Here is a 57,671-nt window from a genome sequence, read left to right on the forward strand (position 1 = left end):
AACTGCTCGTTTTGAATATCATCAATACGCGCTTTTACCTCAAGGGCAATATGCGTTACTGAAAAACCGTCATCTACTTCATCAAGGCTTACAGTGGCTTTAGTATCAATTTTATCTGCGGTAAAGCCTGCATCACCTAATGCAAGCGAAAGTGCCATACTAAAACATGCACTGTGAGCTGCACCTACTAATTCTTCAGGGTTTGAGCCTGCCTTATCTTCAAAGCGGGTATTAAAACCATAAGGTTGTTTATCAAGCGCGCCACTTTGAGTTGATATGCTACCTTTGCCTGTTTTAATATCGCCAGACCATGTTGAACTAGCCGTTTTTTTAATAGTCATCATCTTCTCCTTGCTTGAGTGTAAGCTTTTCAGGTTAGCTAAGCGTTATTTACAAAATAAACTTATATAAAGCCTTAAAAGCATTAATTACTGATGATGTTGCAAAATAGACGCCAGTTAATTGTTATCCCTGTTTATTTCGCTTACAGCGCTCTGAACAATAAATAACGTTATCCCAGTCGCGCTGCCATTTTTTACGCCACGTAAAAGGTTTATTACAAATAGGGCATATTTTTTGAGGTAAGTTTAGTTTTTTGTGCGCCATGCTTACTTAGCCTTGCTGTTACTTTTAGCATCCGTTTTACTTTTTGTTCGAGTAACTTTTTGAGTACCCCCAACGTGCTTTTTAAGAATCCTCCCTATGGCGCGTTTAACATCGGCTCGCTCACGGTATTGCCATAAGCGCTCGCGTGCTTCTTTTGAGGCCGCTGTTAAATCAAGCATGGGTTCGGGATAATCCTCCCCTAATTTAAAGTCGTTAAAGAGTGCTTCCATTGGAGTTTGCTCCCAAGGTTGGTGTAAATATTCAATAGGGAGTTTTTCAAGCTCGGGGCACCACTTTTTAATAAACGAACCTGTTGGGTCTTGATCTTCTGATTGTTTAATTGGGTTGTAGTGCCTAATGGTGTTAATGCCTGTTACCGAGGCTTGCATTTGAATTTGCGGGTAGTGAATTCCGGGCTCAAAATCTAAAAAGTAATTAGCGAGAGGAAAGCTTGCTTGCTGCCAGCTTATATTTAAATGATGCGTTACAAAGCTTACAAGCATGGCGCGCATTCTAAAGTTTATATAGCCGGTGGCTTTTAAGCAGCGCATGCAAGCGTCAATAATGGGAATACCTGTTTGACCTTGCGCCCAGCGTTCAATATCGTTTTTAACATGTTCATCATCACGATACGGAAATACATGATAACCCGGATTAAGGGCTAAAAACTCCATAGAACATTCGCTCTCAAACTTTTGCATAAAGTGGCAGTGCCAATGCAAGCGCGATACAAACGCAGCAAGCGGGCGCTTCCAGCCTCTTTTGTTAGGGTGTTTTGAATGATATTCATCAATGGCCATTTGATACACTTGCCTAAGGCTAATATTCCCCCACGCTAAATACGGCGAAAGTCGGGAGCAATGTGTTTGGCTTAAACTTGGGCTCGATATTCCTTTTTGATAACCTTTACCGCGCTCGGCAAAAAAGCTCTGCATTACAGTTCGGGCATGCAGCGGGCCACCTTGTTGAAAGCTGTCGTGATCTTGCGTGTAAGCGCTTGGTAGCTCAGGTGTTTGGTAGTTATTGAGGGTAATTGTTTTTATACTCTTCCAATTAGGAACAGCAATAGGTGCTTGCATTGTTTGCTGCCAGCGTTCGTTCCAATTATTACGATTTTTTTTGCCGCGAATAACCGCGCCTGTTTGCGACTCTTGCCAATTAATATGGTTATGCTGGCACCATGCTTTTATTGCTTTATCGCGCTTAAAGGTGTTGTTTAAGCCTATTTCTTGATGGCTAAAAATATTAACTATTTCAAATTGTGCCTTTAACGATTCAAGTAAATCGCTCATATTTAAATTAAAGATATAAACACAGGCGTTAAAACGCGCTAGCTGATTATTTAACTCAACTATTGATTGATACACAAAGCGCCAGTGCCGGTCATTGTAGTGTGCATCTTCGAGCAATAATGGCTCAAAGTTATAAAGTAATAGGGTAGGTAAGCCATTACTGAATGCATTTTTTAATGGTTGATGATCGCTAAGACGCAAATCACGTTTAAACCACACGATGTTTATTTTCATATAATTTGTTTATTGCTTTAAATAGAGATAAAAATTAGCTTGTTATTTAACTGAGTCAGCCAAACCTATACGTAACCAACTTGAATTAAGATTTAGTTTTAATGTATTAAAAGGAAAAGTATGTTTTTAGATTTAACTGTAAATAAAGAGCTTAATGTTTATTCGTATTTAGTTGGCGGGATCAGCCCTCGTCCAATTGCATGGATAAGTACATTAAGTAGCGACGGTGTGGCTAATATTGCTCCTTACTCATTTTTTACAGTAGCGAGTTGTAACCCACCAGTATTGAGTGTGACGCAAGTAAATCCACGCGATAAACCAAGTAAAGATACATTAATTAACTTATTAGCGACTAAAGAATGTGTGATTAACATTGTGAGTCATGAGCAGGTTGAAAAAATGAATCAAAGCTGTGCTAATTATCCTAGTGATGTTAGTGAGTTTGATGCTGCAAATATAACTAAAATTGATAGCCAAATGGTCGCAGTGCCGAGTGTTGCTGATTCAAAAGTACGCTATGAGTGTAAGCTACGTGAAGTTATTACTATTTCAAGCGAGCCAGGTGGCGGGCAAATGATGTTGTTAGACATAGTGGGTATTTGTGTTGACGATGAGGTGTTTGTTGACGGTTATATTGACCCAACACTTTTAGATGCGGTAGGTAGAATGGGTGGGGATTATTATGCAACCACTAAAGACAAATTTGTACTTAAACGACCACAAATTTAGGGCGTGTTGATCTTTGTGGATTGAAATTTGTTCAATCTAGGGGCGATTTAATCGCGGCGCGAGGTTTGTAACCTAGTGGGCTAAGTAAAAACCGAGCAACAAAGAGTCAATCGTCCCTAGAAAGAACCCAAAGGGCAGCGCATGTTTGGTCTTTATGCTGCGTTATCGCCTATTTATGGGGAATAACCACAGTTCATAGGCTCTGCCTTGCCTAAAAACCAAACATACTGCTGCAAATTCAACCACCAAAGATCAACACGCCCTAGTCTTATGTTTATTCTTCCTTAGTTTGTGCACATTGTTTGCACTTTTACTTGTTAACTTTGTTTTATTAAACGTTAAAGTAAAGGTTCAAACATTGAAAACACTTCTTAAAACAAAAGCCGCTAATGCAACTAAGTTATTTGCGTTAAGTGCGCTTTGTATCGCTTTAAGCGCATGTAATAGCGATTCAACAAGTACTGCAACAGACGGCGAGACAGTCAGTAATAGTGCTCCAACGGTTGATGCTGGTATTGACCAAACTGTTAATGCGGGCGATACCGTTTATTTAAGTTCAACAGTTGAAGATGATGGCGAAGTATCTGTTAGCTGGTCACAAACATCAGGCACTACCGTTAGCTTATCTTCAAGTACTGCAACGTCTACTGAGTTTGTTGCACCTGAAGTTTTAACCGATGAAGCACTTGTATTTGAAATCAGTGGAGATGACGGCACAAACGATGTCGTTGTAGATACCGTTATAGTTAATGTTATTGCTTCATCAGACTCAGATACAGTTGATAATAGTGCAAAACTTACCAGCTGGTTAATTAACAACGATACAACCTCTACTTATATACAAAACAATGGCGCAGTGGTTGAAGATGTTCAATCAGTTGAGGTTGTTACTGTTTCTGAGGAAGATGCTGACGTTGAATACATGTATGTGCAAACAACTGACATTCCTAAATATGACGTAACGCTTACACAAGACCAAGTAGACGCGTTAAATAACCGCCCGCGTGCAGCTACCGATTTTTATAACGGTGTAACCTCAGCAGCAGTAGGGCAAACCATTTCGTTTGGTGAAGATATTGGCTATAACAGCAGCACTGAAAACTGTGATGACACAGGCGGCGCAGGCTATTGGCCTCCAGGACCAGGTTGCCCGACAGAACAAACAGTTGAGGCGTATTTTCCGATAACACCTACCGATTTATCTGACACTGAAACTTGTGAAACAGGTTTAGGTACAGTTGGCTTAATGGTTAATGGCACCAGTATATTTAACTGGGGCGATGGTATGAGCTACGGTAATAATATTTGGTATACATTAGCGCCAATTGCAGAGCAATACGATGTTGATGTGTGTGGCGGACATGCTGCTAATGGTGAATATCATCACCATTTTTACACGAGTTGCTTAGCTGATTTACTTGAAGATGATGGCGATGCGCATTCACCTATTTATGGGTTTGCAGCTGATGGTTATCCACTTTATGGTCCTTATGAAAGTAACGGTCAACTTGCATTAAGTGGCTGGGAAATGCGTGATTATGGCGCGTCAGAAAGTGAAGGTGGTTGTGGTACTGAGGGCGAGCGAAGCTGTACTTTAGTCGATCAATACGACGTTAGCCTAGGCACACAAACAAGTGATGCAGGTCCTGCTATTGGCGCAGAAGTGACTACGCTTTCAGGTAATACATTAAATGCCGACGATGGTTATTACTTTGAAGACTTCTACTATGCACAAAAAACAGTAACCGGTGCACAGTTAGATGAGCATAACGGCCACGATACTAACGATGGCAAAGGTTATCACTACCATATAACACTAACGCTAGACAGCGATGGTAAATTACAGCCTTCTTTCCCTTATCAAATTGGGCCTCGTTTTAAAGGTCAATTAGCTGATAATTCAATTGGTCGCTGTGATACGGGCGAAACAATGGGTCCACCACCAAGAGGCTAAGGAGTAACTATGCGTTATTTTAAATACGCATTGATCCTAACTACTGCTGCGCTATTGAGCTTTAAGCTCTTTGCGCAGCAGGAAATGATGGATCATAGCCATATGCCTATAGCAGTGCCAAGTGATACGCCAATTCCGGCATTAAGCCTTAAGTTATTAAAAGATAGTATGTCGGGTTATAACTTAATTTTAGATACGCAGCGCTATGATTTATCTGTACCCCCTGAGGGCGCAATGAACATGCAGCAAATGATGAGCGTTACTACAAACGATGACACGGGCTTTTTACAAGGTCATGCTCATTTATATATAAATGGGGTTAAAATACAGCGAATTTACGGACATGCATTGCATTTACCTGCTAACTTATTTAAAAGTGGTATAAATACCGTATCGGTTACTTTAAATAATCATGGTCATATGTATTGGACCACTCAGGGCAAAAAAATAATTGCTACGCTGTATGTTAACGATCAAACCAAAGAGTTTATAACATACCGATTTGAAAGCTTTCCTAGCAAGGTTGAAAACACGAATTAATGAAAATTCATAATAAACTTTTTTTAATACTATTTAGTTTTACCTTTAGTGTTATTGCAGGGCTAGTAGTACTTATACAATGGAGTATAGGGCAAGGCGTAATTGATTTTGTTAATGCAAAAGAAGTAAAAGCGCTTGAACCACTTGTTGTTCAACTTGCAAAGCAATACGAAAAAACCCCCTCATGGGAACGTGTTGTTAGCAATGGCGAAAATTTTAGAAAACTTATTGAATCGCAGCTAGAAAATAGCCAGTTTTTACCTAGGCCACCAGAAGGTCCAGGCCCCAGAGGGGGAATGATGCGACGGCCGCCGCCCGATCATATTCGTTTAGGGGAAGAGCGCCGCCCGCCGCCAGAAAATATTGCTCACTACGCTTTGCTTGACGAAAATAAACAGCGAGTAGAGGGTAGATACCTCAGCGATTTAAAATATATAACAACCCCAATTATTGTTAACGATAAAATAGTGGGTTATTTAGCAGTTTCTAAAAGAGATAGCTTGGTTGATGGCTATGAGCTTGATTTTTTACAGCAGCAAACTAACTACTTATGGTTTATTGCTTTAGCCGCTGTATTGCTTACATTGCTAGTTACCTTTTTATTGTCTCGTCACTTAGTTAGCCCAGTAAAGCAAATTGCTAATGGTATGCATCGCTTAACGCAAGGTAATTACGAAACCAAACTTACGCTTGAGCGAAAAGACGAATTAGGCCAATTAAGCGAAGATTTTAATATTCTTGCATTTACACTCGCTAAAGACGAGCAAGTGCGCAAACGCTGGCTTGCCAATATTTCTCACGAGCTTAGAACGCCAATGAGTATTTTGCTCGGTGAACTTGAAGCTATGCTACTTGGAATACGTGAGCCTAATGCAAAAAATATTAACTCGGCTAACGACGAGGCATTGCATTTAAAACGCTTAATAGACGACTTGCATATGCTCAATAGCGCAGAGTTAGGGGGTATGCATTACACTATGCAACCCACTAACATGGCGTTATTATTAAATACTATTGAGCAAAAATATCAGGTTATACTTGAGCAACATAATATAAAAATTTACTTACTAAATAGCGCTAAACACATAACTGTACAAGCAGATAAAACACGCCTTTTGCAGCTGCTCGATAATATTTTAATGAACGCCGTGCACTATGCACAATGCACCACTATTTCATTAACGGCTAATAATATAAGCATTAAAGGGCAAACCTACTTAGAGCTTATAATTGAAGATAATGGCATAGGTGTAGAGCAGTCGCATTTATCGCATTTGTTTGAGTATTTATATCGAGTAGATAGTTCGCGTAATCGCCAAGAGGGCGGTTCGGGCTTGGGCTTATCTATTTGCCAGCATATAGTTAAAGGCCATAATGGTGAAATAGCTGCTGAAAAAGCCACTCTAGGCGGTCTTGCTATTATTATTAGGCTACCAACTATTTAGCTTTAGTTGATTCAGATAAAAAATACGTAACTTGAACTTTGTTTGATATGGTATTTTTATCCTAATTTTGGATTACTAATAACAGAGAACTCTATGAGCGAACAAATACTGATTGTGGAAGATGAGGTAAAGCTGGCTAACTTAATGAGTGACTTTTTAAGTAGCCATCATTTTGTTACTCATCAAATACATCACGGAAATGAAGTATTACCTTGGCTTGAAATTAACAGGCCGAGCGTAATTTTGCTCGACATAATGCTACCTGGTCAAAGTGGTATAGAACTATGTAAAGCAATCAGGCGCTTTTCAAATGTGCCTATTATTATGGTATCGGCAAAAGTAGAAGAAATAGATAGGCTGCTTGGACTTGAGTTAGGTGCAGATGATTATATTTGTAAGCCGTTTAGTTATGCTGAGCTGGTGGCGCGAGTCAAAGCTATATTAAGGCGATTAAGTAGCGCAAGTGATGTTACAGAGTCAACAATGAAGCTCGACGAGAGTACCTACAGCGTAAAATACAAATCAAACAGCATAGAGCTAACGAACTTTGAATTTCAGCTATTTAAACCTTTGTTTAACAACCCAAATCGTATTTATTCGCGCGATAGTTTAATGGACACTATGTACGCCGATCAGCGTATTGTGAGCCATCGTACTATTGATAGCCATATTAAAAAGTTGCGTAAAAAACTAGATGAAGTGACACAAACTGAAAGTGTTATTCAGTCTGTTTATGGGGTTGGCTACCGATTTGTGCACCCGCAGTAAGAGGTATTAGTGAGCTATGACGATGAGTTACTCATCATCGTCAGCATTTTTAATTCGCTCTAAACGGTCAAACTCTTCGTATTCGGCAGCTTGAATTTCATCAAGAATAGAATCTACATCGGCAAGTTCATCGCTGTCTTCAAATTCACCTGTAAGCGTTGAATTAGGCGTTAAATTGGCCTCTTCAAATAATGCCCACATTTCTTTAGCGTATTTAGTTTTTAGTATGCTTGGCGCAAATTCACCATAATAGCGGCGTATGTTATTTACATCGCGTGCAAACATAGCTTGTGCACTGTTATTTGCTGAAGCGTTAACTGCTTGCGGTAAATCTATAATTACAGGGCCGTTATTATCTACAAGTACATTAAATTCAGATAAATCGCCGTGTATTATACCTGCGCAAAGCATAAGCTTAATGTAATGCATCATGAGTTTATGCTGCTCAATCGCTTGCTCTTCACTAAAAACGACATGTCCAAGTTGAGGGGCTACGTTACCATTCTCGTCCGACACGAGTTCCATAAGCAGCACGCCATCAATACAAAAGTAAGTATCAGGAACACGTACACCCACGCCAGCTAAACGAGATAACGCATCAACTTCGGCATTTTGCCAAATCTCTTCTTCTAATTGACGGCCATAGCTAGAACGTTTACCCATAGCACGCGCTTGGCGTCCACCACGTACTTTTCGGCCTTCTTGGTATTGTGCCGCTTTTTTAAAGCTACGTTTAACCGCGTCTTTATACACTTTCGCACAGCGAATGTGCTCACCACAGCGGACAATAAATACATCGGCTTCTTTACCGCTCATTAGTCGGCTTATAACTTCGTCAATAAGGCCATCATCAACAAGGGGTTGTAGGCGTTTAGGTATTTTCACAGATTGCCTGCTAAGTAGGGTTGGTTATTAATCATTATTTATGAAAGTGCTCTGTATTTGTTTGTTTAATTGGCTCAAGCAGTATATCAGCTTTGAGAATTAAGGGCAGTAACACTACTGCCTGAGAGTAATTAATCGTATTACTTTATTAGCTTATATATTGATTGCAAAGCAATCAACCAGAACTTTTTAAATAAGTATTTAGATTACTATTTTTTATTAAAATAATTTATTACTTCCTCATTATTTGCACATTGTTTGCGTTTTTAAAGCGTAAGCTTAGTTTAATTCTTAAATACGAGGTTATTACTATGAAGCATTTTTCAACTCTTGCCACTGTGGCAATATTATCTATTGCTTTTTCAGCTAATGTAGCTGCTCGAGGCGGTGACAATCCTCCTGAAAAACCTGACTTTTCAACTATTGATACTGATGGTGATGGCGTAATTAGCTTTGAAGAGTTCAGTGCTAAAAAACCGCCACACGGCGATGCACAAACAATTTTTGATTCTATAGATGCCGATGGTAATGGCGAAATTAGTGAACAAGAACTTAGCGATCATAAACCACCTCGTCGTGAACGCTGAAAGGATACTAAAATGATTAATAGTATTAACAGTAGTTCTGCCAGTTTTATGCCGCAACAAAGTAGTCAGGCTGCAAAACTAACAACAGAGCAAAGCGATTTTGTTAAAGAAACGCTTGCAGAGTTTGACGCTGAAAACTTAACCGAAGAAAACGCGCAAAGTATTCAAGCGGCATTTAAAGAACAAGGTATTGAACCAACAAAAGAGCTTGCTGATTTAATGAGCGAACTTGAGTTTGATGCTAAAAGCATTGGTGATGCAGGACGAGTGGAAGGTCAAAGACCGCCACCGCCGCCACAGAACTCATTAGAATCAGTAGATACAGACGAAGTAGTCAGCTACTTAGATGAGCTATTAACTGAGTATTCAAGCCAGTTGTCTGATGAAGATAAAGAATTAATCCTTGCATCAGTGCAAGAGAAGTTTGGTTTAAGTGAAGGCGATTCACTGCTAAATGTAACTGCTTAGGTGTTATAACTTAGAGTAAAGCTGACTGTTACTCGAAAGTCTTAAGTCCAAAGCCCAACGGTTAACTCTGTTGGGCTTTTTTATTGGCTTAATTTAAGCGTGTTTCTATTTTGCTGGTGCCATCTTCTTCGGTAAATTTAAACACAAAATCTTTTTTACCGTCTTGGTTTATGTCTACCAGAAGAATATCTTTATTATTTTTAGGCAGCGTTAGTTTTAATTTTTTACGTTTATCATTTAGCAGTGAGTCTTGCTCTCCGTAATAAATATACAGCGTTTTTTTACTGTATTTGTATACCGCGTCAATATAGCTGTCGCCGTTAATATCACCTAAATAGAGGGCTGGTTCGGAATCATCGCCGTTCATTCCCACTTCCATTTCTAAATCAAGTTCTATACTCGATTTATTGGCAAATGAGCCGTCGGGTTGCTGCTTATAAATGTTCATTTCTACATCTACATCAGTACTGCCACCGCCCAATGCCATAGACGCAATAGTACCTAAGCCAATATCTAAATCCATTTTTTGTAAATCAATTAAGCCATCATTATTAAAATCAGTTTTGAGCAATAACTCACTAGGGCCTTGTGTTTCAAATAAGGTAATGGGCGTATTGCTAAAGCCTTTAGCACCTCCTAGGTACAAAGTATGTGCTATTTTTATATCTAACGAATCCATACCTTGCGTTGGCTTAAACTGTCTAGTTGTAAAATCTAGAAATCCGTCGTTATTAATATCAATAATTTGCTTTATTTTGCGAGTTTCGCCATTGCTTAGCTCGCCTAATTCGATGTTAAAATCAATTGAGGTGAGCTTTTGCTCAAAGCCTTCTGGATTAGCAAGTAGTACATCTGCTCCAAAGTCATTTGAAAAAACCAAGTCGCTTAACCCGTCGTGGTTAAAATCAATAACAACGGGTTTATTGTTAATATTAACTTCTAGAGAAAGCCCTTTTCCTGAAAAGCTGCCTTCATACATAGGTGTTTGTTTAAATTTGTTAGGCTTAAAGCTGCCATCTTTATTTTGAATGTATAAAGTACTGCTTGCTAACCCAGGGATGAAAATATCGCTTAGACCGTCGTTGTTGGCATCGAAGACAAAGTCTACTTTTTCAAATTTATCTATTTTTAATTGATTTAGAACCGACTCATAATTAAACAATAGTGTTGGTTTACCAGCATGGGCTTTGTATACGCCATCACTTGTTAGTACGAGTGCTTGTTTATCGGTAATGTTAGCAAGTGTAGCCACATCAAACCCGATGGCATTTTTTGGTAAAGCAAGTTCACTACTTAGTGATGTGAGTAAATTGATGGCTTCTAATTGTTTTGATTCTTTATTATATGCAAATAAAATCTCTGAATCGGTTGATACTAATTCATCCGTTGTTTTTATTGCCATTGTTTGAGCTATAGCGCTAATGGGGGTAAGTAAAGTGATGAGTGAATAGCAAAGTGGTTTTATCATGCAAATTCCTTTTTTATATTTAGTTGTATCGTTACATTTTTATTATTCACTTATATAAGCAACGTCAGCGCATAACTTAACGTAGGGTCCAGCGCTGGCGGTTGGCTAATTAGCGTAAATTTAAACGTAATACACTTATGTAAGTTGGTTTATATTTAGCCTACGCTAATAACTATGTACTGGGTGTAAGTAATTGTAAGATTATGTTTTAAGGAGGGCTTATTGACCTTTCAGGATTGAACTTTGTTCAACCCAAGGAAGATTTAATTGCGGCGCGAGGTTTGTAACCTAGTAACAAAGAGTCAATCTCCCCTAGGCAGAACCCTTCGGGCAGCGCATGTTTGGCATTAATGCTACGTTATCGGCTATTTATGGGGAATAACCACACTACATAGGCTCTGTATTGCCCAAATACCAAACAGTCTGCTGCAAGTTCAACCTCGAAAGATAAACAAGCCCTAATAAGAAAGGTAGCGCAAAACTCATATGGTAGTTAAGCGCTTTTAGCGGGTTTTGGTTATCAACGGCACAGCTTATTTTGCTCATTTAAATAAGCATCTACAAAATCTACTTCCATCGGTTTTGAAAAGTAATAACCTTGCAGGTGAGATACACCAATATTAGTAAGCGTGTTTGCTTGTTCAATAGTTTCAACGCCTTCGGCAACCACAGTAAAATCTAAAGATGAGGCCATTTGTACAATTGCATGAATAATACTTAACCCTCTTTTATCCATGTTTTGAATAAAACTTCTGTCTATTTTTACTATATCTACACCAATATCAAGCATGCTTGATAGTGATGAGTAGCCAGTTCCAAAATCATCAATTGAAATACAAAAGCCTTGTTTTTGTAGTGCTTTAACGGCTGTCAAAAATGTGAGTTTATCCTTAGCAAATACTGATTCGGTAATTTCTATATGCAGATCTTTAGGCTCTACTTGGTGATTGTTTACTATTTTTAATACCTTAGTTACAAAATTTGGATCTTGTAATTGTATTACCGATACGTTCACGCTTACTGCAATTTTTGTCGGTAAATGGTTGAATTTATTTGCTTGTATACATGCTTGTTCTATGACCCAGAGGCCCATTTGGGTTATTAAACCGTATTGCTCGGCAATAGTTATAAACTCATCAGGGAAAATATTTTCACCGTCTAGTTGCCAGCGTAATAATGATTCGAAAGAGGTTACTTTTGATGTTTTACTATCTACAATTGGCTGAAATACTAGTCTTAAACTGTTTTCTTCTATGGCACTGGCTAGGCGTTGACTCAACAGGTACTCTCTTTCTTGTTTTAATTTGAGTGAATCGTTATAAATATTGATATTACCTTTAGCCATGCGTTTTTGGTGATACATTGCAATATCAGCAGAGCGAATTAAGGTATTTAAATCACTCCCGTGCTCAGGGTACATGGCCATTCCAATAGTTGCTGATACCCATTTTTGATATTTATATGTTTCATGCTCGGCGCTAATGCTTTGAAGTACTTTATTAGCAAACTCGATAAGCTCAGTTTGGTTTTGATACGTTGCTAAAATTAAAAACTCATCCCCGCCCCAACGGCATTTATAGAGTTGTTGGTTGCATACATTACTAATTCTCAGTGCTATTTCTTTTAATACTTTATCGCCCACTTTATGACCCAACGAATCGTTGATTTGCTTAAAACCATCTAAATCTACAAATAATAAAGCAAAGGGTTCTTTAGGGTTATCTGCTAGTTGTTTGTTTGCATTTTTTAAAAATGCGGTGCGGTTTAATAGATTTGTGAGTGGATCGGTATTCGATAAGCGGTAAATTTCTTCAGTGCGTTGCTCGACCTTGTTTTCCATTTCATTAAGCAGCTCTCTGTTTTGGTTTTTGAGCTTGATTGCACTGTGTGTAAATGTGGCTGATTTGTACGAAGAGGCAATCATAATTGTGGCAAAAGTTAAACCTAATAACCCCAATACGTGTTGGTAGTGATCGTTTGAAAGCGCTAGCAAAAAAGAGTAGGGCGCCAATAAAGTAAAACTATATAGAACAGCGGTAAAACGACTTCCAGACAGCAAATTTGCAGAGCCACCGGCAAGCGCCGATAAAATAGCGATGGTCGTAGTAACTTCCACCGTAGATGAAGTGCTATGAAACCAAAGAGCATAACCACACCAAGACACGGCTGTTGATATACAGCCAATAGCAAAGCGATTTAGATAAGAATGTGTGTTGTAAGGTTGGCGAGAATTTTGAGCTTTCAAAAAAAGCCCTATATCAATAATACGTAAAGTAAGCACGCACATCATTATGCCTAACCAGGCTACTTTATCGTGGTTAGTTTTCTCATTAGTTATATCAAAAGCAAATACTAAAGCAACGCTGACTAGTACAGAGACTGCAATTCCGGAAATAGCATTCGAGTATAAAATTTTGAGCGCTTCTTTTCGCTCATTATTACTTAAATTGTTATATGGCACTAATTAAAACCTTTTTCAAAAACAACCCCTAGGAAATTAAGTAAACCATTTAGCAAATTACACTAATGCAATACTGGTAATACAAAGAGCTTAATAAGCCTTTACGCAGCTAAATAAAACTTTAATGTAAAGTAAATATAGTTTACGGGAGGGATAAAAAAAGTTTAAAAAGTAAAAAGGCCCAAAATAAATATTTATTTTGAGCCTTAAAATTATCAAGCAGGTTAAAGTGTTAACGACTTTACTTGCTGTTCTATAGATTTAACCTTCGAAATCGCTATCGTTATGGCGCTCTGCCATTTGCTCTTCTTCAGGACCCCATGTGCGATTTACGCGACGACCACGCTTAACAGCGGGTCGCTCTGATATTTGCGTAGCCCAGCGTACAACATGGGTGTATGAGGCAACATCTAAAAACTCTGCTGCATCATATAAAGCTCCAAGCACTAACGATCCGTACCACGGCCAAATTGCAATATCGGCAATTGAGTATTCATCACCTGCCATGTATTCATTTTCGCTTAAATGGCGATTTAACACGTCAAGCTGGCGTTTAGTTTCCATGGTAAAACGGTCAATAGGGTATTGCATTTTACTTGGTGCGTAGCTATAAAAATGACCAAACCCACCACCTAAGTAAGGTGCTGAGCCCATTTGCCAAAATAGCCAGTTACGACACTCTGTTTTAGCTTTTAGATCTTTAGGTATAAGTACATCAAATTTTTCAGCCAAATACTGTAAAATAGAACCTGATTCAAAGATGCGAGTAGGCGGCGTGGTTGAATGATCCATTAGCGCTGGGATTTTTGAGTTTGGATTAATATCAACAAAGTCAGATCCAAACTGATCGCCATCACCTATGTTTATTAAATATGCGTCATAGTCTGCATCGGTGCAACCAAGCTGTAAAAGCTCTTCAAACATGATTGTAGCTTTTTGGCCATTAGGTGTCGCAAGAGAATAAAGCTGAAATGCGTGCTCACCAATAGGTAGAGTTTTGTCATGAGTCGCGCCTGCGATTGGGCGGTTAATGCTGGCAAACTTACCGCCACTTTCACTTTCCCACGTCCATACTTTTGGTGGCGTGTATTCGTTTTTATCACTCATAAATAACCTCTGTTAGATGAAATACATATATGGTAAATGTGGCCATAAAAAATTAATTAAAGGCCCTAATACTTAATTTACCGACCTTTTAATTTATCGGCTTTTGCTAATCTATAACCTAAAAACAACCCGCTTAGCGCTCCAAATAAATGGCTTTCAAACGATACATGATAGCGCTGAGGTAAAACACCCCATATAAAACCGCTATAAAGTATAGCCACTACAACTGCAATTATAATTGATTTTAATGAGCGTCTTACTAAGCCGTAGCATAGAATAAAGCCCCATAAACCATATATAACACCGCTTAAACCAACATGTATATTACTGCGCCCAAATGCCCAAACTAAGAGTCCACCGACTAGAGCGGTAAAAATAAATACGTTATAAAAACGTTTTACGCTGTACTGGCAAATTAGCCAGCTTAATACTACAAATGGGATCATATTACTGGCAAAGTGCCACCAGCTACCATGTAAAAAAGGTGCGCATAGTATGCCAATTAATCCTTGGATACTGCGTGGATATATGCCTAAACCATTTAGGTTTATGCCAGGTAGACTATTGATCACCTGTAGTACGAAGCAAATAACAACAATACTAAATATTGCGAAACGGGCACTAGTTAGTAATGACAGTGTGGTTGGCTTGGTTGCCATATAATCGCCCTAATTGACTTTAAGAGTTGCCAGTATAGGAATTGTATTTGCTAATGAAAAGCAATTAAAAAAGCACAGCATAAAATGCTGTGCTTAATTTTAATTATTACTCACTATTAACCTAATTTAGTTAATAGTTTTTTTGCAGCTAGTTCAGAGCTTGCTGGGTTTTGGCCGGTAATTACTAAACCGTCTTCTAGTGCTAATACACCCCAGTCGTCAGTTTTTTGATAATCGCCACCTTTTTTAATTAGCTCGTCTTCAACTAAAAATGGCACGATATCGGTAAGTTGCACTGCAGCTTCTTCAGAGTTAGTAAAACCAGTTACTTTTTTACCCGCTACTAATGCATTGCCATCAGCATCTTTAACATTTAAAAATGCAGCACTTGCATGACATACCGCAGCAACAGGCTTTTGCTCTTTTACAAAGCTTTCGATAAGTGAGATTGAGTCAGTGTTATCAACTAAGTCCCATAATGGACCGTGACCGCCTGGGTAAAATACAGCGTCAAAATCGCTAGATTTTACTTCACTCAACACTTTAGTGTTTGCCATAAGTGTTTGTGCTGCGCTATCTGCGTCATAACGTTTTGTTGCATCTGTTTGAAAATCAGAAAGCGTACTTGTCGGATCAATGGGTGGTTGACCGCCAGCTGGAGACGCTAATGTTACTTCAACGCCTGCATCAACAAATGCATAGTAAGGGGCTGCAAATTCTTCTACCCAAAAACCTGTTTTTTCGCCAGTGTTACCAAGTTCTGCGTGAGATGTAAGAACCATAAGTATTTTTTTAGACATTGAATATATTCCTTCTGATGATTTGAATTAGTTTATCTTGCTTACCAACTACTATATGCACTAACAGAGCTTTAAACAACGATGATAAATTTAACTTTATTGGTTTAATAATTGATACAATAGAGGGGTTGAATTTAAAACACGCTACGGAGCACATATGAAGGTGTCGTTTGAGCAGTTAAAGAGCATGGTCGTATTTGCGCAAATTGTAGAGCAGGGCAGCTTAACCGCTGCGGCTAAACAGTTAGGTCTTACGCGAGCAGTAGCAAGTTATCATTTAAAAAAGTTAGAAACCCAACTTGAAGTCACTTTATTAAATCGCTCAACTCGTACCATGGCGCTCACTGAAGCAGGCATTGCTTATTATGAGCGTTGTAGAATAATTACCGAACAAGCTAATGCGGCTAATCAGCAAATAGAAAATATAAAGAGCGAGCCACAAGGTTTACTTAAAATTAGTTGCCCAGTAAATGTGGGAATGCAGTTAATTGTGCCTGCAATAAATACGTTTAAGCGCCAATACCCTAAAATTAAAATAGACTTACAGCTTACTGACGATGTGGTTGATATTATTAAAAATGGGTTTGATTTTGCAATTAGGGGAGTGGCACTGAGTGACTCCAACTTGCAGGCAACCAAGCTGACTACAATGAGCACTTGTATTTGTGGCGCGCCGGATTACTTTACACATTTTGGTAAACCTAAAACACCTTTAGAATTGGCAGATCATCAATGGGTGGTTTATCAGCTAGGAAGTAAAACGTTAACACTTTCAAAAGATGGTAAAAAACACGACATTACAATGCAAGGCGCCTTAAGTACTAATAACGCAGCTGCACGTACTGCCTTTGTAGAAGCAGGGCATGGCATTGGGCGTATTCCGCTTTACGATGCGTGGCCTAAAGTACAAGCAGGGCTACTTGAAATAATATTAGATGATTATAAAAGCAAAGATATTGAACTGTACGGGGTATTTCCGCCAGGAGCTGCGGGATCTAAAAAGCTACGATTATTTATTGATTACTTAAAAGCGTATTTTGTAAAACAGCATACCTCCTTGGGTATGCTGAAAAGTGTTTAATTATTTTCGCTTTTTAAATATTTATAAAGCATTTATAAAACACTTATAAAGTACGGCTAAATAATGCAACCGCTTGTTGATACATATTAATTGCAAGGGCTGCATCGTATCGCTCACCTTCATCACGCATAAAGGCATGTTGGGCATTAACTTCTTGCCATTGGTAATTAATGCCTATGTTTACGCATTGCTGGTATATTTTAGTGCGACCTTCTTGTGGCACATGCGGGTCTTGTTTACCCCATATAAAGTGAATTTCGCCTTGTATATCAGCCATGCGTTCAAATGAGTTATTACCTGATTTTGCCGGTAATGTGTCGCTGTGAATATCAGTTGCGTATAAGCAAAAAGCCGCATTAATTTCAGGATTTAGTGCCGCTCTGTAAGCTAAGTGACCGCCAATACATACGCCCATTGCGCCGACGGTGCCTGTGCAATAGCTTTGTAATCTAATGAAGTCGATCATAGTTTGTGTGTCACTGTCGTGGTGCTCAAGTGGCTTTGCCCACTTGTCGGCATTGCCTTTGTTTTTACCTGTATCATCATAAGCAAGCACAGTGCCTATAGGGTTTAACTCATGAAACACTTCAGGCACTAACACTACAAAGCCATGGCTTGCTAAAATAGCTGCGCTGCGTGCGATGGGGGCAGTTTGCTGAAATATTTCAGAATAAAAAATGATAGCAGGGAACTGTCCTTGCGCTTGAGGGCGATATACAGTTGTTCGCATTAAACCTGTCGGTGTTGGCAAGTCAGCATTATGTTGTTGGATTATCATAAAAAGCGCTCAGTAAAATAAAATTATATATGCTGATATGGTAACTGAGCGCGATAAAATAAACGACTTTTGTCGTTGAGTATTTATACCAACCTGCATAAATCTTTGATCAATTTAACGAATTAAATTTCACTATAACGTCGTTAAAAATTTTTTATTTAGAACAACTAGATAAAAAATTTTTGCCTAGTTCTAGCGTAATTTTCTTAACGTTAAATAGACCCCATATATAAGCAGATTGGTATTAAATACTTGCAGGCATTTTATTACAACTAGCGTAATAACTTACGGTAGCCGGCCAATCTGAAAATATAGCCATTACACCCACGTCTTTTGCGAGTACATCAACGACAGTCATCATGTCGCCATCGTTATCTATAACATCAGCAATTGATTGATAGTAATAACCCCCACCTTGATTAAGCGGGCCCGAGCGCTCAAGGCTCCATGCAATAAGCTTTAAACCTGCTGCTTTTGCGTCAATAGCGTATTGCGATGGCACAATATTACTTTCGTTATCTATTGTTAGCATCATCCAAATTGGAGGAGCTAAAATTTTCACCCCATCAGCCACTAACTCATCCATACCCGGTTGCCATGTTTGTGGGTTACTTGGATCGAATCCGGCTTCACTGTCACGTCCATCTAGGTAAACGCTTTTATCTGCAAAGTCAGGGTTATTGTTAATCCAGTATTTTACGTCTTCAAGGTTAAATGATTGCGGATAAACTTTTGAGGCTGGCACGCCCATTTGCGTGTACTCGTCTAGCATTTTTTGCGCATATTGCTCTTGCGTCATTCCATCAAATGGCATACTTACTTGTGGCGATTTAAGTTCTGGGGTCATTTTTACGCCCATCCCATTAAACAGTGCAATGCTTTGTTTATGGGTCATCAATGTGCCGTTGGTGGCATATAAATCAGTGCGCCAACTTGGTGTACCATCCATGTAATCGGCAACGGTAGTTGCATTAGTGTTTGCACCATCCATTTTACCTTCAAGGGTTAAAAATTCCGCTAAGCTTATATCGCTGGTACAACATTTTGCAGAAGCAGCAATACCGTTAGCGGGGTCTGCTGGTGTAAATGGCACACTGCATTTAGCTGCAAGTTCAGGAATGGCTAAAATATTAGTTGTGGTGTGTAAGTCGCATTGAGAATGGCGACATACTAGTTCTTTATCGTTTGTAAATGTAACATCGCATTCAACAATGCCTGCGCCCATTCTGGCTGCAGCAATATAGGCTTCTTTAGTATGCTCAGGGTATTGCATTGATGCACCGCGATGACCAATAGAAAAGTCGGTACGGTAAAAAGGACCTTCACTGCATGACTCTAATTGTGTTTTTAAAGCGCTGTCGCTCATATCATTGACTAAATAATATGGACGAGTGCCTAGTTGAATATCTGGCGCATCACCACTTGGTACCTCTACAACAATGGGCGTAGGTACTTCAACAATCTCAACTTCGGTGTTGGTAACAATCACTTCTTTTTCTACTATTTCTACATCGTCGTCGCAGCCAGCAAGTGTGGCTAACAATATACAGCCTGTAAGCAAGGTAATACGTTTCATTGTTTATCCTTAAAAAGTAAAATTTGTACTACCTTAATGATTATTAATGACAATTTAGCTACAAGTTTATTAATTTACTTTTTTATTAAGCATTTGATTCACTAATAATGCACCTAACATTATAGCTGCACCAATACTTAACCTAACTATGTCAGCATCTCTGTTCCAAATAAGCACGTTAACAATAATCCCTGCTGGGATAAGTAAGTTATTCATGACTGCCAGAGCTCCAACGTTGACGAGTGTTGCGCCTTTATTCCACATAAAGTAACCAAGGCCTGATGCAACAACCCCTAAATAAATCAATATGCCCCACTGAGTAGAAGTGGTTGGTAATTTGTTTGAATTACCAAATAATGCATAACAAATTGTGGCAATAATAAGTGCGCCTATAAAAAACCATCCAAATACGGTTTTATCATCAAGCTGATTGTTCATCATTAAGCGTTTGTAGGTTACTTGGCCTACAGCAAAACTTATGTTCGCACCTTGAACTAATAATAAGCCAATTATGAAATTGCTATTTAGGTTTTCGTAACGAATGGTAATTGCACCAATTACAGCAATAAGTGCGATTATAAAAAAGCGTGGGTTAAAATGTTTGTTCAATGCATCATTTAGCAAGGTAATGTACAAAGGAGTCATTACTGTAAATAGCAGTACTTCGGGGACGCTTAAAAATAAAAAGGAGTGGTAGTAAAAGCTATACATAACACCAAGTTGTATAGCGCCAATCAGCATGAGCTTTAAGGCTAAAGGTTTAGGTGTTTGTTTAAACTTTAAAAAGGGTAAAAATACCAGAGTGGCTAGTGCTATGCGAATTAACACACTAAACCATGCATCAACCTGCCCAGCTAAATACACGCCAATTAAACTAAATGAAAATGCCCAAAGTAAAGTTACTGCAAATAAGTACCGCATAGCTGTCGTCTTTAAATAATTAATGGCAGCAGTTTATCTGTTATAAATTGATGTATAAACAATAAAAGCCCGCAAGCGGGCTTTTATAAAGTCTAAAATTAATAAACTACGTTACTAATTACTCAACTAAGTTATTAATTATTCAACCAAACCACGGCGCTTAAGTAGTGCGTCGGTAGTTGGTTTTTGACCTCTAAACTCAATGTAGCTTTGCATTAAGTCGCGGCTGTTACCTTTTGATAGGATTTCTTTACGGAACTTATCACCATTTTTACGTGTTAAGCCGCCGTTATTTTCCATATGCGCAAAGGCATCTGCTGCAAACACTTCAGTCCAAAGGTACGCGTAGTAACCAGCTGAATAACCACCAGCAAATGTGTGGCTAAAGAAGTTTGATTTGTAACGCGGTGGAACAGGATAGTAAGCAATACCGTGTTTTTCTAGTGCGTCTTGCTCAAACTTTTGAACGTCAGCTACTTTTTTATCAGAACCAAATGAATGCCATTCCATATCAAGTAGTGCAGCGGCTAAGTATTCAGTAGTGCCGTAACCTTGGTTGAATTTTTGCGATTCAAGTACTTTATCAAGTAAAGCTTGTGGAATTGGCTCACCTGTTTTGTAATGCTTAGCATAGTTTGCAAGTACTGTAGGCTCAATCATCCAATCTTCATTTGCTTGCGACGGAAACTCAACAAAGTCACGCGCCGTTGCAGTGCCTGCTAGGCTTGGGTATTTAACATCTGAGAATAAACCGTGTGCAGCATGACCAAATTCATGGAACATAGTAGACACTTCGTCAAATGTCATTAGCGTAGGCTCGCCTGCAGCAGGTTTTGGAATGTTCTGCGCATTGTAAATAACCGGTTTAGTGCCTTTTAAGCCGCTTTCGCTAACGTATGCACTCATCCATGCGCCGCCACGTTTACCTTCACGTGCATATGGGTCTAAGTAAAATAAACCAATAGCGCTGCCATCAGCGTTAAATACTTCGTATACGGTTACATCTTCATGATAAACAGGAAGATCTTTACGTTCTTTAAACGTAATACCGTACAGTTTGTTCATTGCAAAGAATAAGCCATCGTGAATAACCGATTGCATTTCAAAGTATGGTTTAACAAGTGCTGGATCTAAGTTGTACTTTTCTGCACGTACTTTTTCAGCATAAAAAGTCCAATCCCATGGTTTAAGCTCAAAGCTTTCGCCTGAATCGTTAATCACTTTTTGAATAGCGGCTGCTTCAATCTTTGCTTTTTCAACTGCTTTTGGTGCTAGGTCATCAAGGATGCCGTAAACGTTTTCAGTTGTTTGCGCCATACGCGACGTCATTACATAAGAAGCCCAATCTTTGTAGCCTAAAAGCTCTGCTTTTTGAGCGCGTAGGTTGGTTTCTTTAATAATAATAGGGCCGTTAGTTTTTGCTGCACGGTTTGCAGAGGCTTTAAAAATTCGCTCACGCAGGTCGCGGTTTTCAAGGCTACTTAAAATTGGCTGTTGCGTTGTATTTACCAAAGTGATCATGTAGCCGTCTTTGCCCGCTTTTTTAGCTGAAGCTGCAAGGCCTGCAATTTCGCCTTCAGAAAGACCCGCTAATTCACTTTTATCTGTAACTACAATAACGTCTTCTTTAAACGATTTTAAAATGTTTTGTGAAAACGCAGTAGATAGCTGAGCTAGCTCTGAGTTAATTTCACGCATTTTAGCTTTTTCAGCGTCATTTAATTTAGCACCTGCTTTTACAAACTGCTTGTAGTAAAAATCAACTAGGCGTTTATCTTCTGCGTTTAATTTATCTTGATTGTCGTAAATTGTTTGTACGCGCTTAAATAATTCACCGTTTAAGTAAATATCATCTGAGTGAGCAGATAATACAGGCGCCATTTTTTCATCAATACGCTGGTATTCAGCATCTGAAATTAAACCAGATAAGTTATAAAAAGCAGCCGATACGCGATTTAATAGCTCCCCTGACAATTCCATTTTAACTAATGTGTTTTCAAATGTTGCTGGAGCAGGGTTGTTAGCAATGGCTTGTACTTGTGCCGTGTGCTGTGCGATACCTGCATCGAATGCAGCTTCGTAGTCTTTTGTACCAAATTTATCAAATTCTGGTGCCATATATTGCAATGGGCTTGGCTTAAATAAAACATTGTTTGCGTTCATGTCTTGCACTTGTGCTGCGCCTTCTTTTGCCATGTTTTGTGTATCGTTAGATGAACAGGCCGATAATATTAAGGCACTAGCAATAGTAGTGGCGATCAGGGTTTTACGCATAATAACTCCATAGAAAGATTAGCCGGAATAGGCTTTGCGAGTCGAAAAACCTAGTTAACTTATCAAATTTTGGCGTTTATACAATAAAGTTTATCGGTATTAAGGGGGATTTGAACGCAAATTAGCTAATATTTAGCTTTAAGGGAGGTAAAAGTAGCTCTAAAAGTAAACACCTGAGCTACTTAATAAGTCGTTGAGTCATAATTGCTTAGTTATATCCAAGTACAAATTTTCTCTCAGAGCCAAAGTTGCTAGGTTGTTGTTGGCCAAACTCTTTGTTGATAGATGCCTGTGTTTGCTCTTGTTCTGCAAGAAGGCACAAAATTTTATTTCGGTAATCTAGGCTGCTTTCAAATAAATGTAAGTCTACCTGCGGCTGCAAAGTAGCGAGTCTTTGATTTAAAGTAAGTTGTGTCATATGTGATCTCCAGTGCTTGTACACTATTTATATAGCACTCGGTGCAATAAAGAGTTAATAAATTGTTCATAAAAAGTATATTGAACTTATTAACTTGGCGTTTTAGTTATATTATGACTGCTAAACTTACCCAACACTGAACCGCTTTCACTTTATAGCGATTTAAATTTAAAGCGCTCCTTTGCTTGTTTTGGAAAATAAATGACCTTAGAACACATAAACCAAATTCTTGCCTTTGTTGTATTTAGTTACAGCGATGTACACATTACCGTAGCGAAAATTATTAAAGTGCCTTTAATACTTTTCGCTATTTGGTTTATTGTGACGCGTATTGGCAAGCTAATAACAAAAACATTATTGGCAAAAAAGTTAAGCCAAGATGCCGTGCATTTATTTACACGTATCTACTTTATTTTAAGTATCGCTATTTTAATTTTTACATCTTTAGAAGTATTAAGCATACCGCTTACTGCGTTTGCTTTTGTTTCAGGTGCAATAGCCATTGGTGTAGGCTTTGGTGCTCAAAATATTATCAATAACTTTATTAGTGGCTGGATACTAATGTGGGAACGCCCAATACGTATTGGTGACTTTTTAGAGGTAGGCAATGCAAAAGGCGTGGTAGAAACAATTAATACTCGCTCAACGCGTATTCGCCGAAATGACGGCGTACATATGCTTATTCCTAATTCTCAATTGCTCGAAAATACAGTAACAAACTGGACGCTAATAGATGGCAATGCACGCTCATCGGTCAGTGTAGGTGTTGCGTATGGATCAGACGTGATACTGGTTAAAAAGCTTATTCAACAAGTGCTTGATGATCATGAAGCAATATTGGCTAATCCAAAGTCATCGGTGTTATTTGATGACTTTGCAGATAGCTCGCTCGTATTTAACGCTATTTTTTGGGTGTGCGCCGAGTCTGAAACCATGCTTAGAAAAGTACGCAGTGATATTCGTTTTAGTATTTACGCTGTATTTGAAAAGCATGATGTAGTGATTGCTTTTCCGCAGCGTGATATTCATATCGACGGTGAAATTGCATTTAAGCGCTCATAGTTCAAATATAGTAAATATTAAAAGTCGCTCTTGGGCGGCTTTTAATAAAAACACAGGTGTTTCTATTTTAGGTTAACATGTAAAACAACCCCTTCTTCCTACTCCATTTTATTAAATCCAATAAAGGACATATGTCCTTAATATTAGAATTTTGCATCTAAATAGTGATAAAAACACGTGATTTTGTAGTTAAATGTTGCAAAAAAGTTTCTAATTATGTCTATATTTATGCAGTAAAATTGTCACACAATGGTATAATCTTAATCGTTCGTTCAGCCTTATAACATCGTTTTTGTACTCTCGGTAATAAGGTCCGCGCGCATGACGCAAGTCGCGAAAAATTGAACGAGCCCGCAATGAATACATTGCGCAACACAAAAAACCGTTGAACAAGAGTGCACAAAAAAGGTTAAACCCAACATGAAAGCAATGAAAAGATCTACGTTAGCTACCCTAATCAATGCAACGTTGTTCTCTGCAGTAGCAGGTACTTCATTTTCTTCTTTAGCTGCTGAAGAAAAAACAGCTAAAAAAAGTAATCAACTAGAAGTTATTCAAGTAACAGCTCGTAAACGTGTAGAAAACGCTCAAGAAGTACCAGTAGCAGTATCTGCTCTACAAGGTGATAACCTTGATGCGTATAGCTCAGCTGGTATGGATATTCGTTTTTTAAATGCGAAAATTCCAAGTTTATCTATTGAATCTTCATTTGGTCGTTCATTCCCACGCTTTTACGTTCGTGGTTTAGGTAATACCGATTTCGATTTGAATGCATCACAACCAGTATCACTTGTTGTTGATGAAGTCGTTCAAGAAAATGCAATTTTAAAAGGCTTCCCAGTATTTGATGTTGAACGCGTAGAAGTATTACGTGGACCACAGGGAACTTTATTTGGACGTAACACGCCAGCTGGCCTTGTTAAGTTTGATACTGTTAAACCAAGCCAAGAATTTGATGGTTATGGCTCTGTTTCATACGGTAGCCGTGGCGCTGTAGACACAAGTGGTGCTGTAGGTGGTGCTTTAACTGACCGTTTATCTGCTCGTGTTTCATTATTATGGCAAGATAAAGACGATTACATTGATAACCAAGCTCCAGGCTTTGAAGCTAAAGACGAGCAAGGTGGTTACACTGAAAAAGCGGCACGCGTTCAGTTTTTATATGAAGGCGATGATTTTACTGCTTTATTAAACTATCACACACGTGATTTAGATGGCTCGCCAATTGCCTTTCGTGCAAATGTAATTAAAACGGGTACTAACGAGCTAGTAGATAATTATGAAAGTGATGTTGTTTATCAAGATGCGGCATCTCGCTCTACTCAACAAGTAGAATCTGAAGGTGCAAGCTTAAAGCTTGAGTGGGAACTTAAAAACCACACAATCACTTCAATTTCTGCATGGGAAAGTGCTGAAATATATTCGCGCGCTGATATTGACGGCGGTTACGGTGGCTTCTCAATAGATGACGTTCCAGTTGCTATGGGACCTGGTTTTATTCCTTTCTCTTCAGAAAGTGCTGATGGCATTCCAGATCATGACCAGTTAACGCAAGAACTACGTTTATCTAGTAACTTTGATGGTGATTTAAATTATCAAGTAGGTGTATTTTACTTTGATGAAGAACTAACGATTGAAAACTTTAGTTATGACACTTCAAATAATGGTGTTTTAAATGGTTATGTTCGCCAACAACAAGACACAACTGCATGGGCTATATTTGGTTCTGTAGATTATACTTTTTCAGATGATTTAAAAGTAACAGCGGGTCTTCGTTACTCTGACGATGATAAAGATTTTGTAGCTGATCGTACACTTAGCCCAATTGGCGGCGGTGCATTACTTGTAGAGCGTGACGTTAGTGACGACCATGTTAGCTGGGATTTATCTGCAAATTACAAAGTAAACGATGATGTTAACTGGTACGGCCGTGTAGCAAATAGCTTCCGCGCACCTAGTTTACAAGGTCGTATTTTGTTTGGTGATGATGTAACAACAGCTGAATCAGAAACTGTAACATCGTACGAAACAGGTATTAAATCAGACGTGCTAGACGGCCAAGGTCGTGTAAATGCAACTGTGTTTTATTACACGATGGACGACCAACAGCTTACTGCTGTAGGCGGTGGTGCTAACTTTAACCGTTTAGTTAATGCTGATAAAACGACTGGCTATGGTTTTGAGTTAGATACACAGTGGGTATTAAGCGATGAGTTTAATGCAACGTTTAACTTAAGCTACAATAAAACAGAAATTAAAGATAACGATTTAGCTGTGGCTGTTTGTGCACAATGTACGGTAACAGACCCGACTTTCCAAGTAGCAGGTGCGTTTGGTCCTGAAGATCGTGCAATACTTGATGGTAATAGCTTACCGCATGCTCCTGAGTGGATCTCTAACTTTACGCTTCGCTACACTAAAGAACTTGCCGATGGTAACTTCTTCGCTAGCGGTGATATTTCTTATCGCAGTAAAATCAATATGTTCCTTTACGAATCAGTAGAGTTTGAAGGTAAAGAGCTTATTGAAACAGGTTTGCGTACAGGTTACACATGGTCTGAAGGCGATTACGAATACGAAGTAGCCGCTTTTGTTCGTAACTTATTTGACGAGCAACAAGTTATTGGTGCTGTAGACTTTAATAACAATACGGGTATTGTTAACGAAGAACGTTATGTAGGTGCTGAGTTTAAAGTTAGATTTTTCTAACTAATAGCTAAAAGTATTTATTTTAAAAGCCTGCATTGCGCAGGCTTTTTTATTTGTATAACCCCTTTTAGAGCTGCTAAAGTAGCGCCTAATTGGTTTATTTAAAGAGAAGAGCAATGGCTGGATTTTGGAATTACCGTGTGATTTTTTGTGAAGCAACGAAAGACGAAGCAGCGCAATATCAAATACACGAAGTAGAATATAACCTGAACGGTAAAGTGACTAACTGGTCAGAAACAGGCGCAGCCCCTTTTGGTACAACACTTGATGAGTTGAAAGATGACTCAGATCGTTTAAAAACAGCATTTGAAAAGCCTGTACTTAAAGTTATGCGTAAAACGCGTGGCTACGAGCTTGTTGATGTTGATACGGGTGAAGAAGCAACGGGTGAGCCACCAGCAGGCTTAACGCAATAACAACAATTTAATAAAAGGTGCTTAAGGCGCCTTTTTTATTGTCAAAATTTGGCTTAGGTTAAATAAGGAATGAGGATGACATTAGAAGCAGTATTATTTGATATGGATGGCACATTAGTTGATTCAGAAAGCATGCACTTTGTATGTTGGAGTAAACTACTTAAGCCTTATGGTGTTAGTTATTTAGAAAATAATTTTTGTCAGCGCTTTTCAGGACGACCCACTTTAGAAGCTGCAATCGAAATTAAGCAAGAGCATAACTTATCAGTAAGCGCACAGTTTTTAGCAGATGAAAAATACCGTTTATTTGGCGAATATGTAATAACACATTTACCACCACTAATGCCGTTTACTGAGCAAACGTTGAAAGCTGTAAAAGCGAGTGGCTTAAAAATGGCCCTAGTAACGGGCAGTGCTAAAAGTGAAGCTATGCCAATACTTAAAGGTTTAGGATTTTATGAGCTGTTTGACACGGTGGTAACAAAAGACGATGTAACTAATCCTAAACCTGCTGGAGACCCATATTTACTGGCACTTAAGCAGATAAATATACAGGCAGGCAATGCAATCGCCGTTGAGGATACATTTACCGGCGTTACGGCGGCCAATAACGCCTTGTTACGTGTTGTAGCCATTGCTAATAGCCACACAAAAGATCACGATTTTAGCCAAGCTACCTATAAAATGAGTAACTTAGATGAGTTTTGGCAATGGGTGCAATCTCAACTATAGTTTAAGCCAACTTTTACTTGCTTGGATGCGCTAATGTTTACTATTAAACACCTGCTTTTAATTGTTGTTGTACTTTTTACGCAATGTATAAGTGCAGCACAACCCTCTGTTTTACTGGCTAAAGTATATAACGAAACTAAACATTACGATGTAAGTAAGTATTTAGTCAGTGAAAAATATGATGGCGTAAGAGCTATATGGACCGGCACGCAGTTTGTTACTCGCAAGGGCAATATTATCAATGCACCGAGTTGGTTTACAGCGCCATTGCCAAATGTATGGCTTGATGGTGAGCTATGGACCAAGCGTGAGCACTTTTCTGAGCTTAGTGGCATAGTAAGAACTAAAAAACCTAATAATCATGATTGGCAAACTATTACTTATAAAGTATTTGATATGCCAGATGAAAATCTGCCTTTTAGCACTCGTTATAAAAACTATAATGAGCTTATTACTAGCCTAAACTCGCCGCACATTAGCGTTGTAGTTCAATATAGCTTTACTAATAATGAGCAGCTCACAGAGTATTTTGAAAACATAACTAAGCAGGGCGGCGAGGGCATAATGCTTCATTTGGCCAGTGCTAAGCACAGCAATTGTCGAAGCAATGCATTACTAAAATTAAAACCTTACTTAGATGCAGAAGCGGTTGTGATTGCGCATTTACCAGGTAAAGGAAAATACCAAGGTATGTTAGGGGCATTAAGGGTAAAAACAGCACAAGGGCAGATGTTTTCTATTGGTACTGGGTTTAGTGATGCAGAGCGCTCAGCTCCGCCTGAGATAGGTAGCACTGTAACGTACCGATTTCATGGATTAACAAAAAACGGTTTACCGCGTTTTGCTAGTTTTTTACGAGTAAGAGATAGTTTATAACATTTATAATTTTTACAAAGTGTGCTAAATTGCGCGGCCTTTTTGGTAATGTGTGGTGAAGTATGTTTGTAGGTTTTGATTACGGTAGTTCTAATTGTGCTATGGGTGTAATGAGCGAGGGTAATGTTCAATTAGTACCGCTAGAGCAAGGAAAACATTACTTACCGTCTACACTTTACACTCATCACAGTGCCTTGGTTGTTGACTTTGTTGCTAAGCACTTACATGGCACAGCCCATGAGCATGACTTTTTAACACAGCGCCAAGCATTATTAAATACCTTACCTCGTATTAAGTCAGACCTTGATTTACAGCCTTCAGATGAAACCCTATTTATTGGTCGTGAAGCGATTAGCGAGTACGTGCAGTTCCCTGAAGAAGGCTACTTTGTTAAGTCCCCTAAATCATTTTTTGGCGCAACAGGTTTAAAGCAAGGTCAAATTAACTTTTTTGAAGATATCGCAACCGCGATGATCTTAAAAATTAAGCAACGCGCTGAGCTCTCTTTAGGTAAAACACTTACACAAACAGTGATTGGTCGCCCAGTAAACTTTCAAGCTGTGGGTGGTGAGCAATCAAATCAACAAGCGGTCGGTATTTTAGAACGTGCTGCTAAACGCGCTGGTTTTAAAGACGTAGAGTTTTTATATGAGCCACTTGCTGCGGGTATCGATTACGAGAGTGATTTAACTCAGGATCAAAAAGTACTCGTTATTGATATTGGTGGTGGTACGAGTGACTGCTCGTTTGTACAAATGGGCCCGAGTTTTAGAGGAAATAGCCAGCGCGATGGCGATTTTTTATCTCACAGTGGTAAACGTGTTGGCGGAAACGATTTAGATATTGCTTTGAGCTTTCATGGTTTAATGCCGTTATTGGGTTTAGGCAGTACGTTTAAATCAGGTCTACCTTTGCCTAATCAAGCGTTTTGGCAAGCGTGTAAAATTAACGATGTAAATTTACAAAGCCAATTCTATAGTGAAAGCCATACCCGAGAGCTAAATGCACAATTACGTGATGTAAGTGCACCTGAGCTTTATAAGCGTTTAATACATTTACAGCAAAACAAGCAAGGTCATCAGTTAGTACAGCAAGGTGAAGCGGCTAAAATAGCACTTTCATCAGCTAGTGCGTTTGATTGTGATTTAAGCTTTTTAGATAGTGGGCTGAATAAAAATGTATCGGTAAGCGATTTAGCTGTTGCCGTTGAGAGTAGTATTAGCCAAATAGTTACTTTAGCAAAACAAGCAATCAGCGACGCTGCGACCACGCCAGACATTATTTACTTAACAGGCGGTAGTGCACAGTCACCATTGATTAAAGCGGCTTTAAGTGAGCACTTAGGTAATATAAAAATGGTTAACGGGGACCACTTTGGTAGTGTAACTGCTGGCCTGACTAAATGGGCCAGCATGCTTTATAAATAACCTAGATTACAATTGAGGTTTAAAGATCTATTTGTCGGGTTGCGAGGTATTTTTCGTAATCTGGCAATGTACGTTCAAGCTCTACATCCATAAGCGGTGAGCTTAATAACATATCTGCACTCACTTCATTACACGCTACCGGAATATTCCAAACAGCGGCTAAACGCAGCAGTGCTTTAACATCAGGGTCATGAGGCTGTGATGCTAATGGGTCCCAAAAAAATATCAAAACATGTATCTCATGTTCAGCTATTTTAGCGCCAAGTTGTTGATCGCCGCCCATAGGGCCACTTAATAGCTGAACTACATCAAGTCCCGTGGTTTTTTGAATTAAATGCCCTGTAGTACCTGTGCCATATAAAGTGTGCTTACTTAGTATTTCTTTGTGCTTTTCACACCATAATTTTAATGCTGCTTTTTTACCGTCGTGGGCAACTAAAGCAATATTTTTTTGTGCGGGAAGAGATTGTGTTTTTTGTTCCATGCTGATTCTTTTTTATTAGTTAGCTTAAACTCTGGGTAATAAATCTCTTAACCAAAGTGCAGGTTAGTTAAAATAATAGATTGATAGCAAGGGCTATAAATACAATGCCGGTGATCCTATCAATCCAAAGTTGGCTATTTGGGTTACGTCTAAAAAACTGTGCAATTTTGTCTCCAAAATAAATATACGTGCAGTCAATCGGAAAAGCAAAAATAGGGTAAAGCAAGCCAAAAAAAGCGAGTTGAAAAGTAGCAGATGAAAGCGTTGGATCTACAAATTGCGGAATAAATGCAATAAAAAACAGCGCCACTTTAGGGTTTAGCACTTCAGTCATCATGGCTTGAAACATGACATTACTTTTTTTACTGGTACTTATATGCGGTTTATCGGTTTGCTTGTCATCAGATATAGGCTCTGGCTGCTTTAGCGTGCCTTTAATCATCATAAATCCCAAATAACATAAATATGCTGCGCCTACATATTGCACTGCGGCATAGGCACTTGGGGAAGCTTTTAGGACTGCGCTTAGGCCTACAACAGCAAATAGAGTATGAATAACCCCACCTAATGCAAAACCAAAAGCACTTTGCATACCGGCGCTTCGACCATTAGCAAATGTTTGTGCCATCAAAAATGCATTTGATGGCCCAGGTGCTACAGCCATTAAAAAGCTGGCTAATAAAAACGAGACTAAAAAATCAGGATTGATCATTGAGCGCTTTTAGTTGGGTGTAAAGTATGTGCTTTTTTGCTCATTAAAATAAGCCAAAGCGGAACTAGCAATAATAAGTGAAAAGCAATTAACCACGGTGTACTTAACCCTAAATATTGGGTTAAAACAACGAGTATACTCGCGCCACTCATTTGCATAGCACCAAGTAATGCCGAGGCTGTGCCTGCTTGTTTAGGAAAACTCGACAGAGCCATACCTGCAGCTGAGCCTAAACTTAGAGCAAAGCCTAATGCTGCAATTAAAATAGGTAACATAAGCGCAAATGCCGTCTCTATACCGCTAAGGGCTAGCATTAAAACGCCTGAAAAAACCAGTACACTCACACCGACACGCAAAGCACGTTGGCTATTTCGTTTAATGTACGTTGGTAAAATAAAACTAGCGACAATACTTATTACGGCATTTAACGTAAACCAAAAAGTAAAGTCAGCCACGGTGCCGCCTAAATGCGTAATAAGCCAGCCTGGAGCTAGCGTCACATAAACTAATATGGCCGACATTGAGACCATGCAAATTAGGCTATTAAACAAAAATACCGGTGTTTTTATAATAGGTGTAAAGCGACGTAAATCTAAAATATGCCCCTGATAATGGCTATCAGCAGGACGAGTTTCTCTAAAAAAGAATAGCGTAACAACAAGGCCTACAATGGCAAACGCGGTTAAAAACATAAAGTTCATACGCCAGCCAAATTGTACGGTAAGCCAAGCCCCTAAAATAGGTGCCATTGCCGGAATAAAGCACACAATCCCGTTAAGGTAAGTGATCATTTGTCCACTTCGTTCACTACCATATTTGTCACGCACTATCGCAAATGCGACAACAAATGTGGCACAGGCTCCAAAACCTTGAAGAGCACGTGCAATCATCAATACTTCAAAAGAAGGCGAGTAATAGGCAAGTAATGCTGAGCCTGCATATAAACTTATACCCACTATAGCCACTGGCTTTCGGCCAAACCTATCGGCCAAAGGCCCCGCAATTAATTGGCCTAAACCTACTGTTAGCATAAAAATAGCAACGGTTTGCTGAACTTGTTGTTCTGTAACTGCAAATTGTTCTGCAATAGTAGGAAAAGCGGGTAAGTAAATATCGATTGCCATAGGGCAAAATATAACGAGTAACGCTAGGATAAGTAACAAAGTCATATTAGGTTTAGCGGGCTGTGTTTGCATTGAGTCTCCTTTTGCCGAGTATTTTAGGTGGGCACTCATAAAAAAGAAAGGGCTTATGACCCCTGCATAGGTTGTCATTTTTATTTTTTGATTGGATTAAGCTAAAAAGGCAGTGTAAATGCACTTTTTAAAACTGGTCTGATGTGTTAATTTGAAAAAAGTAACTGTTGATGGAAAATAATAATGAGTAATAAATCTGCACTTGTACAAACATGGCATAAATTTAAGCGCCTACCTTTTGGGAATTGGCTTTTTACTAAAGCTGTTTGCTTTAAAGCGCCATATTTTGGTTCAATGAAACCTTACGTGCTCGACCTTCGAGAAGGGCATTGTAGTGCGTTGGTTAAAAATCGTCGCAGCGTTCATAATCATATTGGAACTATTCATGCTATTGCGCAGTGTAACTTAGCTGAATTGTGTGCAGGTGTAATGGTTGATGCAACAGTGCCAGTTAAAACGCATCGTTGGATCCCAAAAGGGATGACAGTTAGGTATTTGGCTAAAGTAGATACAGATGTAAGAGCAGTCGCTGAAATTGATTTACCGCATAAATGGATTGATAAAGAAGACTTAGTAGTACCGGTTAAACTGTATAATACCCGCAATGAGCTTGTTTTCACTGCAGATATTACTATGTATATTACTGAAAAAAGGTAGCTTACGTTAAGCTGATTCTACTTAGTTTTTATCAGCGGCTTGTTTATTTACAAACGATAAGTCGCTGCCATCTTCCTTCAACAATGCTTTAACTTCTTTTGCGGGTTTAAGCTCTTTCGAAATTAGTTCAGGCTCTTCTTTTTCAAAGCGTTGCTTTAAACTGCCTTCAATTACTGCACCTGCATCAATACTCAATGTATCGTGAAACACATCGCCATGAACATGAGCACCACTTTGTACCTTTACTTCACTAGCATTAATTGAGCCAATAACTTTGCCTTTAACAATAACGCTTTTAGCTTCAACAATACCTTCAACAACACCCGTTGAGCCAATAACTAAATGCTCCACTTTTATATCGCCATCAATACGGCCATCAAGCTGTACTTCACCTTGGCTAACTAAAGTGCCTGTAAGGCGTACGTCTTCAGAAATAATAGACGGTGTGTGATTTACTCTTTTTAAATTAGAGCTAACTGTTTTTTGTTTTTTTCTACCAAACACGAGAAAGCGCCTTTGTTATTTTTAGAGGATTGACTTGTTTACCGTTAAGTAATACTTCGTAGTGTAAATGAGTACCTGTACTTCTGCCTGTGCTGCCCATTAAACCAATTACGTCATGTTTAGTGATTAACTGACCTTTTTTTACTTTAATTTTATTTAAGTGTCCAAATCGAGTCACTAAGCCATTTTTATGTTCAAGCTCAATAAAGTTACCATAACCACCATTGCGACCGGCACGAAGCACTACAGCGTCTGCTGGGGCAAATATCTCGGTTTTATGCCAACCGGCTAAATCAATTCCTTTATGAAAGGCATGATTACTATTCATAGGATCTTTTCTAAGGCCAAAATTACTCGAAATATAGTATTTAGCTTTAGCTAAAGGCAGGGTGTTTGGTAGCTCAGTTAAAAAGTTTTCTAAATTATTTAATGCTAATAACTTATCAACGATGGCTAAAAAGTGGCTTGGAATTTTTGTTTCGTTAAATGTATCAAGTGGGCCACCTTGTGCGGTTGTTTGGGCACTTAATATTAAGTGTTGCTCAAGCGCTGACTCAATTCCTGCGCTTTTGACCATAGCTAAAATAGCTTGGTGACGTTCGCTAATTTGGTTATCTAAAAAGTTAAAGCTTTGTTCATAATGATTATTCAAATTGGCAATTCTTGTTGCGAATGGAATTGGAGCTATTAACTGCGCTTGTTTACCTTTTTGATTTTCATCGACTAATGGCTCATGAAACTCATTGCCATTTTCATTAATAGGTACATCAAGTTCTGTATCAAGCTTAATAACATCTTTGCTAATTGAAGCAGGAAGGGACTCTATCATGCTTTGCAGTAGCGCCTGTTTTTGCTCAAGTATTGCAAGTTGCTCTAACTGCGTTGCTTGCAGGGCTTGTTGCTCACTGACTTTTTGTTGCCACAGCGTTTGCTCGGTTATTTGATTTTGTTTTATGTCAGAGATTTTATTTGTTTGTGTATAAACACGAAAGCTAGAAATACTCAGCCAAATAAAAGTGGCTAAAATAAGCGATGCTACAAGGAGTTGAAACCAAGAGGCTAAAACAACATGCTTAACTTCGCCATTTTGGCGAATAAGTAGCTGACGAGCTGGGAAAAATTTATGATAAAAAGACTTTATAAATACTGACATGGCATATAAACACTGGCTATTAACCGAATTAAGATAGCAATTTGAGTTAAAAAAGCTAGAAAAAAATTGTAACTGTTCAAAAATTAATAAAAAAGGGCTGCTTTTAGTAAGCAGCCCTTTTAATAATTTTTTTAATACTCGTATTACTTTGTAGGCAGTACTGTGCTCTCTACAGAGCCAAAACCTATGCGTGCATAGCCTTCTTTTTCACACCAGCCGCGCATAATAACGTTATCGCCATCTTCTAAAAAGCTACGTTGTTCGCCATTGCTTAGCGTAATTTTTTCTTTACCGCCACGAGATAGTTCAAGTAAAGAACCCGCTTCTTCGTGCGTTGGACCAGACTGAGTGCCCGAACCTAACATGTCACCTGGCATAAAGTTACAGCCATTTACTGTGTGGTGAGTAACCATTTGTGCCACAGTCCAGTAAGAGTGCTTAAAGCTAGATGTTGATACACGCGTTGGGTTATGGCCTTCGCTACGCATTTTTTGCGTTTGGATTTTAACATCCATTTGAATATCAAAAGCACCTTGGTCGCGATTCGCTTTTGACTCTAAATAGTCCATAGGCTGTGGATCGTTTTCATCACGCGTCCAGCTTGTTCTATAAGGCGCTAGCGCTTCGGTTGTAACAATCCAAGGCGATACAGTTGAGGCAAAGTTTTTAGCTAAAAAAGGACCAAGCGGTTGATATTCCCAAGCTTGTAAATCGCGAGCTGACCAATCGTTAAACACACAAAAACCAAATACGTGGTTTTCTGCATTTTCAATCGCGATTGCATCGCCCAGTGCATTGCCTTTACCTAAGTAAATACCCAGTTCTAGTTCGTAATCAAGGCGTTTACAAGGACCGAATGACGGCACTTCTGCATCAGGCGCCTTAGTTTGGCCTTTAGGGCGATGAAATGTTTGACCCGATACGTCAATAGATGAAGAACGACCATGATAACCAATAGGTACCCATTTATAGTTAGGTAATAATGGGTTGTCAGGACGAAATAAACTACCCACAGCTGTAGCATGATAAATAGAAGTGTAAAAGTCAGTGTAATCACCGATACGACAAGGCAAAGAAAACTCTATGTCAGATTGTACAACAAGCGTATCGCTAAGCGCTTGTTGGTGCTCAGAGCCTGCTCGTAGTGCTTTTGAAAGCGCTAAACGCAGTGCTGACCAATACTGCCCCCCTAAACCCATAAATGTATTTAGAGTTGCTTCACTTGCTACATCAGCGGCTGTTTTAGCGTCACCTGTTAAAACATTTAATTTACTCAGTTTTGCTAAATCAATTACTTGGTCACCAATTGCAACACCACCACGAAAGGCCTCATCAGACCCTTTACGGCGAAATTCTGCAAACGGTAAGTTTTGAATAGGGAAGTCGCAATTATCAACATTAGCTGACTCTACCCAGCTGGTTAAATTAATATCGTGGGTTTCGTTAATTAGGCTCATTACATTTCCTTTGGATTTTACTGTATGGCGACAAGGTATAGTTTATTTAATCATACTTGTACTTGGCGCCATACTTTTTAAATATTAAAACGACAAAAAGCAGCGAAGTTCGCTGCTTTTAATTTACTCAAATATTTTATAAAACGCCGCGACGCTCTTGGTCGCGTTCGATTGATTCAAATAATGCTTGGAAGTTACCTTCACCAAAGCCACCATCATCAACGCGTTGGATCATTTCTATAAAGATTGGACCAAATAAGTTTTTAGAGAAAATTTGTAATAAATAACAATTTTCACTTTGGCTATCTACGAGTATCTGGTGCTTACGAATTTTTTCTTTATCTTCAGCAACCCAAGGTACTCGGTCAAAAATAGTATCGTAGTACTCTGGGATAATATCCAACGTTGCAATTGTTGATTTATCAAGCTTATCAAGAGAACTTACTAGGTCATCTGTTAAAAACGCTAAATGTTGAACGCCTGGGCCGTTGTACTCACCAAGGTATTCATCAATTTGGTTGTTATCGTTACCTTTACCTTCGTTTATTGGAATAGAGAAGGTGCCACAAGGTGATTTTAGTGCATACGAAATAAGCGCTGTTTTTTGACCTTTAATGTCAAAGTAGCGTACTTCAGTAAAACCAAATACGTCTTTATAAAAGTTAGCCCATTTTTCCATGGTGCCTTTATAAACGTTATTGGTTAAATGATCGATTCGGATAAAGCCTTTATCTTCTACAACATTTTGCGTTTCTAAATCTTCAAAATCACTTTCGTAAATAGTGCCTTTGTCGCCAAAATTTTCAATAAAGTAAATTAGGCTGTCGCCAATGCCATAAATTGCAGGGTAAGGCATGTTTTTATGTGTTGAATCAGTGGCTGGTTTTGCACCACGCTCTACTGCAGTTTCAAATGCTTTTTGCGCATTCTCAACACGCCAACCCATTGAACAAATAGCAGGACCATGGCTTTTAGAAAATTCTGCAGAAAAACCTTCACGCTCGTTATTCAGTAAAAAATGAATATCGTTTTGGTTGTAATAAACAATGTCTTTACCTTTGAATTTTTTAAGCTTAGAGAAGCCAAAATCAGTAAATACTTTATCCATATAATCAGCATCAGGTGTTGCGTACTCGGTAAATTCAATACCGACTAAACCTAAATAGTTATTTACTTCACTCATTATTATTACTCCCGCAATTAAGCACTGCGATTATGTGTTGTTGTCATATTGCCGTAGATAATCAACCAGATTTTTGATTTGGGGAAGAGGGGGGCACTATTTAGTATGTAGTGCATGTGTAAATTTTATAGGACGGTTATTATAAAGTTACGTGTTTGTAATACAGTTAAATAAAATGAAGTTATATGGCATAGGATTGAATAGTGTTTTTTATTCTTAATATGTTGTTTTTAAATAACAAAAAGGAGGGTTCACCTGCGTGAAGCCTCCTTTTAGAATGAACAAGCAAAAGCTTAGTTGTATTTAATTATTTACACTTTTAGAGTTGCTACCAAAGAACTTGTTACGTTGTTCAATCCATTGGTTTGTTTTTATCGCTGGCGCAGCTTGATAGTGACGTTCAATCGTTTGATTTAACACTCGCGTCGGTTGCTCAAAGGACAACTTTTGTTGTGCGCCGCCCATACTTTTAATTTCACCGCGAGTCATAGCACGACCAGCATAGAGTAATGCATTTAAGTAACCAGGTCGGGTTTCGTAGTTGTTATCTGTAAATAACAGGATTGTTTTATCAAGTGCCCATCGACGGTTTATCTCACCTTCTTCTTTAACACCTTCGAGTTCACCATCTACGTATATTTCAAATACGCCATTTGTTGGTGCGGCATAAAATACAAAGGCAATACGATGCCAGTTACCTGGTTTAGTATCGCCAAAGTATCCACTATTGCTGGTTGCTTCACCGTACCCACCGTCTGGGCTTGCAAATATATCTGCGTCATCTGTATCGTAGTTTTCGGTATCTGCTTGGATTATTGCGCGGTAAATGTCGTTTGTTTCCAATGGCCAGTTTATATCCATAACTATTGTGTAGTCAGACACTAACCCGTCATCTTTAAAATCACCATTTGCAGCAGTGTTTAACGTAATTAATAGGCCTTCTGTTGGAGAGTGACGAGTAAAAGCCATTACACCAGAAGGACCATCAGTTAAATCGGCAATATTAAGATCAGTGGTTGTCTCATAGCGTGTATCTTCTGGGCCCCAACCGTCATTTTCTGGGTCAAAGTAGCTTAAAACAGATGGACCTGAGTCTGGAATTAGTGGGTTTGTTGGATCGTCAAAGTTCCAAGTTGTTATATTTGCAACATCTTGGCAAGCATTAAGCTGTGTGTCTGTATCAAGGTGAAGACATTGAGTTGTTCTAAAGCGCGCGTATTGATCAAGTAGCCACCATGCTTCGGCAATTGGCTTTACATCATTAAAAGTAACACTGCTAAAAAATAAATCTGGGTTAAGTGCCGCACCTTTAAATAAAGCGACATTATAATTTGTCGTTACTTGAATATCTTCTGGCTTTAACACAAACCAATCGGGTTGGCTGGCGATCATTGTGTTTAAATCAGTGCCTGTAACGGTTACTTGATACAGTGAATTAAAGCCAGGTGTGTTTGAAGGCTGTCTTTCAACATAAAATGCTTTGTGAAAATCTTCTTGTGTAACAGTCCCTGGCGTCCATCTTTTTTGTACAAGTTCAGGGTTAAGCAGCGCTGCGTTGATTGAGCTTGAATGTTTAGTTGCAAGTGCTGCTATTTCTGCAACTTCAAAACTACTTGGGTAGTTTTCTGAAATGGCAATTTCTGTATCAGCATCGGGTGCATATCGGCCCATTACTTCATCGATAGCTAGCTTGGTTTCTTCGTCAGGTTCTATAGATGTTCGCGTATCTACATGTTGATAATCGTAACGACTTAGTGCTTTATCTGCAGTATTAAATACTAAATTTAAATCGGTGACTCCGCGAGCATAAAATTCTGGTTGAATGACTAAAGCATTATTTTCAAGCTCTATAAAGTCTTCACCACCATGAGTATGCCCACCAAGCACTAAGTCTATACCGGGCACATTGGTTGCTATCTCAACGTCAGTTCCTTTACCTAAGTGGCTTAGCATTATCATGTAATCAACATCACCGCTGTATTGGCTTACAATACTTTGTGCGATTTGTTGCCATTTCCAACTCATTTTAAATTGTTTTATAAAGTCAGGAATAGGGTCATCTTCAATTGGCTCGTCAAGTTCATCCCATGGTACTGACGTCATCCCAAACACACCCAATGTTATGCAGCCAACCTGTACTTTAGCAAAGTCCACACCGCCAAAACTCTTATTTTGTTCTCCCTCAAATCGGGTATTACTGGCGAGTACAATGGCATTATCGTCTTGTGAAAACTCAAGCAGCTTTTCAGGACCCCATGCATAGTCATGATTCCCTAAAACACGTAAATCAAAAGCCATTAGCTTTACGGTTTCATCAGAGGCTAAGCCTTGTGATATTTGCTCTGCAACGGTCCCTTTTTCGTAATCATCGCCACCATCGGTAAATAATGTATGGGGTGATTCGCTTAGCGCTTTTTTATAATAAGCTTTAATGCGGCTAAAATATTGTTCCTGATACCCAAAGCGAGAATGCATGTCGGCAACGTGCACAAACCTTACAGATTGCTCTGTTGCATTTGCATCACAGGTTGGGCCAATATCAGAAAACGCGACAGTACGTTGCATTTCTATTGCATAGCTACCTAGTTGGTCTACTTGTGCGCTAACAAAGCCTTGCGATACCGTTGAATTAGTAATACTTGACCAAGAATCGCCGCTCAAACGCGCAATAGTTAATTGGCCGCCTAATACATAGTCGTCAGGTATTTTTATAGTGATTGTCATTGAGCTAGAAAGTTGGAGTGTATTCGGGGTAAGCGTATGTATATCTGAAATGATATTTTTAGCTTGATTATTCTCATCAAGGACTAATTTTTCGTAGGTTATTTCAGTATCGTTAGCCACTATTTCCCCAGGGGCATTGATAGTAAAGTTACCTTCATCTAATGACGTTTGTAAGCCATTAGCATTGGTAATAATTAAGCCACTAGGCTCAGGTTCTACAGGATCATTTGGATTTACTGTAACTTGATCTTCGGCTCCACCACAGGCAGATAAAAAAATAAGGAGAAATGCTATTAGAGTGGCACGTAATAATGTTAATGAATGCATATACTGCTGTCCCTGGGTCTATTGAATAATCAATCAGGACATAATATCAGTTAACGGGGGCAGGGCAAAGTTGAATAAAAAAATTCCCCCATAGAGGCTATGGAGGAATGTTTAGGTTATGTTGTTATATTAAAATAAACAACAATTAAGAGACTTTCTCTTCTAACCCTTGTTTTTCCCATACTTTAGCTTTAAAGGTCATTAGTACTAAGACAGCACCAACACCAATGCTAAATAATGCAATTTGTAAGTATAAGTTAGGAATTTCAGAAACATTATTCGGATCGAAATTACCAGCAAGTAAACCCGCAATAATATTACCAATCGAGTAAGTTAATACAAATACACCCATCATTTGACCTGTGTAACGTCTAGGCGATAACTTACTTACAGCACTTAACGCTACAGGGCTTAAACAAAGCTCACCCACTGTATGTAAAAAGTACGTAGTAACAAGCCAGTAAGGCGCTACTTTTAAACCTTCAGCTGCGTAATGAGCCGCCATAAACATAACTAAAAAGCCAGATGCCATGATAATTAAGCCAATTGCACATTTAACGCTGTAGCTAGGTGACACTAAGCTTTTAGATAAGTTAATCCAAAGTGCTGCAAAAAATGGCGATAAAGCAATAATAAACAGTGAGTTTAATGATTGAAACCACGTTGTAGGGATTTCAAACGTACCAATAAATCGGTCGGTGTAATCACGGGCAAATAGGTTTAATGAAGAACCGGCTTGTTCAAAGCCAGACCAAAAACATGCAGAAGCAATACAGACTAAAAATAGTGCCCACATTCTTTGTTTTTCGGCATCGGTTAATTTACCTGTAAAGTAAATAACACCAAAATAAACAAAAAAGATAATAGTAAATACAATCGCTGTGTAACCTGCAACCACTGTTGGATTGATTACAATTGCGCCGGTCATTGCAGCCGTAGTAACTGCAGCAGCTGCAATTACAAATGCAGCAATACCAATCCATGCACGTGAAGTACCTTTAGGACCAAGTGGATTAGCAGGTAAAGCGCTGTGCTCTGGTAAGTTATTAAGTGTGAGTTTGTACTGAACTAAACCAATGGCCATACCGACAGCTGCCGCACCAAACGCCCAGTGCCAGCCTACGTTCTCCATAAAGTAACCACATACGTAGTAACCGATTAAAGAACCCATGTTAATACCCATGTAATAAAGAGCGTAACCGCCATCACGACGCTCATCTGTATCACTGTATAGTTGGCCTACCATTGCACTGATATTTGGTTTTAGCAAACCAGTACCTGTTGCTACAAATATTAAGCCAATGAAGAAAGAATAATCATGTGGAATAGCCAAAATAATATGACCAATCATAATGATTATACCGCCATACCATACTGCTTTTTGACCGCCAAACAATCTATCAGCTAGCCAACCACCAGGTAAGCCTAAAAAGTATACTGCGCCCGTATACAAACCATAAATTGCAGCAGCTGAGGCAACAGTAAAGGCAAGGCCTTCTTCTTGTAAGCTTGCTGTCATGAATAATACGAGCATAGCTCGCATACCGTAATAACTCATTCGTTCCCACATTTCAGTGAAGAACAATGTCGAAAGTCCTTTAGGGTGGCCACACCAACCACTATCTGGAGCTGAACTCATATTTACTTCCTAACTTTAAGAATTGTTGTAATGGCCTTATAATTTTTTGCTTTAGCTATTTTAGAATTTGTAACCACTAAAATGCTCGACCATCAGTATATTATTTGTAGCTAAGATAATGATTTGCTATATGGCAGTAACACCACAAGGTAAGAGACACACCCTTATCCTAGTTACAATTGCGCTCAAGTATACATATACCTTAGTGCTAGGGGAAGTGTTCGCGGTGTATCACCTTATGCCAAGTTAAAACTCAGCATAAGGAACAATAGGGGTGCCTGGAAACTCAAGTGTTCCGTACACAGGATTAAAGTAGTAACGTATATAAAGCTGACCAAAATTTGGTTCGTAAAAGTCAGAACGATCGATGGCTAAGTAACCACCAAAGAACCAATTCGGCGTTATTCTATACTCAAAACTACCTTCAAGATTATATGAAACACCAGAACTTGTTTCACCTTCAAATACAGGATCAACACCTGTTATTGACTCTCTATCATATGCAGCTATTTGCAAATCGCCATCATTAGGGAAGAAATCAATAGATTGAGTTTTTGTTTGCGAGTACGAAACACCGGTTTTTAATCGATAAACAAAATCATCTCCCCAACGCGCGTCATAAGTGAGTGGCACAGATAAACCTACATAGTTTTGTGGGCTGTAATAACCACCATGACCCCATGTTTCTTCACTTAAATTATACTTGTATGCCCAATGTAATAAGCTAGCGCCTGCGGTGAATTCACGCTCTTGATTGCTAATTACACGGTAATAAGTACCGCCCATCATACGATAGCGTTGGTTGTCTTTTACATTTTGGCCTTTATATAGGGTAAAGTCGGCGCTTGACCAAAAACCCCATTTTCCGCCTAAGTCGTGTGATACATTAGCAGTTAGGCCTGTAGAGCGAACACCACCCCAAACTTCACCTGTTTTTACATCTTTAAGACCTGCATAAGAAAGTACTGAGCTCGTAATTGGGCGTTTTTCAAGTTCTAGGCTGTATCCAAAGTCGCCAAAACTGTCTGCGTAATTTACACCCCATACAATGTCTTCAATTAAAAAGCCAAGTGGGGTAGTGCCTACATCTACACGCCAGTTTTCGTTTTGCCAACCAATACCTATATCTACACCACTTTCCTCAGGTGTTACTTCATCGATTGAACAGGTAAAAATACACAGTGCACCTTGTCCATAGCGGCTGCCAGCAAATTGCTCATCAAAGCGCGTTGTTTGTGCGCTAATAGTAGTTGGGTCTACTTTAATAAACCCTTGGCCTTGCCAAAGCGGAAAGTAAGCTTCAATCGGGACTAAGCCCGCACCAAGTGTTGCTTCGCTTTCGGTGCTTGTTTGCCCACTAAAGTTAACACCAATAGCAATGTATGCTTGGTTTTTGTTTTGCTCGTTTATTAGCTCTCTTTTAGCACCGTTTACATACCATTCATCGTTTTCATCTATTTTTGAAAGCGCTCCGTAAAGCTCTTTTTCATTTAATGTACGATTAGGAAATAGGGTTTGCGTGTACCAAGATTGTGCTTGTTCGGTTTCGTTGAATTTGCTGGCTACTTGAGCGCCTAAATAACGTAGTTCTTGATCGTTGGGTGACTTTTCAACAAGTTGCTTAGCTAAGTAAAGTGCATCCCCTGAGTAATTAAACTCATTGAGAGATGACATGATTTGGCGTTGCAAATAACCTTCTTGCGATGTGGTTTGCGTAATCGCTTTTTGCGTAACTTCTTTTGCTTGAAAGTCGTCCCCAAGTTCTATGTATGCATTAGCAATAGCGAGTAGTGCTTGAGGCTCAATGGTTTGTTTATTTTGTACTTTTTGCTGGTACAAAATAACGGCCGCTTCGCGTTGTTCAAGTGCTAAATTTGCATTAATAAGGGCAGTAGTTGTTGCTGGAGTATTTTTATATTTTTGATCCAGCTGGTTAAGCTTAGCGATTAAATCACTACCATTGTAATACTGAGTAATATAGCTATTTTGTAGCTGTACATATTGAGTTGTTTCGTTTTCAGTTGCGCTCTCTGGTAATATGTACTTTTCAAACCATTGCTTCGTTTTATTTTCATCACCTTGCTCTAAAAGCCACTCACCATAAAGTGTATGCCAATAAGCAGAAAGAGAAGGCTCAGCTTCCAGTGCTTTGTTTATAAGTTTTATAGCGTGTTTTTTTTCATTAATTCGATACCAGCTTCGCGATAACTCTGCCTGCATAGCGGGTGTTAAATTCTGTGCCTCTAGGTTGCTTAAATGATAGATTGCAGTGGCTTTATCTTTAGCATCAAGGTGGCGCTCACTTTGTGTTAAAGACTCATTAAGTTGCAGCTGCTGTTCAAGCGCAATAATGTCTTTATCTCTGGATTTAAATGGAATGTACTGCAATGTTTTAATAGCACCTTGATAGTCATCAAGAGAGCGTAAAAAAAGCGCGTGGCTGTAACGAATCTGAGGGTTTAATGGAAATTGCCACAGCACATTATTAAATAAAGCGCGGGCCTCTTCTGTTAGCCCCTTTTGTTGGTATATAAAGGCTAAATCGTAGTATAACCAAGGCTGTTCTGGCGCTATTTCAATAGCGTCTTTTAGTACTTTTTCGGCTTGCTCTAAATCTCCCGACTGTGCAAACGTATTTGCCTTTGCGCGGTACTGACTACTTAAAGATACAGAATAAGATTCTTTAATTAGTTTCTTTTGATTAAACGATAAACTGTTGTAAAAAGAGGTTAGGGCTTTTTCATTCTGCTCTAATTCAGCTATTTCAAGTAGACCTATTAAAGCGCTGCTATTAAGTGGATCACTTCTTAAAACAATTTGATATGTAAGTGCAGCCTGTGAATATTGCCCTTGAGCAAATTGTAATAAACCTTTGTTATATATTACTGTATTAGTTTCTTGTTCTAAGGTGGCTGCTAAATCAAGCTTAAGCTTAGCCGTTTTAAATTCTTTATTATTAATGGCATTTTTAGCTTCGCGTATATAAAGCCAAAGCTTAGCTGTTTTTGCTAATTCTTGTAGTGTTTCACGTTCAGCGAACTCAGTTGTGTACTTTTGTGCACGAGTAAAATATTGATACGACTTTTGGTTTTCACCAAGGCGTAAATAGAGTGTGCCAAGGCTTCGCATTATAGCGCCGTCTTGCGGTCGGCCTCTTAAAGCTTTTAAAAGTAAAGGCTCTGCGGCAGCAAGTTTATTTTTCTCAAGTAATCTATCGCCCCTAACCCAAAGCTGATAGGCGGGGTCGGCAAGAAGTGTTTGACGTTTTTTATAATCTTTTAGAAAATCTTGGTATTGTAATTCACCTTTACTACTAAAGGGATAAAGAGTGAAATAGCGCTGATACTGCTTAACTGTATCATCCGTTAAGGGCATTTCTAGCAAAGCACTAAGCCAAATATATTCTACTTCATTAATAAAAGTAGGGCCTGCGCCATATTTACTTAAAATATCAATCGCTTTTTTATCTGTAAGATTACGCCTAAGTAGGTGACGGGCATAAGCAATTTCTATCTGCGCAATACTTGGGTAGCTTTGAGCTAATTTATTATAGCCTTTTTTAACACTTTCCCATTGGGAGCTATCTTGTCCATACCAGCTTAAATGCTCAAGCTCGTAATCTAATGTAGGGTAGACGTTTTTAAAAATATTATTATAGATTTCGCGAGCTTGTTCATAACGACCCGCGCGAGCCAATAATTTAGCTTGCTGAATTGAAGATTTGTCTTTTCCTTCAGTACGCGAAAGGACTTTTAGCTTTTCAACGCACGGAGCTTGTTTGGTAAGCCCATTATCTATTTTACTTAGTAATTGGTTGGCTTTCGCTGATTCGCCATTGGCAAAATCATAACGCGCTACTGCGCACTGTGTTTCTATGCGGGCAGGGGCAATAGCGACTAGCTTTCGCAAGCTATCTTCAACTAGTTTTTTATTTTGCTGTGCTTCACCAATACCTATTTGGCTTAGTAACCAATCAACAGATTGCGTATCAATATCATTGACTGTGTTAGCGCTTAATCCAGAGCTAAGCGCTAATGTGCAAGCGAGGGCAAACCTTAACGGCATTCAGTGCTCCATACCGGTTGTAGCGTCCCATCTGCTGTAATTGAAAAACGCTTATTTAAAGCACTTGTACCAAACAAGTTAAGTACGCTGTCGTAATAACGAGTCTGGGTAAATGATTTATCAATCATTAGTTTTTGCTGAATCGCCATTACTGTAGAATTATCGTTATTAGTCGCTAGTAAAGGTAATAGAGCTGAGTTAAAGCCTAGAGGGCCTCTTTTTTCAGATTTTCCTGATTTAGCAAAAGTATTTAAAGGCACGTAACCACGTTTATTAATTGTTTCTATAAAAGGGTTAAATTGCGCTAATAGCTCTTTTTTATAAGGTGCGTTGTCTGCCATCATACTTGCCCATAAATACACTCTAATAGCGTTGTAACTGCCCAAGTCGCTCGTTTTTTTATCGTAATAAAAGCCGTTATTTGCATCAAACATTACCCAGTCAGGGCTAACACCTTGCTTTGCTGTATCTAAAATCAACTTTGCTGAGCCTTCGTGCAGTTGATGCCAAGGCGAGTGTGGATAAAGCTTTTTAAACTGCTGATAAATAAATAACGGTGAGTAGCTTGGGTTTAACTTAAAACGCTCATTATCAAATTCAAAACCAGTAGGGGCGGGTAGTAATGATAAACCTAGGCCCGATATATAGGCGGTTTCTTCACGGATTATTCGCTGTGCAAGTACGGCTGCTAATATGCTGTAGCGGCGGTCATCCCAAAGAATAGCAGCTTGCGATAAACTGTATGCTATCCATAAGTCAGAATCAGACGCTGGATTTGAATCTAAAATTCTGCCAACATTTTGATTGTTAACACCCCATTGCCATGCCGGTAAACGAGTGCTTAAATCACCCTCTGACAAATGTTCTTGCGTCCAATCCAGGATTAGGTCAAACATTGCTTTGTCATTTGCTACAACAGCAAAAAATAAGGCATAAGACTGGCCTTCAGAGGTTGTGACTTTTTGCTCACTCCCCAAATCAATAACGCGACCATCTTGGCTTATAAAGTTACTTTTAAACGTTTGCCATGCATCCCATGGTTGGCATTGCTCTATTTGTGCATTGGCATTAAAGGTAAATAATGCAATCACGGTAAAAAATACATTAATGAGTGACTTCATTACTTATCTCCTTCAGCTAATCGCTTGTATGTTAATGCTTGCAGTAATCGCCATATTATAAATGAGATCAACAGTAGTGTTAAAATAGACAATAGCGCCAGTACAAATGGGTGATCCGATAAATGGAACCAAATTAGGGTATGCACAGGAATGTGACCAACAAAATATTGCTCATCAGTTTTAATTGTTTTAATGCCTTGAGAATTTATGACCGCAGCACTGCCTTTAATTTGCGCAAGAGCTTCTGAACTCATTAACGCATCATCTAGTAGAGTAAAGGCTTTTTGTGATGTTGCACTAAGCGATACAATTGAACGCTCTGAATCAAACGGTGATTGAAAGCCAGTAATAACGGCCATATCACCACTACTTTTTATACTTACTTGAACTTTATCTGTTGTTTGCTCATCGTAAGCACCATTGTATATAGCTTGTTTAATAGCGCGCTGATTATTATCAAGCAAGATATTAGTTTGCGCATCTTCATCTAAGTTGTTAGCAATGCTATTAGGTTTGGCGATTACTAAGATGTCTTTATCATCTAAGTTGGCATCTTCATTTAAATGAGCAACACTTATTCTATGAGCTGGGTAGCCTGTAATAGCACCAAAGTGGCCTGTTAAATTAAACAATACAGATAGTGCTTTAGGTGATGGAACTTCATCTATCAATACTAAAGTTTGTTGTAAGTCTGCGTATTTCGTAAATGGGAATCCGCTGTTTGCAAATACATTTAAATCAGGTAAAGCCATGTAATGATCAAACCCACTTACATCAATGTTAGAGTTTCCATCAATTACCCCGTACTCGCCACCAGGTGGAGCAACGGCACATTCGCCTTTTTTAAGTACTGCAAATCTAAAGTCAAAATTTAACTCATTTCGGCTGGCAAGATTAATACCGTCTAATGAAAAGTCTTCAGCGCTTTGCGTTGTGTCTGTATTAGCAATTAAAGGCAGCAACGTTTTAGCGGTAGTTAACGATGTGTCTTTTTTATCAAGTAAAAAACCACTTATAAATTCTTGGTTTATTAACATGTTTAAACGTGAATTTAATGTTTCGCTCTCTGGCGTATTACGGTATTGCAAAGTAATAGGAATCCCTTTTTCACGCCAAGTAAATAAATCTGGTGCAAAACGAACATTTAATTTTATAGGGCCGTTGTTAAGACCCTCAGCTTGTAACTGAGTTGGGTAATCAATAAGCTCGTCAAAGTGCACGGGACGATCGTTTCTTAGCCATCTCGGCGCATCATAAGCTTTACGCAGTGGGAGTTTGTTAATAGCCTCGATGCTTGCACTTCGGCCAGTCATAATTTTATGACCAAATACAAGACCAGTGACCGCTGTTTTTAAGTCTTTTTCGTCACGCCCCAAAATTAACAGCATTTTATTGTATCTGTGAATAGGGCTTGAAATTAGCTCGACGGTTGGCTTTTCAACATCTGGGTAATCTTTTAAAAAATCAGGTTTTGAGTCATTAGTAATAAACACTACACTATGCTGCTCTGGTGCTTTATTTAAAACGACTGGAAAGTTAGCGCCACGCCAGTCAGCTTGTGCGCCAAACCAACTAGATAAAGTGGCTGCAGCTTCTATTGCTTGTGTATTAGGTGTGCTTGCAAATACAAAAGGTAAGTTTAATTTGTTGTAATCTTTAGCATCAAAAAATGGTTCTGGTAAATATTCAAGGCGGCTATCAATTGCTAACTGTTTTTGATCAAGCGTGATGTGGCTTGATTTGTTTATTTCAGTCCAAATTGAGCGGCTAAAGTAATCTTGGCATCGTAAGTCGTAGTAGCCAACTAGTTCAAAGCGAATTTGGTTGTAGTCTTGAATGTATTTAGCATTTAGGTCTAGGCTATGACTTACCGTATTTTTTACAATACTTAATTGCTCATTAATAGGTAAAACAGTAACTAAGTTATCGTTAAAATAAACTTTTAAATGCGATACATTAGCCAGCAATGAAGGTGAGTTGGTGTACGAAAAGTTAAGCTTTAGATTAGTGCTTAATTTATCAATTCTATTTGTGAAATCGACTCGAGAATTATTATTCACGCCGTCGAGTTTATAGTCGTTGAACCCTAACTTTTCAAAGCTAAGACGTAAACTAGAAACCTGAGCGCTCTCAGGGTAGCCATTTACAAACATAGTTTTGTCTTGCATAGGCTCGATAGCGAGCACTTGATATGCGCTACTAATAAGTAACAATGTTAGAAATGTATTAAGTAACTTTTTAATCATAATTATTATGCACTATCGGTTTTTTTGGAGTAAATGAATTTATGTAAATGACAGTATTAGTCATAAACTTAATTATAGGTTGTAACGCTCTTGGGGCATGAAATAATAAATTACTAAAGCCCCGTAAACTGGTTTTTTGCACTTCTTTGAAGCTATACGATGGACGGTCATGTCTAAAGTTATTTTGCCAATCTAGCCAAGCATCTGCTCTGGAGAAAGTACACTGTATAAAAGCTCTTTGCTTTTCGAGAGATAAATCTTTAAGTGTAAGGCCAATTTGTTTTTTACGGGTATTACATACATACGTTGTAAACGAAAATTGCTTGTTACCGCGACTCATTAATAATTCAATTTTATCGTTAACGCGGCATAAATGTGCGTGTTCAGTCTCTATACCTACACCGTTATCTGAATAATCCGTTATTTTTACTTTTAAAGTATGACCATTTGCTAAACGAACGCCGGCAGGAAAGTTTGCCTTTATACGATGCGAGTGCCTCACTTGGCGAGCCTCAGCAGCAACCGCAACCGCAGCACCCAAAATAATAATATTATAAAAAGCCCAACCCATACTTATTATAAGTACGCCAATCTGGCTTGAATCACCTAAAAACAGACGCAATACACCCACTATTATTCCAAGTAAGTTAATAAGTAAGAGAATTAAATACGGTTTAGAAATCCCCCAGTCGTAATGCTCTTCATCATTTAAACCGCCTTTTTCGGTTACGTTAAATTTACCTTTATTAGGATTAAATAAAGCAACGGTAGTTGGTTTTAGTATGTACCAAGCAAGTACTGACTCATACACTTCACCCCAGAAGGAGTAACGGTATTTACCTTGAATACGTGAGTTAGTCGCTTTTATTTGAATTAGTGTCGGTACCACATAGATAAAAATAGCAATAAAAGGAGCATAAATTATGTAGGCATTAAAATATATTAGCGCTAAAGGAGCTGTTAAAAATACAATACGAGGAATACCCGAAAGGAAATGCAACATTGCGTTTATATAGCATAATCGTTGAGGAATGCTTAAACCTTTACCCATCAATGGATTATCAAGCCTAAATATTTGCGCCATACCACGCGCCCAGCGAATACGTTGGCCTATATGCGCTGACAAGCTGTCGGTTGCAAGGCCAGCGGCTTGTGGGATGTTTATATATGCAGTTTTATAACCTGCGCGCTGCATACGAAGGGCCGTGTGAGCATCCTCAGTTACTGTTTCAAATGCAAAACCACCAATATTATCAAGCGCTTCTCGTTTTAATACGGCGCAAGAACCACAAAAGAAGGTTGCATCCCACATGTCGTTACCATCTTGAATCAATCCATAAAACAACATGTTTTCGTTAGGGATTTGACTGTGGTTATTAAGATTTCGCTCAAATGGATCGGCAGAAAAAAAGTGATGCGGTGTTTGGACCAAACACACTTTACTGTCTTTTAAAAACTGTCCCATTGTCATTTGTAAGAACGAGCGAGCAGGAACGTGGTCACAATCAAAAATTGCGATATATTCGCCATCGGTATAACGCATAGCGCTATTCATATTACCGGCTTTAGCATGATTGTTATCCGAACGCGCTAAATAACCCACTCCAATCTCGGCTGCAAAATCCTTAAACTCTGAGCGCTTACCATCATCTAATATATAAACATTTAGCTTGTCTGCAGGCCAATCGATACTTAAAGCAGCGAGAGTAGTAGGTCTTACAACGCTTAACGGCTCGTTATAAGTTGGAATATATACATCAACAGTTGGCCATAGGTCAGTGTCTTTAGGTAAAGGCACTGGTTTTCGCTCAAGCGGATTAACTGTTTGAAAAAAACCTAAAATCAGTACAAGCCATGCATATGTTTCAGCAAGTAGTAAACCGCCACCTAGTGCAAGTGCAAGCGGATCATCCCAGTTTAAAGTCTCAGTGTAACGCCACCATAAGTAACGAGAAGAGGTAGTTACTGACAAGGTGATCATGACAATGGTTGCCATTTGGCCTTTTACTCGTTTAAGTGCATACGCAACTAATAAAATAAAGCTTATAAATACGGCTTGAGCTTCCAAGCTAAAAGGAATTGTAATGAATATTGCTAATAAAAATAAAATAAACGCGAGGATGACGTATTTAACTAATTTATTTTGCCATACACGTGCATCAGCCATGGCTTTAAATGCACTTTTTTTAGGGCCTTTTTTGTTTTTTGATAGTAGGCGTTTTAATAATTTACCTAACTTTAAATCAAACCAACGTAATTGCCTTAAAAGGTAGCTAACGCCATCATAGAAATAGTTAACTGCATCTTCTTTTACTGAGCTAGATTTAAGCTGGTTTTTAAAAAACACTAAAAAAACACTTTGAATAATAAAGCGTAATATATTTGAGTAAATATAGGTTCGGTAAGGCAACCTTAAATGAGGGTAGTAGTCATAAAGGGTAAACTCAAAGCTGATTTTATGCTGTTTAATGTTTATAAATAGCGAGCTTAAAAGCGTAATAAAAGGCATTAAGAAAGCTTCAATTACATTTACTTTATGTTGATTAAAGTAGCTATGAAACTTGAATAAAATGTACCGAACTAACTTATCAGTAAATAAAATGCTCAGCAGCAAGTATAAGGTGCTGTGAATAGGGCGCTGATAAAATAGTGTAATGCTCATTTTATAAGGCCGCTTTACTAACTAGCCAACCAGCTAGTGTTTCAAAGTCATCGTTTGCGACACTATATGGCGCGCAATTAAGTGCTACATTTCTGTATGCGGTTGACTCTTTAATAACTTCGTCACTATTAATAAAAAAGGGAGCCATAAGGGGAAGTGTCGATTGCCATAGGGAAAATAAGTCAAATTCTAGCGTTGATGCAGAGTTATAGCGGTTAACTAAAAAGTAATGTTTCCAATTGGTATCTGAATTTTTAAGTTTTTGCAGGCGCCTATAAATTAAGCTGTGACAAATAGCGTCGCAATTAACAAGTTCAATTACAATATCGTCTTTCTCTAATGGGTAGTGAGAAAGGTTAATATGTGAAGGGCAGTCAAAAAGTATCCAGGCTTCGTTGTTATAATTTAGGTTTTTGCATTTATTGACCATTTTAGTGATGTTATCGGTGCTAGTGTCGTCGTTATCACCAAATGGTAAAAATATAATGCCATCGTTATCTTGGTGAAAATGCGTAAGTGCATCTTCAAAGCGCACTTCATTACTCCAGCCTTTGGTGTATTTCCACGGTAAACCAAAATGTAAACCTAAGTCACTTTTTGCATCTAAATCGATAGCAACAACGTCAACGTCAGACTTTTTTAGCACGCATGCAAGATTGGCAACTACAGAAGTACTGCCTAAACCGCCTTTGATACCTTTAATGAAAACTCTTTGCAACGGGGTTACCTATCCTTAGTTTAACTAGTGTATGTGTTTAGTTCGTTGTTTATCTCTTTAAGCAATGCATATTTATTAATTGTATTATTATTTTGCTGCTTGTTTACTATTTCTATGTAGTCATCACTCTTTCCACCAAAACGCAGTGTAAGGTTTTCTATATCACTCGATGTTAACGTTTGTGAGTTTTTAGATGTTAAGTTGTTCATCTTTACCTTTACAGTTACTTTAATTATTTTGATTAAAAGTGGACAATATTTGGCTATTATATATAGAATAACGGTTAAAACTAGTAAAAAAGTATTTTTTATAGGGCATTTTAAGTGCATAACTTTAACATAACGGGATTAGAGCCTGCTGCAAAAGAGTTAAAATCGGCTTCAAGTTATGCTGTTTTAGCCCCTTTAGACAATTTTGCAATCGAATTAGTGTTACATTCAATTAACCAAAGTTTGGCTAATGATATATATATAGTTTCTCAAGAGGCTGAATCATTTTTTGATTCTTCTTTTTCTGCATCGTTAAATTATGCTTATGAACATAATCGAGTACATCCTTTTTCGTTGGCCCCAGAAACACAACACTATTCAATTGAGCGAATCAATTCAGGTATTATAAAAGAGATAAGTGCTTATAAACGTCTAAACGAAGCGCTCATTTTTGTTCATTTTAATACAACACAGTTAAACAGTGCTGGCGAAAAAAGCTTAAAACTGATGATGAATGAGTACAACGACTTTGTTCGTCGTACCGGAGCTACATTACTATTTTTAATATCTGGGCCTGATATTGCTAACTACCGTTTTTTAGTTAGGCGATTAAATAATGTATTTGATGGGCTGGTTTTTGTTGATAATGATTCTGCAATGCGAGTTCTTGAATATGATTATTGGCGCCATAGCACGGGTGTTATTGCTGGTGAACATTACCCGTTATTATTAAGTAATAATCAGTTTGTTGTTCAAAAGGGAATAATAAGCGAGAGCAAAGCACCTAAAAGTTCAGACTTTTCCGATGAAGACGATGTTTGGCTTGTGCAAAGTGCGGTGCCCGAAGGTACTAAATTACCAATGCACTATAATAGTGTAAAAGATAATAATGACTTATTTAATAAAGGCCCAAAGGTAGAAGCAGCCACCTTAATTTTTGCAGTAACGCGCTACACTGATTTAGCGTTATTAGGTAAGCAGTGTTTTGAACTTAGAAAAAACTGTGGGCGCTGGTTAAAGCTTGTTATTCAAAATGTTGATGGTGTTATTCGCCATCAAGATGAATGTTTATTTTTAACATTGGGTGTAAACCTTATTCTATATAGCTTTTCGGAGCCTTCTCGGCTGCTCTCACAAATTCAATCTATTCAAGGTTTTCAGTTTTCTAGGCCTTTACCTCCCTCAGTTGAGGACGTATTGAAATACACCGAAAACACTTTTTCGAAAGGATATTTACCTTTCATTGAGTTTACAAAACAAGTAGAAATTCATAGTGACTCAGCCGTTAATTTAGGTGTGAGCGGTGTGCTAGTAAAGCTTGAATTACTGCCACGAATCGACCCAATACACCCTTTGCATTTATTTCATATTAAACGCGAAGGTGATGTATTTAGTATTGCAGATAATACAGTTTATTTATATTTGCATGCTTGTAGAGAGAATGACGTTGATAATGCGATTAAGCATTTGTTTAAATTAAAAACAAGCGATTTTTTTGTACAGCAAAATGTAATTTCTGATCACTTTTACATTCAACAAGAATGTAAACAATTAAGGCGTTTTTATAAAGGTAAGAGTGTTGTAGATTTCTCGCAAAAACTTGCCGAGAATGATAGCTATAAATTTGCACCTGATATAGCAAACAGCGTTACTGAAAATATTAACACACCTGAATTTTCTAGCAAAAGCCGTCCAGATGCTAAGCCTTTTATAATGAAATTAAGAGACAACTTATGAGTATGAATCAGCTTTTAATTACCGTGTTTCTTGCAATGGTGCTTGGCGCGGTGCTTTGTATGCTAGGCAAATACATTTTATCTCAAATAACAAAATATTATTATAAGCTCACTTTTAAACATGAAGTACTAGAGCCTTATACACCAAATACAGTAAAAAAGGATAAGAAGTGAAATTATCAGGTTTAGGGGTTTGGAACCTTTATTTTTTAGTTAAGTTTGCTCTGTTTTATTATGGTGCAATTGATTTTAACGTATTAACTAATGCGGCTTTTGCTGCGTTGCTTGCGATTAAATTTAAACAGCCATTAATAGAGAAGGCAAAACATATAGTAGGTGCTGTGTTTGCTGTGGTATTACTTTACCAAGACTCATGGTTGCCACCAATAAACAGGTTGACTAAACAAGCGGGTAACGTTCAAGATTTTAGTTTTGGTTACTTTATTGAGTTATTAACCCGTGTTATTAACATTGATATGTTATTGGCTTTGTTCGTAATTAGTGTATGTTTTTGGTATACATCGCAATGGATACGCTTTACAACAGTCACTATTGTTGGGCTGTTAGTTGTAGGATGGCAAGGGGGTAACTCTCAATCACAATTTGTTAATAATGTGGCTAACCCTGAGCCGGTTACACAGAGTCAAAGTAATCCTCAAACACAAGTGATCACTCAGGCAGCACAATCTCCTAATCAAAAATTAGCTGATTTTTATCAACAACAAAGCTTATTAATGAGTCACTTTCCAAGCCAAGTAAATGGTGAACTGTTTGACGTAATTATTTTGAACATATGCTCAATGGCTGTTGCTGATTTAAATGCTATTGGTGTAAGTGTTACTGATATGTATAAAGACTTTGATGTGGTGTTTTCAGACTTTAACTCGGCTACATCATACAGCGGACCAGCTGCGGTAAGGCTACTGCGCGCTAGTTGTGGCCAAACTAGTCAAACTGCATTATTTAAAGAGGCACCTGAACAATGTCACTTGTTTAAAAACCTAGAAAAACTAGGTTATCAAAATAATGTTGTGATGAATCACGACGGACATTTTGATGAGTTTAAAGGTTTAATAAATAAGTACGGTGGCCTAGATAGCACGCCATTTAATATCGATTCAATGCCAGTGGCGCTTCGAGGTTTTGATAATAGCCCTATTTACTCAGATGAAGCTGTGCTGGATGGTTGGTTAGAGCAAGCTGATGATTGTAAGCCGTGTGCGATGTACTACAACACCACAAGTTTACATGACGGTAATCAGCTAGAGAATCAACCAAGGGTGAATAGTAAAGAGACATACCCAATCAGACATAAAAACTTGTTTGCTGATATTAACCAATTTGTAAAAAAATTAGAAAAGCGTGGTCGCAACGTTATGTTAATGATAGTGCCTGAACACGGCGCTAACTTAAAAGGTGATAAAGTACAATTTGCAGGGTTACGTGAAATCCCTAGTCCTGCAATTGTGTCTGTACCTGTAGCGATTAAATTTATAGGCCCAGACGTACAAAACTACTCGCAAATTGTGGTTGATGATTCAACAAGTTACTTTGCGCTTTCAGAGCTGGTAAGTAAGACGCTGCAAACTGATGTGTTTGGTGGGAATAATAGTGTTGCTAATTTACTTGAAAACCTACCTAAAGCACCTAAAGTTGCTGAAAATGAAGGCACAATAATGATGTATGTTAACCAACGACCATTCATACAATTAGATGGTGGTGATTGGTCAGCTTACCCACAAGGTAAGTAGTCTCATAATAAGATTTAATAAACAGCACTGGTATAGTTAAATATAAATATCAGTGCTGTTTTTCTTCGTTTAATTACATCCCACCCTTTGGCTCTAAAAGCTGTTTTGTCCAAAAATGTTTACAATAAACTACCTTCTCAAAGCGACTTAGCGTATTATTCGGCTAATATAGTTTTTCCTTCTTTGAGGATGTATGCGTCTAGATATTCACTGTGCTGATCGAATTGGTATTGCTCAAGAAATCCTTAATATATTAGTTAACTACAGCGTTGATTTGAAAGGAATTGAAGTCGATTCTATAAATTGTCGTATGTACGTTAGTTTTCCCGAAATTGAATTTGAACAATTCCAAAAAATTATGCCATCGATACGTTTAATCGACGGTGTACATGATGTGCGTACCACTGCATTTTTACCATCTGAGCGTGAACACAACGAATTAAATACTTTACTACGTGCATTGCCTGATGGGGTTATCTCTATTGATGCCAAAGGTTGGGTACGTTTATGTAACGATGCAGCATGTAAAGACTTACAGCTAATTGAAAAAGACGTGATTGGTGCAAATATTAATAACCTGCTTAAAGGCTTTAACTTTACACGCTGGTTAGAAGGTAAAGAAGTACTCGGACAAACCACACGCGTTGAAGTTGCTGGTGAGGATTTTATTGCAGACATTTTGCCAATTGCAGTGCCTCAAGGTAGTGAAGGTGATGTGCTTGCTGGTGCGGTTATTAACATTAAATCGCAAAGTCGGTTAGGGCAGCAAGTCAGTGCATTTAGACGTTACGGGCAAGAAAGCTTTGCTACTATTCATAACTTTAGTACGGCAATGCGCCGAGTTGTGCGCGAAG

The 57,671-nt window shown here is 38.5% G+C and carries 47 protein-coding genes (2 of these 47 cut by a window edge); 18 read left to right on the top strand and 29 right to left on the bottom strand.

Annotated elements, in window-relative coordinates; genetic code table 11:
• The 3 genes from P20429_RS15290 to P20429_RS15285 all read right to left on the bottom strand — a co-directional run.
• Nucleotides 1-341: the 5' portion of an OsmC family protein gene (locus tag P20429_RS15290; RefSeq protein WP_007581262.1), read on the bottom strand. Its footprint begins 97 nt before the window's first position; the window shows 341 of its 438 coding nt (coding positions 1-341); it begins with the start codon at nt 339-341; the stop codon falls past the left edge of the window.
• A 124-nt stretch (nt 342-465) separates the two neighbouring features.
• Entirely contained in the window at nt 466-606 is a 141-nt protein-coding gene (locus P20429_RS20245; protein WP_002958154.1) for a DUF2256 domain-containing protein, read from the bottom strand.
• 2 nt (nt 607-608) lie between these two features.
• Nucleotides 609-2,132 carry a cryptochrome/deoxyribodipyrimidine photo-lyase family protein gene (locus P20429_RS15285; RefSeq protein ID WP_007581265.1) on the bottom strand — a complete coding sequence of 508 codons (1,524 nt, stop codon included), beginning with the start codon at nt 2,130-2,132 and terminating at the stop codon, nt 609-611.
• 120 nt (nt 2,133-2,252) lie between these two features.
• Here P20429_RS15285 and P20429_RS15280 point away from each other — a divergent pair, with 120 nt between their 5' ends.
• The 5 genes from P20429_RS15280 to P20429_RS15260 all read left to right on the top strand — a co-directional run bounded on the left by P20429_RS15280 (nt 2,253) and on the right by P20429_RS15260 (nt 7,568).
• Nucleotides 2,253-2,861 carry a flavin reductase family protein gene (locus P20429_RS15280; RefSeq protein ID WP_007581267.1) on the top strand — a complete coding sequence of 203 codons (609 nt, stop codon included), beginning with the start codon at nt 2,253-2,255 and terminating at the stop codon, nt 2,859-2,861.
• A 298-nt stretch (nt 2,862-3,159) separates the two neighbouring features.
• Entirely contained in the window at nt 3,160-4,815 is a 1,656-nt protein-coding gene (locus tag P20429_RS15275) for a YHYH protein (protein ID WP_007581269.1), read from the top strand.
• A 9-nt stretch (nt 4,816-4,824) separates the two neighbouring features.
• Nucleotides 4,825-5,355 (top strand): hypothetical protein, encoded by a 531-nt coding sequence (locus tag P20429_RS15270; protein WP_007581271.1) that lies wholly within the window; start codon nt 4,825-4,827, stop codon nt 5,353-5,355.
• Nucleotides 5,355-6,800, top strand: a complete 1,446-nt coding sequence (locus P20429_RS15265) for an ATP-binding protein (protein ID WP_007581273.1) — start codon at nt 5,355-5,357, stop codon at nt 6,798-6,800. The genes P20429_RS15270 and P20429_RS15265 overlap by 1 nt, the downstream gene beginning before the upstream one ends.
• 93 nt (nt 6,801-6,893) lie before the next feature.
• Entirely contained in the window at nt 6,894-7,568 is a 675-nt protein-coding gene (locus P20429_RS15260; protein ID WP_007581275.1) for a response regulator, read from the top strand.
• Between the two features lie 27 nt (nt 7,569-7,595).
• Here P20429_RS15260 and P20429_RS15255 read toward each other — a convergent pair whose 3' ends face one another.
• Nucleotides 7,596-8,453 (bottom strand): PA4780 family RIO1-like protein kinase, encoded by an 858-nt coding sequence (locus tag P20429_RS15255; RefSeq protein ID WP_007581277.1) that lies wholly within the window; start codon nt 8,451-8,453, stop codon nt 7,596-7,598.
• 311 nt (nt 8,454-8,764) lie between these two features.
• Here P20429_RS15255 and P20429_RS15250 point away from each other — a divergent pair, with 311 nt between their 5' ends.
• A complete protein-coding gene (locus P20429_RS15250; protein WP_007581281.1) occupies nt 8,765-9,040 on the top strand; it encodes an EF-hand domain-containing protein in 276 nt (91 codons plus the stop codon).
• Nucleotides 9,041-9,052: 12 nt separating this feature from the next.
• Nucleotides 9,053-9,508: a hypothetical protein gene (locus P20429_RS15245; RefSeq protein WP_007581282.1), complete on the top strand. Its 456-nt coding sequence runs from the start codon at nt 9,053-9,055 to the stop codon at nt 9,506-9,508.
• An 88-nt stretch (nt 9,509-9,596) separates the two neighbouring features.
• On the opposite strand, the gene P20429_RS15240 is transcribed toward P20429_RS15245, so the two are convergent.
• The 5 genes from P20429_RS15240 to P20429_RS15220 all read right to left on the bottom strand — a co-directional run bounded on the left by P20429_RS15240 (nt 9,597) and on the right by P20429_RS15220 (nt 16,003).
• Entirely contained in the window at nt 9,597-10,976 is a 1,380-nt protein-coding gene (locus P20429_RS15240; protein WP_007581285.1) for a VCBS repeat-containing protein, read from the bottom strand.
• A gap of 520 nt (nt 10,977-11,496) precedes the next feature.
• Nucleotides 11,497-13,437 carry a bifunctional diguanylate cyclase/phosphodiesterase gene (locus tag P20429_RS15235; RefSeq protein WP_007581286.1) on the bottom strand — a complete coding sequence of 647 codons (1,941 nt, stop codon included), beginning with the start codon at nt 13,435-13,437 and terminating at the stop codon, nt 11,497-11,499.
• 261 nt (nt 13,438-13,698) lie between these two features.
• Nucleotides 13,699-14,544, bottom strand: coding sequence for a glutathione-dependent disulfide-bond oxidoreductase (yghU, locus tag P20429_RS15230; protein WP_007581288.1), 846 nt, complete (start codon nt 14,542-14,544; stop codon nt 13,699-13,701).
• A gap of 77 nt (nt 14,545-14,621) precedes the next feature.
• Nucleotides 14,622-15,203 carry a rhomboid family intramembrane serine protease gene (locus P20429_RS15225; protein WP_007581290.1) on the bottom strand — a complete coding sequence of 194 codons (582 nt, stop codon included), beginning with the start codon at nt 15,201-15,203 and terminating at the stop codon, nt 14,622-14,624.
• Nucleotides 15,204-15,319: 116 nt separating this feature from the next.
• Complete coding sequence (locus P20429_RS15220) at nt 15,320-16,003, bottom strand: type 1 glutamine amidotransferase domain-containing protein (protein ID WP_007581292.1); 684 nt, start codon at nt 16,001-16,003, stop codon at nt 15,320-15,322.
• A gap of 157 nt (nt 16,004-16,160) precedes the next feature.
• Between P20429_RS15220 and P20429_RS15215 the strand changes: the two genes are divergently transcribed.
• Entirely contained in the window at nt 16,161-17,084 is a 924-nt protein-coding gene (locus P20429_RS15215) for a LysR family transcriptional regulator (protein ID WP_007581293.1), read from the top strand.
• A gap of 43 nt (nt 17,085-17,127) precedes the next feature.
• Here P20429_RS15215 and P20429_RS15210 read toward each other — a convergent pair whose 3' ends face one another.
• The 5 genes from P20429_RS15210 to P20429_RS15190 all read right to left on the bottom strand — a co-directional run bounded on the left by P20429_RS15210 (nt 17,128) and on the right by P20429_RS15190 (nt 23,051).
• Nucleotides 17,128-17,862 (bottom strand): dienelactone hydrolase family protein, encoded by a 735-nt coding sequence (locus P20429_RS15210; protein ID WP_007581295.1) that lies wholly within the window; start codon nt 17,860-17,862, stop codon nt 17,128-17,130.
• A gap of 244 nt (nt 17,863-18,106) precedes the next feature.
• The gene (locus P20429_RS15205; protein ID WP_007581297.1) at nt 18,107-19,438 is read right to left on the bottom strand and encodes a glycerophosphodiester phosphodiesterase family protein; all 1,332 of its coding nucleotides are present in this window, start codon (nt 19,436-19,438) and stop codon (nt 18,107-18,109) included.
• A 69-nt stretch (nt 19,439-19,507) separates the two neighbouring features.
• The gene (locus P20429_RS15200) at nt 19,508-20,359 is read right to left on the bottom strand and encodes a carboxylate/amino acid/amine transporter (RefSeq protein WP_007581299.1); all 852 of its coding nucleotides are present in this window, start codon (nt 20,357-20,359) and stop codon (nt 19,508-19,510) included.
• 138 nt (nt 20,360-20,497) lie between these two features.
• Nucleotides 20,498-22,633, bottom strand: a complete 2,136-nt coding sequence (locus P20429_RS15195; protein WP_007581300.1) for a M3 family metallopeptidase — start codon at nt 22,631-22,633, stop codon at nt 20,498-20,500.
• A gap of 208 nt (nt 22,634-22,841) precedes the next feature.
• On the bottom strand, nt 22,842-23,051 hold the full coding sequence (locus P20429_RS15190; protein ID WP_007581302.1) for a hypothetical protein: 210 nt from the start codon (nt 23,049-23,051) through the stop codon (nt 22,842-22,844).
• Between the two features lie 201 nt (nt 23,052-23,252).
• Here P20429_RS15190 and P20429_RS15185 point away from each other — a divergent pair, with 201 nt between their 5' ends.
• The 6 genes from P20429_RS15185 (at nt 23,253) to yegD (ending at nt 30,273) form a co-directional block, all read left to right on the top strand.
• The gene (locus tag P20429_RS15185) at nt 23,253-24,113 is read left to right on the top strand and encodes a mechanosensitive ion channel family protein (RefSeq protein WP_007581304.1); all 861 of its coding nucleotides are present in this window, start codon (nt 23,253-23,255) and stop codon (nt 24,111-24,113) included.
• Nucleotides 24,114-24,533: 420 nt separating this feature from the next.
• Nucleotides 24,534-26,822 (top strand): TonB-dependent receptor, encoded by a 2,289-nt coding sequence (locus P20429_RS15180; RefSeq protein ID WP_007581306.1) that lies wholly within the window; start codon nt 24,534-24,536, stop codon nt 26,820-26,822.
• Between the two features lie 116 nt (nt 26,823-26,938).
• Nucleotides 26,939-27,238, top strand: coding sequence for a hypothetical protein (locus P20429_RS15175; RefSeq protein WP_007581307.1), 300 nt, complete (start codon nt 26,939-26,941; stop codon nt 27,236-27,238).
• A 75-nt stretch (nt 27,239-27,313) separates the two neighbouring features.
• A complete protein-coding gene (locus P20429_RS15170; RefSeq protein ID WP_007581310.1) occupies nt 27,314-27,970 on the top strand; it encodes an HAD family phosphatase in 657 nt (218 codons plus the stop codon).
• A gap of 33 nt (nt 27,971-28,003) precedes the next feature.
• Nucleotides 28,004-28,846 carry a DNA ligase gene (locus tag P20429_RS15165; RefSeq protein WP_007581312.1) on the top strand — a complete coding sequence of 281 codons (843 nt, stop codon included), beginning with the start codon at nt 28,004-28,006 and terminating at the stop codon, nt 28,844-28,846.
• 62 nt (nt 28,847-28,908) lie between these two features.
• The gene (yegD, locus tag P20429_RS15160) at nt 28,909-30,273 is read left to right on the top strand and encodes a molecular chaperone (RefSeq protein WP_007581315.1); all 1,365 of its coding nucleotides are present in this window, start codon (nt 28,909-28,911) and stop codon (nt 30,271-30,273) included.
• 19 nt (nt 30,274-30,292) lie between these two features.
• Here the strand turns inward: yegD and P20429_RS15155 are convergent, their stop codons facing one another.
• The 3 genes from P20429_RS15155 to P20429_RS15145 all read right to left on the bottom strand — a co-directional run bounded on the left by P20429_RS15155 (nt 30,293) and on the right by P20429_RS15145 (nt 32,665).
• Complete coding sequence (locus P20429_RS15155) at nt 30,293-30,757, bottom strand: methylglyoxal synthase (RefSeq protein ID WP_002958191.1); 465 nt, start codon at nt 30,755-30,757, stop codon at nt 30,293-30,295.
• Nucleotides 30,758-30,824: 67 nt separating this feature from the next.
• Complete coding sequence (locus P20429_RS15150; RefSeq protein ID WP_007581318.1) at nt 30,825-31,469, bottom strand: LysE family translocator; 645 nt, start codon at nt 31,467-31,469, stop codon at nt 30,825-30,827.
• A complete protein-coding gene (locus P20429_RS15145) occupies nt 31,466-32,665 on the bottom strand; it encodes a multidrug effflux MFS transporter (protein WP_007581320.1) in 1,200 nt (399 codons plus the stop codon). Before P20429_RS15145 ends, P20429_RS15150 begins: the two co-directional genes overlap by 4 nt.
• Before the next feature lie 183 nt (nt 32,666-32,848).
• Here P20429_RS15145 and P20429_RS15140 point away from each other — a divergent pair, with 183 nt between their 5' ends.
• Entirely contained in the window at nt 32,849-33,322 is a 474-nt protein-coding gene (locus tag P20429_RS15140; RefSeq protein WP_007581322.1) for a hotdog fold domain-containing protein, read from the top strand.
• Between the two features lie 21 nt (nt 33,323-33,343).
• On the opposite strand, the gene P20429_RS15135 is transcribed toward P20429_RS15140, so the two are convergent.
• The 12 genes from P20429_RS15135 to bcsR all read right to left on the bottom strand — a co-directional run bounded on the left by P20429_RS15135 (nt 33,344) and on the right by bcsR (nt 53,330).
• The gene (locus P20429_RS15135; RefSeq protein WP_007581324.1) at nt 33,344-33,826 is read right to left on the bottom strand and encodes a polymer-forming cytoskeletal protein; all 483 of its coding nucleotides are present in this window, start codon (nt 33,824-33,826) and stop codon (nt 33,344-33,346) included.
• The gene (locus P20429_RS15130; protein WP_007581326.1) at nt 33,816-34,979 is read right to left on the bottom strand and encodes a M23 family metallopeptidase; all 1,164 of its coding nucleotides are present in this window, start codon (nt 34,977-34,979) and stop codon (nt 33,816-33,818) included. The genes P20429_RS15135 and P20429_RS15130 overlap by 11 nt, the downstream gene beginning before the upstream one ends.
• Nucleotides 34,980-35,122: 143 nt before the next feature.
• The gene (gene fahA, locus P20429_RS15125; RefSeq protein WP_007581328.1) at nt 35,123-36,436 is read right to left on the bottom strand and encodes a fumarylacetoacetase; all 1,314 of its coding nucleotides are present in this window, start codon (nt 36,434-36,436) and stop codon (nt 35,123-35,125) included.
• A gap of 136 nt (nt 36,437-36,572) precedes the next feature.
• Complete coding sequence (hppD, locus tag P20429_RS15120; RefSeq protein WP_007581330.1) at nt 36,573-37,619, bottom strand: 4-hydroxyphenylpyruvate dioxygenase; 1,047 nt, start codon at nt 37,617-37,619, stop codon at nt 36,573-36,575.
• A gap of 303 nt (nt 37,620-37,922) precedes the next feature.
• Nucleotides 37,923-40,670 carry a metallophosphoesterase gene (locus P20429_RS15115; RefSeq protein ID WP_007581333.1) on the bottom strand — a complete coding sequence of 916 codons (2,748 nt, stop codon included), beginning with the start codon at nt 40,668-40,670 and terminating at the stop codon, nt 37,923-37,925.
• Between the two features lie 145 nt (nt 40,671-40,815).
• Nucleotides 40,816-42,309: a peptide MFS transporter gene (locus P20429_RS15110; RefSeq protein WP_007581335.1), complete on the bottom strand. Its 1,494-nt coding sequence runs from the start codon at nt 42,307-42,309 to the stop codon at nt 40,816-40,818.
• A gap of 246 nt (nt 42,310-42,555) precedes the next feature.
• Complete coding sequence (locus P20429_RS15105) at nt 42,556-46,374, bottom strand: cellulose synthase subunit BcsC-related outer membrane protein (RefSeq protein WP_007581337.1); 3,819 nt, start codon at nt 46,372-46,374, stop codon at nt 42,556-42,558.
• Nucleotides 46,365-47,495, bottom strand: a complete 1,131-nt coding sequence (bcsZ, locus tag P20429_RS15100; RefSeq protein ID WP_007581339.1) for a cellulose synthase complex periplasmic endoglucanase BcsZ — start codon at nt 47,493-47,495, stop codon at nt 46,365-46,367. The genes P20429_RS15105 and bcsZ overlap by 10 nt, the downstream gene beginning before the upstream one ends.
• A complete protein-coding gene (bcsB, locus tag P20429_RS15095) occupies nt 47,495-49,741 on the bottom strand; it encodes a cellulose biosynthesis cyclic di-GMP-binding regulatory protein BcsB (protein WP_007581340.1) in 2,247 nt (748 codons plus the stop codon). Before bcsB ends, bcsZ begins: the two co-directional genes overlap by 1 nt.
• On the bottom strand, nt 49,734-52,403 hold the full coding sequence (gene bcsA, locus P20429_RS15090; RefSeq protein WP_007581342.1) for a UDP-forming cellulose synthase catalytic subunit: 2,670 nt from the start codon (nt 52,401-52,403) through the stop codon (nt 49,734-49,736). The genes bcsB and bcsA overlap by 8 nt, the downstream gene beginning before the upstream one ends.
• A 1-nt stretch (nt 52,404) precedes the next feature.
• Complete coding sequence (gene bcsQ, locus P20429_RS15085; RefSeq protein WP_007581344.1) at nt 52,405-53,121, bottom strand: cellulose biosynthesis protein BcsQ; 717 nt, start codon at nt 53,119-53,121, stop codon at nt 52,405-52,407.
• Nucleotides 53,122-53,141: 20 nt separating this feature from the next.
• Entirely contained in the window at nt 53,142-53,330 is a 189-nt protein-coding gene (bcsR, locus tag P20429_RS15080; protein WP_007581346.1) for a BcsR/BcsP family cellulose biosynthesis protein, read from the bottom strand.
• Between the two features lie 114 nt (nt 53,331-53,444).
• Here bcsR and bcsE point away from each other — a divergent pair, with 114 nt between their 5' ends.
• From bcsE to tyrR, 3 genes are all read left to right on the top strand, one after another.
• Complete coding sequence (bcsE, locus tag P20429_RS15075) at nt 53,445-55,067, top strand: cellulose biosynthesis protein BcsE (RefSeq protein ID WP_007581348.1); 1,623 nt, start codon at nt 53,445-53,447, stop codon at nt 55,065-55,067.
• A 169-nt stretch (nt 55,068-55,236) separates the two neighbouring features.
• Nucleotides 55,237-56,817, top strand: a complete 1,581-nt coding sequence (gene bcsG / locus P20429_RS15070) for a cellulose biosynthesis protein BcsG (protein WP_007581353.1) — start codon at nt 55,237-55,239, stop codon at nt 56,815-56,817.
• Between the two features lie 193 nt (nt 56,818-57,010).
• A protein-coding gene (gene tyrR, locus P20429_RS15065) for a transcriptional regulator TyrR (RefSeq protein WP_007581355.1) crosses the window boundary here: on the top strand, nt 57,011-57,671 show its start. The gene runs 896 nt beyond the window's last position; the window shows 661 of its 1,557 coding nt (coding positions 1-661); its start codon is at nt 57,011-57,013; its stop codon lies beyond the right edge, outside the window.

Source organism: Pseudoalteromonas sp. BSi20429, assembly GCF_000238895.1.
In the GTDB taxonomy this organism is placed as follows: domain Bacteria; phylum Pseudomonadota; class Gammaproteobacteria; order Enterobacterales; family Alteromonadaceae; genus Pseudoalteromonas; species Pseudoalteromonas arctica.

Excerpts from the sequence above, each read along its gene's own strand:
- P20429_RS20245 (WP_002958154.1), bottom strand. The coding sequence starts at position 606 with ATGGCGCACAAAAAACTAAACTTACCTCAAAAAATATGCCCTATTTGT.
- P20429_RS15285 (WP_007581265.1), bottom strand. The coding sequence starts at position 2,132 with ATGAAAATAAACATCGTGTGGTTTAAACGTGATTTGCGTCTTAGCGAT.
- P20429_RS15280 (WP_007581267.1), top strand. The coding sequence starts at position 2,253 with ATGTTTTTAGATTTAACTGTAAATAAAGAGCTTAATGTTTATTCGTAT.
- P20429_RS15270 (WP_007581271.1), top strand. The coding sequence starts at position 4,825 with ATGCGTTATTTTAAATACGCATTGATCCTAACTACTGCTGCGCTATTG.
- P20429_RS15265 (WP_007581273.1), top strand. The coding sequence starts at position 5,355 with ATGAAAATTCATAATAAACTTTTTTTAATACTATTTAGTTTTACCTTT.
- P20429_RS15260 (WP_007581275.1), top strand. The coding sequence starts at position 6,894 with ATGAGCGAACAAATACTGATTGTGGAAGATGAGGTAAAGCTGGCTAAC.
- P20429_RS15250 (WP_007581281.1), top strand. The coding sequence starts at position 8,765 with ATGAAGCATTTTTCAACTCTTGCCACTGTGGCAATATTATCTATTGCT.
- P20429_RS15245 (WP_007581282.1), top strand. The coding sequence starts at position 9,053 with ATGATTAATAGTATTAACAGTAGTTCTGCCAGTTTTATGCCGCAACAA.
- P20429_RS15240 (WP_007581285.1), bottom strand. The coding sequence starts at position 10,976 with ATGATAAAACCACTTTGCTATTCACTCATCACTTTACTTACCCCCATT.
- yghU (WP_007581288.1), bottom strand. The coding sequence starts at position 14,544 with ATGAGTGATAAAAACGAATACACGCCACCAAAAGTATGGACGTGGGAA.
- P20429_RS15225 (WP_007581290.1), bottom strand. The coding sequence starts at position 15,203 with ATGGCAACCAAGCCAACCACACTGTCATTACTAACTAGTGCCCGTTTC.
- P20429_RS15220 (WP_007581292.1), bottom strand. The coding sequence starts at position 16,003 with ATGTCTAAAAAAATACTTATGGTTCTTACATCTCACGCAGAACTTGGT.
- P20429_RS15215 (WP_007581293.1), top strand. The coding sequence starts at position 16,161 with ATGAAGGTGTCGTTTGAGCAGTTAAAGAGCATGGTCGTATTTGCGCAA.
- P20429_RS15210 (WP_007581295.1), bottom strand. The coding sequence starts at position 17,862 with ATGATAATCCAACAACATAATGCTGACTTGCCAACACCGACAGGTTTA.
- P20429_RS15205 (WP_007581297.1), bottom strand. The coding sequence starts at position 19,438 with ATGAAACGTATTACCTTGCTTACAGGCTGTATATTGTTAGCCACACTT.
- P20429_RS15200 (WP_007581299.1), bottom strand. The coding sequence starts at position 20,359 with ATGCGGTACTTATTTGCAGTAACTTTACTTTGGGCATTTTCATTTAGT.
- P20429_RS15195 (WP_007581300.1), bottom strand. The coding sequence starts at position 22,633 with ATGCGTAAAACCCTGATCGCCACTACTATTGCTAGTGCCTTAATATTA.
- P20429_RS15190 (WP_007581302.1), bottom strand. The coding sequence starts at position 23,051 with ATGACACAACTTACTTTAAATCAAAGACTCGCTACTTTGCAGCCGCAG.
- P20429_RS15185 (WP_007581304.1), top strand. The coding sequence starts at position 23,253 with ATGACCTTAGAACACATAAACCAAATTCTTGCCTTTGTTGTATTTAGT.
- P20429_RS15180 (WP_007581306.1), top strand. The coding sequence starts at position 24,534 with ATGAAAGCAATGAAAAGATCTACGTTAGCTACCCTAATCAATGCAACG.
- P20429_RS15175 (WP_007581307.1), top strand. The coding sequence starts at position 26,939 with ATGGCTGGATTTTGGAATTACCGTGTGATTTTTTGTGAAGCAACGAAA.
- P20429_RS15170 (WP_007581310.1), top strand. The coding sequence starts at position 27,314 with ATGACATTAGAAGCAGTATTATTTGATATGGATGGCACATTAGTTGAT.
- P20429_RS15165 (WP_007581312.1), top strand. The coding sequence starts at position 28,004 with ATGTTTACTATTAAACACCTGCTTTTAATTGTTGTTGTACTTTTTACG.
- yegD (WP_007581315.1), top strand. The coding sequence starts at position 28,909 with ATGTTTGTAGGTTTTGATTACGGTAGTTCTAATTGTGCTATGGGTGTA.
- P20429_RS15155 (WP_002958191.1), bottom strand. The coding sequence starts at position 30,757 with ATGGAACAAAAAACACAATCTCTTCCCGCACAAAAAAATATTGCTTTA.
- P20429_RS15150 (WP_007581318.1), bottom strand. The coding sequence starts at position 31,469 with ATGATCAATCCTGATTTTTTAGTCTCGTTTTTATTAGCCAGCTTTTTA.
- P20429_RS15145 (WP_007581320.1), bottom strand. The coding sequence starts at position 32,665 with ATGCAAACACAGCCCGCTAAACCTAATATGACTTTGTTACTTATCCTA.
- P20429_RS15140 (WP_007581322.1), top strand. The coding sequence starts at position 32,849 with ATGAGTAATAAATCTGCACTTGTACAAACATGGCATAAATTTAAGCGC.
- P20429_RS15130 (WP_007581326.1), bottom strand. The coding sequence starts at position 34,979 with ATGTCAGTATTTATAAAGTCTTTTTATCATAAATTTTTCCCAGCTCGT.
- fahA (WP_007581328.1), bottom strand. The coding sequence starts at position 36,436 with ATGAGCCTAATTAACGAAACCCACGATATTAATTTAACCAGCTGGGTA.
- hppD (WP_007581330.1), bottom strand. The coding sequence starts at position 37,619 with ATGAGTGAAGTAAATAACTATTTAGGTTTAGTCGGTATTGAATTTACC.
- P20429_RS15115 (WP_007581333.1), bottom strand. The coding sequence starts at position 40,670 with ATGCATTCATTAACATTATTACGTGCCACTCTAATAGCATTTCTCCTT.
- P20429_RS15110 (WP_007581335.1), bottom strand. The coding sequence starts at position 42,309 with ATGAGTTCAGCTCCAGATAGTGGTTGGTGTGGCCACCCTAAAGGACTT.
- P20429_RS15105 (WP_007581337.1), bottom strand. The coding sequence starts at position 46,374 with ATGCCGTTAAGGTTTGCCCTCGCTTGCACATTAGCGCTTAGCTCTGGA.
- bcsZ (WP_007581339.1), bottom strand. The coding sequence starts at position 47,495 with ATGAAGTCACTCATTAATGTATTTTTTACCGTGATTGCATTATTTACC.
- bcsB (WP_007581340.1), bottom strand. The coding sequence starts at position 49,741 with ATGATTAAAAAGTTACTTAATACATTTCTAACATTGTTACTTATTAGT.
- bcsA (WP_007581342.1), bottom strand. The coding sequence starts at position 52,403 with ATGAGCATTACACTATTTTATCAGCGCCCTATTCACAGCACCTTATAC.
- bcsR (WP_007581346.1), bottom strand. The coding sequence starts at position 53,330 with ATGAACAACTTAACATCTAAAAACTCACAAACGTTAACATCGAGTGAT.